A 40,500-nucleotide genomic window follows, 5' to 3' on the forward strand; every position below is an offset into this window, starting at 1 on the left:
ACGGCGCGAACGCGGCGACGACAGCACCCACCTACTCGCCTGGACAAGCGAGGGCACCACCGTCGCCCTGCGCCTGCGTATCCAGAGCGCGACCGCCATCGATGCGAACGGCCAGGGCAAGCGCGGTCTGCGCGGGGTGCAGCTGCCGGCGGCGATTGCGGGCGCCTCGGCGGTAACGGCGGCACCATGAGTACTCGCCACATCGTACCGAGCTATTTCGGAAAGATCCCTTCACGCGATGACTTCGTCAGTTCGGCCAACGCGGACCATGCCCTCGTTCGTCACGTCGACCGATGGCTGGGGTCGTGCATGTCGGCGTTGGCCCGGCGCCCCGGCTGGCAGGCTGCTTACGACACCGGGCATCCCTTCGATTTCCTCGCCGCAAGCACAGGCAACGGCAGCGTGGTTTGTGGACGGACAGTTGCGGGACGCGATCATAGCGGTCGACGGTCGCCGCTCATGGGCACGTTGCGCCTCGATCTACGCGCTCCGCTGGCGTTCGCCGCGACGGCGCCGTTCGCCTTCGAGCATGCCTGGCAAGGCCTTGCCATCGCGCTTGACACGATCATGCAGTTGCCGCGGGACAACACCGGCGCACTCCCTGCGGGTGCGCCATGCGCCGTGAAGACATCCCGGCGGGCGCTCCGGGCGCTGCTCGACGATTACGTCACGACGGAACACACGTCATCGCTCAACGTATTGCTCGCCTCCGCCGGTCATACGAACGACGTCGTTCCAGTGACCCGCGCCCTTTTTAGGGTGCTGGCCGCGGCACGGGCTCGCCCGAAGGTGCGCATCGATCGTGGCCTGGTGCTGCCATTGCCGGTCGATCCGCTGCGTCGTCCGCGCGTAGCGGCATTCTGGCTGGACCTTATCATCACGGCACTCGATGGACGCGATATCGAAATGGTCGCGCTGCTGACACAGGAACCGACTGCGCGCCTGATCGTCAGCTTCGACGGCACGCGAAGTAGCGAACTCATCGCCGCCTGGATGCCGGAAGTCGCCTCGGAGCACTACCTTGACCTGATCGAGCCCGATCTCGACGTCGTCCTTGATCGCTATCCCCTGCCCGACGCCACGACGCTCTCGGGCCTTCGTCATGCATTCCTTCAGTCGCTAAAGGACATTGGCCGATGAGCCGCCTGATCCCCGCCATGCTTTTCTGTTCCCTTTTCGGCACGATGGCCCAAGCCACGACCGACCGCCCCGTCATCGCCGAAGGCCTGGTTCCCGACGAAGCCACGCGTGCCGATATCCTTCGCCGCCTGCGTCAGGTGTATCCCGATACCCCGGTAGTCGACCGCATCGAAGTGGGGCCTACCGAGGCGCCGGCAAACTGGTCACGCTACGTCGGCCAGGCGATCGGTCCGAACTTGAGGCATGTCGAGAAAGGCGACCTGAACGTCGAAGGCAACGCTGTGAGCCTCACGGGTAGCGTACGAGACGATGCGATACGCACTGCAACGGACAACGAACTCAAATCCGCGTTCAATGCCACCTACCGCGTCACGACGGCACTTTCGGTCGACGATATGAAGAACCGGCAGGAGGTGCTCGACCGTACGCTCGGGAATCGCACTGTCCAGTTCGAAAGCGGCAGCGCCGTGCTGACGCCGGCTGGTGTCGCCATATTGAACCAGATGGCGGCCGCAATCGCGCAGGTCGGCACGCCTTCGCTCGACATTATCGGCCATACCGACGCGGCGGGTGATCGCCAGACGAACATCCTGCTTAGCATGGCGCGAGCCGACGCGGTGAAGGCTTATCTGGTAAGCAAAGGTATCGGTCAGGAGCGATTGCTCGTCAGCGGACGTGGACCTGACCAGGCCATCGACGACAACGGTACGCAGGCCGGGCGAGCCCGTAACCGGCGCATCGAGTTCACCATCCGCAACTGATTAGTCTGAGTCCATCGGTGGTACCCACGTGCAGAGTACGTCGTCTGCAAGGCAGCCCAGAGTCAACTCGGCATGCTTCAGCGAGGGCCGGTCAAGAACGGTATCGGTGATCGCGCTGAGTACGGTTCCATCGACCACACGCAGTGGGGCACGTGCTCCCGCATCTGCCTCGTTGCAGCGTCCGACAATCCATTGGACGACGGACTGAGAGAAGGTAAGCATCACGCCATGCTGCTCATCCAGCCTGGCGACCACGGCTTGGAGACGTTTGCGTACGACCTCTTCGAGCGCTTCATCGGACAACGGGTAGTACGGCACGATATGCGTCCGTCCGAGGAACGCCGGTGCAAACGCCTGGTAGAGCGATGGCCGCATCTCTTCCAGCAAGGCATCGGGCTTGGGCCGGTTGATCAAGTGATTGTTGAGGCAAGCCTGCATGACGGTCGTGGAACCGACATTGCTGGTAAGCAGGATGGTCAGGTTCCGGAAATCGATGTCGCGACCCTCGGCATCCGTCATGTAGCCACGGTCGAACACCTGGTAGAACAATTCGCGAATGTCCACGTGCGCTTTCTCGACCTCATCGAGCAGAAGGACACCATAGGGATGCCGACGCACGCTTTCGGTCAGCGTGCCTCCCTCGCCGTAACCGATGTAACCCGCTGGCGCGCCTTTCAGGCCGGACACCGAATGCGACTCCTGGTACTCGCTCATGTTGATGGTGATGAGGTGCCGTTCGTCGCCGGTAAGGGCTTCCGCGAGTGCCAGTGCGGTTTCGGTCTTACCGACACCCGAGGGGCCGACCAGGAGGAACACGCCATTCGGACGCCGCGGATCACCGAGCCCCGCACGCGCCGAGCGCACCCGCTCGGCGATTGCCTTCAAGGCGTGATCCTGGCCAGTCACGCGGCGTGCAAGGCGGCACTGAAGTGCAGAGAGCGCTGCAAGTTCGTCTTCCTGCAGTCGTCCGACCGGAACGCCGGTCCAGTCGGCCACCACGTCCGCCACCACGCGCGCATCCACATACCTTGGTACCAGCGCAGCCTCACCCGAGGCAGGGACATACGGCGACGCCAACGCTGCAAGTTCCTGCGCTATCGCCTCGCGCTGCGACTCAAGCCGCGCTTCCAGCGCGGCGACGTCGTCCTCGTGCCTTGCGGCCGGATCGACGGTACCTCCCAGATCCGCCGCATCGCGAGCCATGGCGAGGCGCTTCTTTCGTGCCTGCTCCAGTTCGCCCTCCAGGATGGCGAGGCGCGGATGGGGTGCCAGACGGCTGAGCGCAACACGCGATGCCGCAGTGTCCAATAGCGCCATCGCCTTGTCAGGCAACTGCCTGTCCCGCACGTAGCGCGCCGACAACCTCACCGCCGCGGTGACGGCCTCATCGAGGATGCGCACGCCAGCGTGGGTTTCGAGCGAAGCCACCATGGCCCGGAGCATCGCTTCGGCGACAACCGGTTCCGGCTCCTTCACCTCCACCGGTTGGAAGCGCCGCGCCAGGGCCGCGTCCTTCTCGAAGTATTTCTTGTATTCGGCCCAGGTGGTGGCACCGATGGTGCGCAGTTCTCCCCGGGCCAGCGCCGGCTTCAGCAGATTGGCCGCATCGCCCTGTCCGGGTGTGCCGCCGGCGCCTATCATCGTGTGAACCTCGTCGATGAAAAGCACCGCGGGCTGCCGGCTCGCGGCAACCTCGGCGAGCAGGTCATGTAAGCGGCTTTCGAACTCGCCCTTGACGCTCGCTCCTGCCTGGAGCAAGCCAAGGTCGAGGACGAGGAGGCGAGCCTCGGCGAGGGAACCCGGCACCTTACCGCTTGCGATGGCAAGGGCCAGACCTTCGACCACTGCTGTCTTGCCCACGCCCGGATCGCCGACAAGGATCGGATTGTTCTGGCGACGGCGACCGAGAACGTCGATCAGTTGCATGATTTCTTGCTCGCGTCCGATGACGGGATCGAGGCGCCCTGCCCGAGCCTTCTCGGTCAGGTCGATCGTAAAGCGCGACAAGGCAGGTTCGGCGGCGGATCGATCGCGATACGCCGATTCATCTGCTAATTCTTCGGAGGGCAGCCTCCCCAATGCCTTCGTGAACTCGTCCGGCGGCACCACCGACAGCGTGGGCGACAAAGCATGGACGTCGTCGAGCCAGTCGTTGCCATCAGCCATGTGCATGAGCAGATGCCCGCTGCCAATACGGGCACCTGAAGGGACCATAGCGGTCGCGCGGCGCAACAGCGATGAAAGCTCGGTGGAGAAGACGGGCGTACCGTCCGCGCGATTTCTTTCGCGCGACAACGCCTGATCAAGCTCACGCTTTACGTTCGCGACATCGACGCCTACTGCTGCCATGGCTCGCGCCGCATCGCTCGACGATCTGTCGAGCACGCTGGCCCAGAAGTGTTCGAGACCGATGGCCTCGTGTTGCCTGATGACGCAGAGGTTGGCCGCATGCATGGCAGCGTCGCGGCAGGTCGGCGAAAGCCGTCCGACCAGATTGGCGAGATGGTCCGTCATGGGGATCCTTCAGGGAGAGGAGGCAGGAGGAAGGCCGCATCGTCGCGGTCACGCGATGCCTGGCCGGGATCGAGGAATGCGTCGCGTCCTAACCGGCCGTTACGGCCGAGACAGGCAGCCACGACATCAGCGGCACGAAGGATCGGAACCACCTCGACTTCGTAAACGTCACCGAGGCAAAGCAAGACCCATTGCGCAAGGACGCGTGTGTCCGGTCCGTCCGGAAGGAAGCGCTGGTAGGCCGCCAGCGGGAGCGGGCCGAGCTTGATGCGAATGCGCAGGTGGCGTTGCCAGTGTCGCTCGCCGAGGATTGCATCGCGACCGAGCGTGCTGCCGCTCTGTCCGAGTCGAGAGCGTGTCTCTGGCGGAATCGGATGCCAGGAAGCCACGAAATCCTGCACCTGCACGACATATCCGAAGTACGTCGATAGGATCCTGGCAAAGTAAGGTGCCGACATGGGGCCGTGCCGGAGTGCGGCAGCGAAACCGGCGATGCTGTGGTCGGGAATGCCGCCATCGGAACCAAGCATCTCACGCTGGCTTTCCAGGCCCATGCCGGCTACCGCACGAAGAACATCCACGACGCCACCGCGACGTTCGGTTTCACGCTGCAAAGCGGGATGACGGTACTTCCACGCGCGATACCACAAGGTCACCGCCCGATGGCTCACCAGGTCGAGGAAGGCACGTGCCTCGGGCCGGCGACGCTGGCCCTCGCCACCCAGCAAGGCCTCCGTGTATCGGGCCGGCAAAGCGCCTGACACACCAAGCAAACCTATGATCGGCTGGACGACTTCCACACGCGCATCGGACTGCCCCAATGCAGCGACGGACTCGTGTCCGGGCGGGAGCGGCAGGCCGCCAAGAGTTACCTGCACGGCTTCCACGTCACTTGGCGCGAAGCGCAGCGAGATGGTGTTGCGGAATCGCACCGGCCAGTGTGACGAATGCGATGCCGGGCCGCCGGCATGCACGATGGCGCGCTCGAGGATGCGCAACGCCTGGAATGCTTCGAACCGCCAGGGTTCGCGCAGCAGGCGGTGGATCAGATCAGTGGACCTGTTCCGGTGTTCGGAGGACAACGGTGGATTTCCTTTCCTGTTTGCGATGAGCGCAGGACCAACTGGGTAAAGCTATTGATCTGTGCGTAGGCGGCAAAGAAGCGATCGAGAACCTGGACCCATGCGTGCAGGCCCAGGCCGACAAAGTGGGTCTCGTCGACGGTCAGCGTGATCTCGGTACCTCGAACGAGCGTCGGCGGAAACTCACCTGGCATCCACTGGGTGACGCCACGGCGGGCCACACCGATCACCCCATCGATCGAGTGCCGCGCATCCGAGTGCTGCGGTGCATGCAGGGCAAGGAACTCACGCAGGACCGCGGCATCCGGACCCAGCAGCGACGAATGGCTGAGCCTGAGGTGGGAGAGAAGGTGCCACCCCGCCTCCTTCCTCGGAGGCGCCGATTCATAGCGCGTTGGCGAGGTCAGCAGCCTGGCCACGGGTTCATCGCGACTTCCTCCGTGAAGAACCGCTGATGACGTCCCGCTGGCGAGCAGAGCTGGCACATCGCTGTCGCAGCAAAGCGCCTCGACGCTCAAGGTCGTGCTCTCCGTGAGAGGACGTCGCTCATCGTCTACCAGCATGAGGCGAATAGAGCCATCAGGTGCGGGATCGGCAGCTGTTGGACCGCCTGGATGGGACACCCAGAAACACCCGCTCCGAGCCGCGCCGGGGCGCCGCCCATGGAAGTAATGCGGAACGGCCTCGCCCCTGGTGCCCTCTCCACTTCGCAAATGGACCGACCGGACGGCAACGACCGCCGTCTTGGCATGGGTACCGGTAATCGTGTACTGCGAACGGCCCGCGTCTCGTGGTCCGAAGGTGACGCTAGAACTGTAGAGATTCACGACCGGCGCACATCGGGTCAGCAAGTGTCCGGGCTTGAGCCGCGACAGCATCGTGTCGCGTGCAGAGCCATCAGTGGGCGACAACAGGAGACGTATAGCCTGGACCGGGAATCCGAGCTCGGGCAGACGGATGTCAAAAAAGCCGAACTTGTCCGGGAAACAGAAGAGATCGCGAAGAAGATCGTATCCTGGGTGATCGCTGAACATGGAAGGCACCAGCGCCTCTACGTCATCAGGCGATACCCAGGAAAGACTCCCCGCCGACAGGAGCGACCCGGAGGGCTGTTGTACCGCGAGACCCTGGACATCGAAGAAGAGCGCATCGCGAATCACGGGTGCGAAACTTGGGTTGCCCGCGACAAACAGGCGAATATCCGGGGGAACCGGCGAATCGAAGGACAAGCACAGACTCGCTCCTGTCCATACATCATCGCCGAATATAAGTGGCTGCGCCCCGTGAAACTCGACCCCGCTGACGTCCGGGTCGGAGACGCTTGGTGAGAACAATGCCTTGAAGCGAACCGATGGAAGCGCCCCATGGCGCGTCGAGACATCTGGCGACATGATCTCAGAGCTCCCCATCGAGGCTCTGGAGAAGCGCGCGATAGCACACGACGGGCGTGCTTGCGAGTGCTGTGGATACAGTGCATCCAGGAGGTTCTCGGCGAAGCCCGCGTAGTCGTCGCCGAGGCGCATGTTCACACGGGCCGTCAGCAGGGCAACCGACTGCATCAACCGACGGATATTCGGGTCCTCGCTGCCCTGTTCGGAGAGCATCAAGTCTCCTGCTACACGCGGATAGCGCCGAGCAAACTCGCCCGCCTCCTCCCGCAAAAAGGCGATCTCCCGTTCGTAATAAGGAAGCAATGCATCGGAGTCCATCATTCAGGCAGCCCGCCTTGCTTCTTCGCACACCGAAAAGTGCATGGTCGTCGATCGCAATTCGGCACTGAGCCTCATGGCCAACGTATACGGTTGAACAATCAGCTTGCCGGCGATGACGAAACGAAGCGATGCCGTACAGTGGGTTTCTCCGAGTGCCACGCTGGGCTCGAGCAAACGAGGCTCGTGGTCTTTGATCGCTGTTTTGATGGCCTCGACGATTCGTGCCTGGTCCACGCAACTGGCCAGCGTGAACGCGGAGAAGTCGGGAATGCCATACCCGAGAATGCCGGGTAGGCTGGCCTCTCCCATTTTTGTGTTGCGTGCATTAAGGAGTGCCTCGATATCGCGCGCCACCGAGGCCGTATACGCCGACGCCGAACAGCGCCCTGGGAGAGCGGAAGCGCACTCATCGGATTCGGGCATGAGCCGGTCCAGGAAGCTGGCTAGAACATAGGTCATGGGAAAGTGGCGCGGACCAAGGGATCCGCGCCATGGCCTCAGGCCGCAAACGTCTTGTCGTTCTTGGTCAGGCTCCAGGCGCCCTGGGTAACGCCACCTTGTCCGCCGTCGATGTTCTGCTTCAGATACTTCCATTGCACCGCCGCATATTTCAGCGAGAGCTCGTCAGCAGGAAGCGCCTTGCCTTCGGTAGACGTTTTGACCTTGGAAATGAGCACGTTCTTCAGCTGGACCTCGAGGTACTTGACCCGCTTGCCATCGCCAGCATCGCGGTAGAAATCGATCTGCGCAGACTGGAAGGTGGTGCCTCCGGACACCGCCTGGTAAAGGAGCGGGCTCGACAGATCGAGATCCTTCGTGACCACCATGTCGCCATGCTCGGTGCGCTCGGCGGCATGGCCTCCGGATGTCGACGGCGACGCTGACACGGGCTGGGCCATTGAGTGGCTCCAACCACTGAGCTCGAACCACTGACTGTGCTCCTTGTCCGCAGATTCGCCCTTGATGTCGGGACCGCTGAGCTTCAGATAGATGCTTTTCATCGTATTCCTTGATGGATGGGTGGGTGGGACGTCATGCACCCTGCGACGCGGGAAGATCCGTCACGAGGCGTAGGGACACGGATAGCTCGTCGAGCTGGAAATGCGGGCGAAGGAAGGCCACGGCCCGATAGACTCCCGGGCGCCCAGGGATCTCGGACACTTCAATGGATGCTTCGCGAAGTGGGTACTGCGCCTTGGTCTCGTGGGACGCATTGTCATCGAGCAGGACATACTGCGAGATCCAGACATTAAGGAATGTCTGCACGCTGGACACCGACGCAAAGCTGCCGACCTTGTCGCGCATCATCGCCTTCAGGTAGTGCGCGATGCGAGATACAGCAAGGATGTATTGCAGCTGCGTCGACAGGATGGCGTTGGCATTGGCCGAATCGCTGTTGTACCGCGTTGGCTTCTGCACGGACTGCGCCCCGAAGAAGGCCGCAAAATCCGAATTCTTGCAGTGAACCAGCGAAATGAAGCCCAGGTCGCTCAGCTCTTTCTCGCGACGGTCGGTGATTGCCACTTCGGTGGGGCATTTGAGCGAGAGCTCGCCCTCCCCCGTCTTGAATGTGTGGGCGGGAAGGTCTTCGACCAACCCGCCACCTTCAACGCCGCGAATGGCAGCACACCAACCATGCTCGGCGAAGGCCGAGACCAGCCGGGATCCAAAGGCATAGGCGGCATTGCACCAGAGGTACCGTTCGTGGTCGGTACCATCCACGTCTTCGTGGAAGGCGAACCCGTCGACAGGCAGCCCGTCCACGGGGTGATAAGGCAGGCGACCAAGGAAGCGAGGCAGGGTGAGAGCAACGTAACGACTGTCCTCGGAGGCGCGGAATGAGCGCCACTTCACGTAATCGACCGTCTCGAACGCCTTCGCCAGATCGCGTGGCCGACCGAGGTCCCCATAGGACGAAAGACCAAACATGGCAGGGGCCGCTGCGGAGACGAAAGGCGCGTGTGCCGCGGCCGCCACGTGCGACATCTGGTCGAGGAGATAGGTATCCTCGGGTTGTCGACCGAACTCGTAGTCGCCTACCAGCGCTCCGAATGGTGCACCGCCAAACGTTCCGAACTCTTCCTCGTACACCTTCTTGAACATCGCGCTCTGGTCGAAATCGACGGCGGCCCTGAAGTCCTTCGCCAACTCAGGCCGGGTAGCGCTGAGCATCTTCACCTTCACGGTCGAACTCGCTGTGGCATGGTCGCAGAGATAGCGAAGGCCGCGCCAGCTCGATTCGAGATTCTTGAACTCGGGCGCGTGCATCACGGCACTCAGCTGGTCCGAGATCAGTGAGTCCATCTCCGCAATGCGGGCGTCGATCGACCTTGCAAGGCTGTCGGAGACGACTATCGTGCCATCCATCACTTCGCGAACGAGCTGGCCGATGACATCGATGGCACGCCCTTTTTCGGCGGCATTCTGCGCGATATGAGTCCGCTCGATGATGCTGGCGAAGAGAGTCTCGTCGATCTGGCCGGGCGCCGGGACAGCGGCAGACAAGAGCCTGCTCATGCATCTTCTCCAGGAGTCGCCAACTGGCCGGCGCAAGTCTTCGCGATGGCGTCGGCAAGAAGATCCTCAAGTGCGTCGCTACCATTCATCTTGTTGCGAAGATCAGCCAGGCGGCCGCGCGCCTCGATAAGGCGACGCAACGGGTCTACCTTCTTCACCACGGACTCCGGACGAAAGTCGTCCATCGAGGCAAAGTCCATGGCTACATGGAAGCGGCCATCGCCATCAATGACATTTGCTACTTCGAATGAGGCGCTGGGAGCGATCCCGGCCATGACGTCGTTGAAATTGTCCACGTCCACGTTCACGAACGACCGGTCGCGCAGGTGCTTCGCGGGGGGCGACTGGCCAGCGAAATCCCCGAGCACACCCACCACGAACGGTAGCTCGCGCGCCTCGATCGCATCGCCCCGCTCCACTTCATAGGTCAACTGCACGCGTGGCGCGCGCACCTTCTCAAGCTTCTTCTGGGTACCGCGGTCCTTTGCCATGATCGCTCCTTAGCCGACGCGCAACGTAGAAAATGGGTCACCAGACGTGGCCGGCGCAACGCCGGGTGCTGCCGTGGGCGGAAGTTCCTCCAGCGGTACGCTGGCCGGACGCTTTGCCTTGCGTTTTTTCTTAGGTGGCGCCAATAAGTCCTGGCCAAGTGTCTCTCGTAATCTCTGAGCAACCTTCGCGGCCTCAAGATGTGCCGGTCCCTTGGGATCGGTTTCGCGATGAATCATACCGAGCGCATCCAGCGCCACGCGAAGACCCGACACCGTGAGAATGCTCTGCGCCGTCGTGTCCATCGGGTCGCGTTTGAGAACTTCCTGAGCTTCCATGATCGCGGGACCGTACTCCTGGGCGTTGAAGTCCAACTCCGCGAGGCGACGCCATGGTTCCTTCGCAGCTGAGTCGGCATCTCCGGCCTTACGGAAGTTTTCCCTCGCGCCAGCGACGTCCTGGGCGCGGATGCTGGCCTCAGCCTTGGCCATCCAAAGAGCGTACGGGGGGAGCGGCGGCGTTTTCGGCGCGTGCGCGCAGGCGGCGAGGAAAAGCGAGAGTACCGGAATGAGGGCCGGTCGGAGCGTAGCGTTCAATGTATATCCCTATTCAACTTGTAAGTGGCGCATCGGTGTTTTTTTGGTGCGCGGACGCGGGTTATATCGACTTTCCCGCACACATGTTTGAGAAAACCGGAAGCCGACCACCGCTGTTGGCGTTCATTCACAAAAGATCTTCGTTGGATTCGCCGCTGCGAGGAATGCGACGGCGCCCGTGAAATATCTACTTCTTAGCCCAAGATGAAAAGTAGGAATTGTCTGACTTTCGAAGTTGGATTCTTCCGGCTACCATCCGCATCCCCTAACGAAGACCTGCGCATCCCACAGTGCGCAGTCAGGAGCGTCATACGATGGAAACGTCGAAGATCTTGTGGAGCGAAGGGTTGTTCCTGGGTCCACAGCTCTTCCAATGCCAGGATTCTTTCCACGAACAGCGACTCATTGCCGCCATGCGATCGACGCACGCATTTCCCTGGGGCGTGCGTTACCAGGCGTTCGCCAATGCCGACGGCGAAACCGATTGCGTCGAGTTCACCAATCTCGACGTCGTCCTTCCCAGCGGTGAAGTTTTGCGCGCGCCCTCCGCGGATGCGCTGCCTCCACCGCTGCCTTTGGGATCGGTGGACCCCGACGTGGATACGCTGGTGCTCGGCGTCACCCTCCCGGCCTGGCGTCACGAGGGTGAGAATTGCTCCAACAAGGACCGCCGCGACAGACGATATGCTCCTCGCGAGGCACGCGTTCCGGATTTCTACGCGAGTGCAGAGGAGGCCCCCGTACCATTCGCGAGTCTTCAGCCACGCCTTGTCGTCATGTCGGATGAGCACCAAGAGGGCGTGCTGCCCGTCGCAAGGCTTCGTCGGGGTCCGACAGGCCGGTTTCGCCTGGATGGGACTTACATCGCGCCATCAATGTCCCTAAGGGATTCCCCGGCATTGCACGGACGGCTTGGACAACTGCTGAATATCCTTCATGGGAAGATCGCCACGCTTACCGCGTCGGAAGCGGAGCCGGTACGCGATTCCGTGGCATTCCGCGCTGGCGATCACGCCAGTTTCTGGCTATTGCACACCCTGGGTGCCGGCGCAGCGTCGCTGGGACACCTGAAAGAGCTTCCCGTCGTTCCGCCAGAACGGCTCTTCGAGGAACTGCTACGACTCGCGGGAGGGCTGCTGGCGTTCCGACGCAGCTCGGAACATCGACATCTGCCCACCTACAATCACAGACGATCCGATGCAAGCTTCTGTGCGATCTTCGAACTGGTTGGCAAGCTCGTCGACACGGTCATACCAACACGGTTCGTGGTTATCCCGCTCCGACAGGAACGCGAGTCGTATTTCGTGGGCGCTCTCGATGAGGAGAAACTGGGTTCGGACTGCACGTTCTACCTAGCGGTACACGCAACGGCAACCGATCATGAGCTCATTGCCACCGTGCCGCGGCGGTTCAAGGTGGGTGCGGCAGAAGATGTCGAAAAGGCTGTAACCTCCGCCCTGCCCTGCGTACCGCTGAAGCACATACCCCATCCACCACCGGCAGTTCCCGTGAAGCCGGATTGCATCTACTTCGTCCTCGACCGGAAGCCCGCGGCGTATAAGCGCATGCGCGAGGCGCATGCCGTTACCGTTTTCGTTCCGGGTGGTGTCGACAAAGTCGAACTGGAACTCCTGGCTATCCACGAATGACCCGCGCAACCGCGACACCTACACGCCCGCGACTCGTCGATCTGATAGGCGACGGTACGAGACTCTTGCAGGCCTTGCGCGGCTCCCGGCTACCCGAGAATTCCACCGAACTGCTTGGCCAGGTCGCCGATGTTTCCGCGGCGTTCCGCTCCGCGGCGCTCGCGGCCGGCTATGCCAAGGACACCGTGGAAGACGCGGTCTATGCGCTCTACGCGGCCATTGACGAGGCCGTCCTGGCCTCGCCGGCCCGCTTCCGACGGGCCTGGGAGGCTCAGCCGCTACAGTTGAAAGAGTTTGGTGATCAGTTGGCCGGAGAGCATTTCTTCGATCGACTCGAGGAAATTCGCAAGCGAAGCACCTCTCATGCAGAGGTTGCCGAGGTCTACCACCTCTGCCTGATGCTGGGCTTTAAGGGCCGGCATGCGCTCGAAGATGCCGACAAGCTCCGCTACCTCACCACCACGCTCGGCAGCGACGTCGCCCATTCGCGCGAATCCGCTGGCGGCATATCGCGTCGGGGGGTGAAGCCTGATGTTCCGGGCTTCGGCCTTCGCCGTCTCGCTTCCGGTTGGATGGTAGCCGGAATCCTTACATGTGGCGTTGCCCTCGCCGTTTCGTCGTTCCGACTTGCGGGGAATCGACAAACGCAACCGCTGACAAGCGATCACGCGCTGGTTCAGGTACCCGCGAAAGTAGCCAGGCTGAAAATCACTCTTCCATGAGCCAGCTCAGCAACGGATTAGCCGTATCGGCAGCGTGGTGAAAAGCACCCGATCGCCGCTGAAACGGCTTCCACAAGGCAGGCCTTTTCGATCAGCCTTCCCTTCGGGCACGCAAGTCTGCACGGACACGATGCAAGCCGCGAAAGAGCCAGCGTACCGGCGCATACATATGGAACCCCGCCGTCGCGCGCGTGGACCGTACCACGTACAACGATGCACAAGGTTCGGAACGCGTGGACAGCAGCCGTTTGTACTGATTGTCGCCGTAGCCGAAGCTGATGCGCTCACCGGGGAATCGGTCGATCAACGCGCGTATCGCCTGGAACACGGCGACGGAGCCGATGCCTACCTTCGCCACTTCCTCGTCATAGCCGAGATCGTCCACGAGATAGGTGCCGCCAATACGGTACCCGTGTACGTAGGCGAGGGGCCGCCCGTCGAGCACGACCACGTGGCCAATGAGATGGCCGGCATCGGCCAGGCGCCGGAACAGTGCGACACGCTCGGGTGCTTCCCAATCGGTCGGCAAATCCTCGTGGTGCCATGTGCGAGCGTATACCTCGTTCATGAGACGGCAGTACTCCGCCATCTCATCGGCCGTGTCGAACACGTGCATCGCGGCATCGCCGCCGAGTTTGCGATAAGCCCGCCCGACGCGCTGCAGTTGGTCCGTCCGCTGCTTCTTTCCCATGCCGGCAAGCCAGGACTCCGACGATGCCTGCGGTTCGATCGACCAGTGCACCTGGTCCAGCAGGTTTGCCGCCACGGTACGGAAGCCGCCATGGCCGGAAAGTGCCTTGGCGAAGCGATTTGGCAGATCCGTTTCCTGGATGCGGACGACGCAGATGCCCGTGTCGCCAGCCAATTGCAGCGACGCCATGAGTTCGACCGCGTGGCGTTCCGATTCGCTCGCCACGACCCCGCTTCCGAGAAGACGCAAGGCTGCGCCGCGATACAGGTTTACACGACGCCCGGCCAGATCCAGACCCGCCGTATGATCGATGGCGAGCATCGGTACGTAGCCTGCCACCTGTCCTGCCCCGTTCCGGATCACGACCACGTGTGGCACGGTACCATCGTGCCGGCTGACTACCTCGTACTCGACCCAGTCCGGATGCTGCACGACGCCGCTCGCCGCTCCCGGCAGTTCGGCCACGCGCACCAGCTCATCGCGCAATGTCCGCAACTCGTCGAGGGTATGCACGGTGGAGCACACGTAATTCATGGGCTGACCTTCGCCACCGGCGGATGGACGAATTCAAGGAGACGGACGAGGACGCGACCGGGCGGCCCCAGCCGCCGGCTGATGCCGGTCATCAACTGGAAATCGTCGCCGGTCCAGTAGCGCGCCAGCATGCTTCCCGGTACGTAGAGCGTCGTGAACACCGCGGCGCCGACGAGGAAACCCAGGCGCGAGGGCGTGGCCTCTGTGGCTGCCCATGCAGCCAGCGTGGCCACGAGGCCGACGGTGAACAGTCGCGACATCGCTCCGACTGGCAGGCCGCCGCTGGTCGCCTTGCGCAGGTAGTGGATGGCGAGCGCCATCTCGACCACACGCGTTCCCGCATAGGTCACCACCGCGCCGGCGAGTCCGAAGGACGGTACCAGGGAGATACCGAGGACGGCATTGGCGACCAGCGCGACGACCGCTATCCGGATGCGATCGTCCTGGCGGTCGACCACGGTCTGGAAAGCGGCGATGCCGTTGCCGATGAGCAACAGCCCCCCAAGTACCAGCGTGGCTTCGATGGCGGGAATCGCGTCGACGTAGCGTGTGCCGTACATGAGCCGCACGATCTCAGGCGTGGTCACGAGGCCGAGGCCCGCGATAGCGATACCCACCGCCCAGTAGAAGCGCGTAGCCTCGGAGAGGAAACGCGCGGCACGCGCCGTGCCGTTCTCGCCATACGTCTTCGCCATATAGGGAAGCAAGGTGGACGTGAGCCCCACCGAGAACAACTGTACCGCCCCGCGGGTGAGCGTGCCCGCAATGGCGAAGTATCCCACCGCCACGGATCCCGTGAAGGTGGTGAGCAGGAAGACTTCGATCGTGCCCACGCGGAACGATCCCATCAGCACCAAGGTCGCCGTGAGGCGCAGGTGGCGGTTCACGCGTGTCGCCACCGATGGCGGGATGGGGCCGCTTGAATACGGACGGCAACAGCGTCGATAAGCCAGCCGGTTGATGAGGTTCAGCAGAAGACAGGCGACGGCGAAGAGGGCTACGAAGGAGACCAGGCCCGCATGCAGGAACATCGCCGTGAGAACAAGCAGCATGCCGACGATGCCGCCGATCACGGTGGCAACGGCTTCCGGTTCGAAGCGCTCCTGACCCTTTTCGATGGCCACGAGCATGGCGTAGTTCGCCTTCGCGACGACGGCGACGACGACCAGACCCATGATCGGCAGCAGCGAGCCACCCCACTCCGACGGGCGGAACAGCCAGCCCACCAGGACGAACAGGCCGATGACGACGAGCGAGCTGACGGTCTGGATACGCGAGAACCGTGCAGCGAGGTGCGAAGCAAGGCCAGGATCGCCCATGCCGTCGGCCTCGGCGATGAACTTCGTCGATGAGGTGGTCAGCGCGTGGTTGGAGCAGACGATCAGCCAGCCGCACAACCAGATCGTGAAGGCATAGCGGCCAAACTCGGATGGGCCGAGGGAGCGAGCGATCCACACGCTCATCAGCAGCCCGAGGGCATACTCGATATACGTGGACACCGTGACGATGCCGACGCTGCGGAGGACGGCGAGGCGGCGGTTCACGGCGAGGCGCCCTGGAGTCGCTGGGTTGCTGCTTTCGCAGGAACGGCGGTGAGGCCTGCGCCGGACGGCTGCGCCATCATCCACTGCGCCACGCCGGCACCGCGGTTATTCCAGTTGAAGCGGCGCACGGTGTCGGAGATGGCCGCGCACGCGGGGCTGTAGGACGCCGTGAGCGCGGCGAAGCGCTTCTTCAGCGCCGCGGCCTGCGCCGGGTCCTTTTCGAAGTACCATGCGGCAGCGACGGGAAGTCCCAGTTCCACGTTGTGTCCGTCGCTGTACCAGCCTTCGCTTTCCTGGATCTTCATCAAGGCCGGCGCCTTCGCCCGCGACGACGACCAATACCACGCGATGAGGCCGCCCGGGCCCGAGCAGCTGTTGCGCCAGTCATGCGGAGACACCAGCAGGTCTGGTCCGATCCAGCCGTAGCGCTCAAGGTAGCGGCCGAAGTCCACGATCATGCCGGGAATGCGCGGGTCCGTCGTGACCAGCCATGCATGCCAGAGTCCGTCGACGATGTTCTCGCTCATCCATGGCGACGCGCCGCGCACATCGTCGGCGCCGTCCGGATCGTTCTCGTGCACGTTCCAGCTGTTGCGCCACGAGCCGTCGTCGCCCAAGCCGTCGGGATTCGCACGCTGGTGCTCATATAACCAGCCCACACGCGCGTCGATGCGCTTACGGTAAGCCGAGTCGCCCGTCAGTTCATACGCCGCCACGGTTTCGATAAGACCAAGTCCAGCGAGACGTTCGGTGAAATAGTCCTTCGGATGATGGTAAGGACCGGGCGTGGTGTTCCAGCCGCCGCTGTCCCACAAGTCGGCCATCTTCGCGACCGTGGCCGCGTCATGCATGGAATCGTCGCCGGTCAGCGCCACGGCAAGCAGGATGGGTTCGATGTAAACGTACTTCACATCGCACGGTTTGCCGTCCGGCAGCCAGCCGCCGCCGCAGAACGGGCTTACCGGAAGGCCATCCCGCTTGATCCCGGCCATGTACCAGCGATAGCTTTCTTCCGCCGCCTCCAGGTAATCGGCGCGGCCGGTGCGCACATAGGCTTTGAACAAGGTCGACGGCCGGTCGAACAGCCAGGCCGTCGTGTCCTTCGTGGGCATCGTCCCGGCCCAACGGAACTGGGCATCGACATAACGGGCATAAGCTTCGTCGCGCGATGCTACCGATTGCGGCCCGGCGATGAGTGATGCCGTGAGCCATGCCGGAGTGAGTGTCGCAAGCGCGAGGGGCTTACCGCCGACGAGGCCTTCACCATACGGCCAGCCCGCCGCGCTTTTTGTTCGTGGCGCATCAAAGGAGAACGCATAAGTGCCGGGCGGTCCATGGAACTGCACGCGCACGGCGCGGATGCTGCCGTCGCGGAAGTGCCAGGTGAGCATCGGCTTGACGGCAGCGGGGACTTCATCACCGTGCGCGTCCAGTATCCGCACCTGCGCAGCGTCGCGCAGAAGACCGGGTGGCAGCGGAATACCGACCGTGACCGGGAGATCGTCGCCCTTCCCCGCCAGGCGCCGAACGTCGATCTTCTCCGTAGGAGCGGCTATAGCGGATCCTACGGACGGAAATGATGCAAACGCGAAGGCGAGCAGGCAGCCGAGGACGACCAGGATGTGACGAAGGAGCATGGGAGAACCAGAAGAAGACGATTTAGCCTCGCGCAGGAACAGTCTGCGTCGGCGGGCACTCGGATAGACATGGGCGTTCATGCCACCGACGCGGTACGGAAGCTGCTTCCTGCCAGATGGTGTTCCCAAGACAAGGCCGTGCTCACGATGACGTCCAGGTCGTCGTAGCAAGGATCCCAGCCAAGCACTTGGCGCAGGCGGTCGCTGCGCGCGATCAGCTTGGGGATGTCGCCCGGCCTTCGCGGCAGCTCCATCACGTTCAGGCGATGTCCCGCCGCGCGGGCTACGGCTTCGACCACCTCGCGCACGCTGTACCCATGGCCATAGCCGCAGTTGAGCGTGAGCGAGTCGCCGCCACCACGGAGATGGTCCAGGGCGCGCAAGTGGGCGGCCGCAAGGTCTTCCACATGGATGAAGTCACGCACGCCCGTGCCGTCCGGCGTGTCGTAGTCCGTGCCATAGATCGAGATGGAGGCCCGCTTGCCCACCGCGTGCTCGCAGGCCACCTTGATCAGCAGCGTGGCCTGCGGCGTGGAGTGGCCGATACGGCCGAGCGGATCGCAACCCGCCACGTTGAAATAACGGAGGATGACGTGACGCATGGCCCCGGTGGCGCACCAGTCGCGAAGCATCGTCTCCGACATCAGTTTCGACGTGCCGTAGGGATTGAAAGGCCGCGTCGGCGTGTCTTCGTCCGCCACGCCGGTGTCGGTGGAGCCGTAGACCGCCGCCGTAGAGGAAAAAATGAACTTGTCGATGCCCGCCTGTGCGCAGCAGTAAAGCAGGTTGCGCGTGTTGCCGGTGTTGTTCCCGTAATACTTCAGCGGGTCGCTTACCGATTCCGGTACGACGGTGTGGGCGGCGAAGTGCAGCACCGCGTCGACACCATGGGCTTCGAGCACCCGCGACACCAGTTCGATGTCGCCGACGTTACCTTCGACGAACGATGCGCCGCGCACCGCTTCGCGGAAGCCGGTGGAGAGATTGTCGATCACCACCACGCGATCGCCGCGTTCCACCAGCTGCTGCACCGTATGGCTGCCGATGTAGCCGGCACCGCCCGTGACGAGGACCGAGTTCATGCATGCCTCCCGGCGACTGCCGGCGGGAAATTGCGGGTCAGCCAGCCACCGATGCCGTCGAGGAGCCGGGCGCGGTCACCGGTGAGGATATAGGTATGGTCGGTTTCGGCCAGGTAGCGCGTGGTCACCGCCGGATGGTCCATCACCTTGCCAAAGCATTCGCGGAACTGCCGAGCGTGGTTGAAGTAGTTGCTGATACCGCCGGAATAGACGAGGTAAAGCTTCATGCCGCGCGCCACCATGCCGGTGAAGTCGGCGATGACTTCTTCGCGCGGTGCCGGTGCCACGGCGAACACGGGTTCCGGGGACTGCTTCGTGACGGCTGCGCCGCCACCCGGGCGACGGCGCAGCAGGCGCGCCCAGCGGCCGGCATCGACCAGGCGCGGAAGGTAGTGGCGCAGCTTGTAGCCGAGGGTGCGATAGGCATAGCCGTCGAGGAACACCGCACCGGACACGCGAGGATCAGTGGCGGCGACGATGTGCGCGTTCTGCGCGCCCGAACACAGGCCCACCAGCACGAAGCGTTCGCAGCCGGCCCTTTGGTTCAGCAGGTTCATGGCGTCGTCGAGATCGGCGCACACCTGCTGCGTCCGGGTATGCCCGCCGCCGGTAGCGCTGCTGTCGCCGAGCGTGGAAAGGTCGAAGCGAAGCGTGGGATAGCCCGCAGCGTTGAGCTGCCGGGTCAATTCCACATGCAGGCGGAACGGTCCGATGCGATGGACCAGCCCCGCGTTGAGCACGATCACGCCGGTTTCGCCGGCCGCGCCTTCGGGTACGCCGGCGATGCCGACCAGGTGGTGGCCGCGGCCGAAGCGATGGGCTTCCTCGCGCATCACGCGCTCTCCTTCAGGCGGCCGCTGACGGCCTGGATCAACGGCTGCGAAAGGATCGCGGTTTCCAGGCGGCGCAAATCGTTCCACGGCGTCGGCGGCGAGATGCCGGCAACCTTTCCGCGCGACGAGGCAATCCGGTCCCAGCGCGATGCTTCCCACTCCGGCAGTGAATCGAGCACCAGCATCGGCACGTTCGGCGCACCGACGGTCAAGGCGGACAGTTGCGCGCGCAGACGGTCGCCGATGTCGAAGCCGAGCCATTGTTCGGCAACGTCCGCCTGGCTGCGCGGGCGTGTGAAACGCTCCGCATCCTCTCGCAGGGCTGCCTGCATGGCATCGAGGGCGGCAACGTAGTCGTCGCCGTCCAGTACCGGGTCCCATGCGATCACTTCGCTGAGACGGGCGCGCTCGGCAGCGCATATCGCCACGCTACCGCCCAACCGCGCGCCGAACGCAACCACGCGATCGACGCGGGCGCGCAGGCGCAGTTCCGCAGCGGCGACGACGGTATCGGCGACGCAACGCTCCCAGTCCACGTCCCCGCTGCCGCCGGACGAATCGCCGGTACCGCGATAATCGAAACGCAGGACGGCAAGTCCTTCCCTCGCCAGGGCCTGGGCCAACTGGCGATAGAGGCGATGACAACGGATCAGGTCCTGTCCGAGAGGGGCGCACATGAGCACGGCGCGGCGTGCCGGCCTGTCCGGGGCGTGATACATCCCGAAGAGGCCTTCATCGGCGCCGAAGAAAAAAGGGAGTTCCGCATCAGGTCGCATGCTCATCTCCTGTAGACGACGCCGACGAAGAAGGTGGTCGCGTGATAGTCCTGGCCTACGGCGTTGCTGCTGCGCCTGTCGCGGGAGACCATGACCTGCCCGCTCCAGTGGCGGTTCCACTGCTGGGTGAGGTTCAGTCCCAGGCGCACCGTCGTGTCCTCGCGGTCCAAGGTCCGGTAGGTGAGCTTGTCGCCGGAGACGAAGCCGCTTAGGGTCAGGGTCGGCCGCAACCGATAGCCGACACCGAGAGTGAGTCCACGGTCGTTCTGGTCGAAGGTGCGATCGTGCAGGTAGCGCAGTTTGCTGAAGGCAGGCGATACCGTCAGCGTCAGGCGGTCTCCGCGCCAGTTCCAGGTGGCGTCGAAGCGACGCTCCTTGTAGACGTCGTCACCGATGACCGAGTTGCCTGTACCGATGCCCGCGCCGTTGCCGCTTCCGAGCCCGCCCGTGCCGGCGAATGGATCGACCGGCTCGGCGCGGTCGGTGGAGAGACCGGTACCGAATGCGCCTGGCGTGGTGATGATGTCCTGGGCCGCATCGGCGTATTGATAAGCACCCGTCAGCGTTATCGCGTTGCGAGGGCTCGGGTCCCATCCAATGCGCATGCGCACGAGGGGTGCCGAGGTCGTTTCGCCGCTGTCGAATTCAAGGCGGCTTCCGCCGACCAGCACATCCGCGTCGAAATGAGCCAGCGTGCTCGTATACCGCAGGAACGCTTCCTTGCGATCGTAGTTCGCGTCTTCAGGCTGGTTGTCGAAATCCACGCGCTGGAACTCGACGTTGGCGGAGACTGTGTCGGTCGGGCTCAGGTCGCGAAAGACACGGAAGGCCGCCATGCCTCGCGACGAATTGAATTCGTCCACCTTCGAGGCATAGCTGTTGATGTAGCGCAGTTCGAACTGGCCACGCGCCGCCTCGCCGAAGCGCATGCGCAAGGTCGGACCCGCCACCAGCACGTTGGTCTGCTGCTGGTTGTCCGGCGAATCGCTTGCAAGCTGGTCCACCGGCTGCACGCCGGCGTAATCCTCGACCGAGAAATCGAGGCGGTCCTGCGCGATCGTCCAGTTGCCCTGGCCCGCCAGCTGCGTCTGCAGCTGCGAGTCGAAATGGTTCTGCAGGTATTTCCGGTATTCGACGGTGCCGACCACGTTGGCTTGGAAGGTCGACCCCATCTGGGTGAACTGGAACGTTCCACCCGGCGTCAACACGTTTTCGCTGACCGGATTGTCCGAAGACAGCGCGATGTTGTTGCTGTGCTCGATCCCACCGTAAAGGGTGTAATTGAGCGTGCCCGCCAGCACCATGGAAGGTACCATTGCGAGTCCGACTACGATGGCGCAAGCAAGCCTGGACGACGCCGGCATGATCCCTCCCCTTCCCCGATGTCCCCGGGGTCGCGCTTACGGCGATTGGTTGAACACCACCCCGGCAAGTTTCGCGGGGTCGAAGTTGGCCACGGCCTGGTTGATCGCCGCGGGCGTGTCGCGCCCGTAGCCCGCCACCAGCACGACGAAGTCCGCCAGGTCCGAGAGGATCCGCGCATCGGGCGATCCCTTCACCGGCGGACCATCCAGGAACAGGTAGCGATCCGAGTACCGGCAACGCAGCGAGTCCAGCACCGCGCGCATGCGGAACGACGAGAAGTACTCGCCGGTGTTCTCGCGTGACCGGCCGGAAGGAATCAGGCGCAGGCGCGGCACGCCGGTGGGATACATGATGGACGCGATGCCCCGCGACGGATGCTCGAGGAAATCGATCAATCCCCCGGTGCGCGGTTCGACGCCGAACGCCTTGTGCTGGTTCGGATAACGCAGGTTGCAGTCGATCAGCAGGCTCGTCTTCGACTCGTCGAAAGCGAAGGCGGCCGCGAGGTTGCGCGCGACGAAGCTGCCGCCCGAGCGCGGGCTCACCGCCACGACCATGGTGACGAAGTTGTTCTCGCCAGCCATCTCGAGAAGACGCGTGCGGATCCCTCGGAAGGCATCGGACTGCTGCCGTACCGAGTCTTCGCGGTGGATCAGGCGCTTGCGCTCACAGTCGATGGGAGCCAGCGCACCGCCCTCCTCGCGCATCCGCGCGATGGAATGGCCGGGCGTCGCGTGCGCCTCGCCGTGACGCGTGGCGACGATGTCGCCGAGTTCGATGTTGTCAGCCGCCATCTTGTTCATCGTCAACCCTTCATCCTCAGCCAGAACACCAGGAGATACACGGCGCCGACACCCCCGATGATCACGGCAAGCATCATGTTGTGCAGCTGTTCGCGGCGGCGGTCACGCGGCGTGGGATAGAACGGAATGGTCGCCAGCACAGGGAAGCCGGTGGCGCGCTCCAGCTGCGCCACGGAGCGGATACGCGGATCGAAGCGCGCCAAGGCGAACAGCAGACCGAAGGGAATGGCCAGGGACAACGCCAGGCCGGCCAGGCTGAAGTGCATGAAGCGCAGGCCCGACGGAACCAGCGGCATCACCGCGGGGTTCTGCACGAGGAAAGTGAGGCCGCGCTGCTCCGCGTCGAGGTTCATCGACACGCGCGCATTCTCGCGGCGCTTCAGCAGGTCCTGGTACACATCGCGGTTCACCGTGTAATCGCGGGTGAGCTCCGCCGTGACGTTCTCGGAATTGGCGATGCGCTTGCTGCGTTCCAGCTCGGACTGCAGCATGGATTCGCTGGCGGACACGCGCGCGGCGCTCGCCGCGGCGTCGCCGCGTACGGCGGCCAGCTGGAGACGCATCTGCTGGTACACCGGGTTCATCGTCACTGCATGATCCAGCGGCATCGCACCACCGATGGCACGCTGCGCATCGGCCGCCAGGGCCTGCTTGCGCACGTCTTCGATCTGGTGCCGAAGGCGCACGACATCCGGATATTCGTCGGTATAGTTGAGCCGCAGTTTGTCCAGCTGCCCTTGCAGGTCGGCGAGTTGGGTCTGGTAGATGCCGCCTACCGTCTGCACCGCGTTCACCTCGGACTCGCCGCTCAGCTGCGCCGACAGTGCCCCGGCCTGCGACTGCTTCTGCATGTAGTCCATGCGGTTGTTTTCAATCTGCGTACGCAGCTGGCTGATGCGCGCATTGGTGTCGGTCTCGCTGCCTGGACGCGCATCGGCGTTGGCATCGCGATACGCCTTCAGCTTGTCCTCCGCATCGGTGAGCTTCGTGCGATACGTCTCTACCTGGCTGTTGATGAACTCATAAGCTTCGCGGCTCTCGCGCTGCTTCGAGGCAAGGCTCTCACTGATGAACATCTGGCCGAACGCGCGGGTGACCGCGAAGGCGCGCCTGGGATCAGAGTCGAAATAGCTGATGGTGATGAGGTTGTCGCGGTTGTTGACGATCTTCGTCCTCGACTTGATGCCGTCGACGATCTTGTCGCGCTCCAGCGGCGACGGATTGGCTGCCAGCCAGCCACCGATCTTCAGGATTTCGTCGAGCACCTTGCGGCTGAAGACCACGTCGCGGGCGATGCCGGCGCGATTCTTGTTGGCCGTGGCCGAGGCCGCGCCTTCCATCAGCGGCGTGATGATGCTGGCTTCCTGGGCGAGGATGGTGGTGGAAGCCTCATATTTCTTCGGCCAGACAGCGCCGACGCCCAGGGCTGCGAGGGCGATCAGCGCGAACATCACGCCCATCGCGATGCGCCGCCTGCGTGCTTCGCCGATCAATGCGGGCAACATGCCCGTGAGAGGAACGAGATCCGAGCTCATCGAATTACCCCTTGCGTCCGCCTGCGGCGGAGTCGTTCAGAATGCACGCTGCGGAACGGTGATCACGTCACCGGGCTGCACCGGATAGTTGTTCGCCAGATCGCCCTGCTGGAGGATCTTTTCGAGCCGCACCGCATAGGACTGCGTTTCGCCGCCCTGGTTACGGCGATAAAGCTCGGTGCGGTCGGGCGCTGCGAATTCCGTCGTGCCGCCGGCGGCAAGCACCGCGTCGAGCACGGTCATGCCTTGCCGGTAGGGAATAGAAATAGGACTGCGTACGGCGCCGGTGACACGAACGCGCGACAGGTATTCGTGGCTGCGCAGCGCGGTGAGGATCACCGCTACCTGCGGATCGCGGATGTATTGCCCCAGCTTCTGCTGGATCTCCGCGCCCACCTGTTCGGTGGTACGGCCGCCCGCGGCGACATCGCCGACCAGCGGAACGGTGACCTTTCCGTCCGGACGTACCGGGACGCTCACGCTGAGGTCCGGGTTATGCCACACCGTGACCTGGAGCTGGTCGTCGACGCCGATGAGATAGGCGTTGACGGCCTGGGCTTCGGCAGCGGCCCGAGGCGGTGGCGACGTGCTTCCGCCGCTGGCGCAAGCGCCCAACACCAAGGCGACAGCCAGTATGGCGACGCGATTCAAGACCTTCATGATGAGCACCCGCCCCTGTGACTTCGTCGAGCGGTATCGTCATTTCAATGCGCTCCGGCGTCCATTCGACAGCCTGCCTATGCCATTCGACCGACGGCGTCGCGACGGGCTTTGCGCGATCCTTGAGAGCAGAATGGTCGGGCGTCGCTCCCATCCAGAGGCTATGCGTTGATCGAGTTCCTCGACTTGGCGGTGAAGCTCGTTCACCCTGCGGTGCAGGCCCTGCTGCTCGGGGTGCTTTCGCTCTTCTTCGTGTTCAAACGGCGTCCCGTGCCCGCGGCATGGCTAGGCGCCATCGCTTTGACCTGGCTCTGGCTGGCGTCCACGCCGGCTCTCGCCCTGGCCTTGAAGGGCACCCTGGCAACGCCCCAACAGGATCGTCCCACCCAGGCCGACGCCATCGTCGTCCTCGGGGGCGGCCTACTTCCCCGGGCCGACTGGTCGCAACCGACGACGCGCGCCGGCAAGGGGCTGACCCTGTGGCGCGACGGCTACGCCCCACTCCTGCTGGTTTCTGGCAGCGACCAGGCGCTCATGCTGGCCGAAGGCTATGCGGCGGCCGGCGTGCCCACGCGGGACCTTCGCGTGGAACGAACCAGCAGGAATACGCACGAGAACGCGCGCAATTCAGCCGCCCTCCTCGCCTCCAGCGGAGCGTCCGACATCTTGCTGGTGACCTCGGCGATCCACATGCGCCGCGCGGCGGCATCCTTCCGAAAGGAGGGCGTGAACGTATCGCCCATACCCACGCCGGACCCGTATTCGGTATTGCTCCTGGCGCCCCGCTGGCTGCCCCGGCGAGACGCCCTGAGCCTCACCGCGCGCTGCCTTCGGGAGCAGCTAGCCCTTTGGGTCTATCACTTGCGCGGTTGGGCCTGAATCGACGCCACTCAGGGGTCGTCGGTCTCGATCTGCAGGGTTGTCTTGCTGTCGCGGCGGATCAGGCCGGGGCCGAATTGCACCACCTTGTCGTCTTTGAGCACGACGGTGTAGTCCTTGTGCAAGAAGGAGAAGCGGCCCGGCCTGCGGTCGAGCCAACTCAGCACCTCGTAACCGACGATGCTGCGATCCGAATCGGGGCGGCCGAGGCGGTCGATGACTTCATTTCGTGGCGTACCGACATCAAGCCTGGCGATCTTCGCCGCCATGCCCTGACATCCAGCGAGTCCGACCGCGAGGGCGGCCACGGCGATCGCTCGTTTCATCCTCACTCACCTCGCACTGGATTTAATCGCCGCGGGCGGCGAAGCGGGTTTCCACATAGTTATCGAGAATCGCCACGAATTCTTCCGCGATGTTCTCGCCACGCAGCGTCATCGCCTTCTCACCGTCGATGAACACCGGTGCCGAGGGCGCTTCGCCGTTGCCGGGCAACGAAATGCCGATATTCGCGTGGCGCGATTCGCCCGGCCCATTCACCACGCAACCCATGACGGCCAGCGTGAGGTTCTCCACACCGTCGTACTTCACGCGCCACAACGGCATTTTCTCGCGCACGTGACCCTGCACCCGCTTCGCCAGTTCCTGGAAGAACTCGCTGGTGGTGCGGCCGCATCCGGGACAGGCCGTGACCAGCGGCGTGAACGCGCGCAGGCCCATGGTCTGCAGCAGTTCCTGCGCGACGATCACTTCGGTGGTGCGCGACTGACCCGGTTCCGGCGTGAGCGAAATGCGGATGGTGTCGCCGATGCCTTCCTGCAGCAGTACGCCCAACGCGGCACTGGACGCGGTAATGCCCTTGGAGCCCATGCCCGCCTCGGTGAGACCGAGGTGCAGCGCGTAATCGCCGCGCCGCGCCAGGTCGCGGTAGACGGCGATGAGCTCCTGCACGCCCGAGACCTTGCACGACAGGATGATGCGGTCGCGCGAGAGGCCGAGATCCTCGGCGCGTGCCGCCGAGTCCAGCGCTGAACGGATCAGCGCCTCGCGCGCCACGTGGCTGGCATCCCAGGGATCGGCGCGGTGGGCGTTCTCGTCCATCAGGGTGGCGACCATGGACTGGTCCAGCGAGCCCCAGTTGGCGCCGATGCGCACGGGTTTGTCGTAGCGGATCGCCATTTCGATGATCGAGGCGAACTGGGCGTCCTTCTTTTTTCCGAAGCCGACATTGCCCGGGTTGATGCGGTATTTCGCCAGCGCCTCCGCGCAGGCGGGCTCGCCTTCGAGGAGCTGGTGTCCGTTGTAGTGGAAATCGCCGATCAGCGGGACCGATACACCCATCATGTCCAGGCGCTCGCGAATGCGCGGCACAGCGGCCGCCGCCGCCGGCGTATTCACGGTGATACGCACCATTTCCGAACCCGCACGGGCCAGCTCGGCCACCTGCTTCGCGGTGGAGGCCGGGTCCTCGGTGTCGGTATTCGTCATCGACTGGACGACGATGGGCGCGCCACCGCCGACCTGAACGCGGTCGACAAGGACGCCCGTGCTGGGGCGGCGTGCGCCGGCTTCTGCGGGCCGCGGGCGGCTGGAGAGGTCTTCGATCATAGACGCTTATTTTACCGCATCGGCATGACAGCCGCTTTGTGGAGTATCTGTCGGGGCTACAAGAAGCGGCCCCGTAGTGCGGATACACTGCCGGACATGAACGTCCGCCACCGCACCACTGGGTTTTCCAACCGCCTGTTCGCCGAGCAGGCCCTGAGTCGCAGCGCCGGAGCGCCGCTAATCGGCGGCAATGCCGTGGAACTGCTGATCGACGCCCGCGCGCACTTTGACGCCTGGCTGGCCGCCATCGCCTCCGCGCGGCGCCACGTGTTCCTCGAGAACTACATCGTTCGCGACGACGCCATCGGCCACGCCTTCCTCGACGCCCTCGTGGAGCGCGCGAAGGCCGGTGTATTCGTGGCCGTTATCGCGGACTGGGCGGGCTGTCTCGGCCAGTCCCGTTCCTCGTTCTGGAACCCGCTGCGCCATGCCGGCGGACAGGTGCGCATTTACAACCCGCCAAAGTTCGGCAGCTCGTTCGGCTGGGTGAGCCGCGACCACCGCAAGGTGCTCGTGGTGGACGGTGACGTCGGATTCCTGTCCGGCGTCTGCGTCAGCGAAAAGTGGTTGGGCGATCCCAGGCGCGACGTTCCACCCTGGCGCGACACGGGCGTGATGCTGCGCGGTCCTGCCGTCGCGGAGATCGAGCATGCGTTCACCGACAGCTGGCGCGAAACCGGCGATCCGATACCGGAGGACGAACGCCTGTCACCGCTCGTATCGCTGGCGGACGCCGGCGACGTGTCCCTGCGCGTGATCGCGACCCATCCCAGCACGGCGGGCATGTACCGGCTGGACCAGATGGTCGCCGCGATGGCCACGCAGACACTCTGGCTGACCGACGCCTATTTCGTCGGCGTGGCGCCGTACGTGCAGGCCCTGTCCGCCGCGGCGCGCGATGGCGTGGACGTGCGCCTGCTGGTTCCGGGCAGCAGCGACATCCCCGTGGTGGCAAGCATGTCGCGCTCCGGTTACCGCCCGTTGCTGAAAGCGGGTATCCGGGTCTTCGAATGGAATGGCTCGATGCTGCACGCGAAGACGGCCGTGGCCGATGGGCGCTGGGCACGGGTGGGCTCCTCCAACCTCAATATCGCCAGTTGGCTCAGCAACCGTGAAATCGACGTGGCGATCGAAGACGCCGGCTTCGCCAGCCAGCTCGCTGCGCAGTACGAAAAGGATCTGGAGAACGCCACCGAGATCCTGCTTCGCGGACGGCACCCGCGCTCCGGCAAGGAGCACCTGCGCAGCCGTTCGCCCCGACCACCACGGCCGCGAAACGCCGGCGGCAGTTCCGGCCGCGCGGCGGCAGGCGCACTGCGCATCGCCAATACCGTGGGGGCCGCCATCACCCAGCACCGCGTGCTGGGCGAGACGGAAACCGGTTCGATCCTGGCCGGTGCGGCGACGGCGTTGGGACTGACCCTGGTGGCCATCCTGTGGCCGGCGGTGATCGCCTGGCCACTGGCATTTTTTGGCGCATGGTTCACCGTGAACCTGGCGGTGAACTGGTGGACCTTGAGGAAGCAGCGCAGGCACCGCGCGGTGGACTCGGGCGAGGCGTCGCCTTCGGAATAGGAAACGCCAATCAGTTGCGTGGCTTGAAATGCAGCGGCTGCGCCTCGGTACGCGGCGCGGCCGGACCGCAGCTGTTGCACGAACCGCAACCGTCGCCGCAGCTGCCCGTGGCGGCAGCGGGCTGGAGGCGGCGACCGAGGAAACGCAGCGCGCCCGACCGGCCTTCGCGGTTAAGACTGGCCGAAAGACGCGCCATCAGCCGCGTCGACGTCTTCGGCAACAGCTTGCGAAACGCGACGCAGGCACTCGCCGCGACGACGATGGCGATGATCGCACCCTGCACCAGTGCAAACGTGGTCATGAGAGCGCCCTCGCGATCTGGTAGGTCGCCAGCGAGGCCAGGTACGCAAGGCCGAACAGGTATCCGGCTGCCACGGCGACGTTCTTCCACGAATTGGTTTCGCGGCGAATCACGGCCAGCGTAGACATGCACTGAGGCGCGAACACGTACCAGGCCAGCAACGACAGCGCTGTGGCGAGCGTCCATTGGTGCGCGATCACCGGTCCCAGCTGTGAAGCAAGCGCGTCGTCGCTGCCGGACATGGCATAGACCGTACCCAGCGCCGCCACGGCGACTTCGCGTGCGGCCAGGCCAGGCACCAGCGCCACGCAGATCTGCCAGTTGAAGCCGATGGGCGAGAACACGACTTCGAGCATGTGGCCGAGACGGCCCGCGATGCTGTAATCGATCGGCGGCTGGGTGGCTCCCGGCGGCGGTCCCGGGAAGCTGGAAAGGAACCACAACAGCACGGTGAGCGCGAGGATGATGCCACCCACGCGCTTCAGGAAGATCATCGCCCTCTCCCACAGCCCGAGCGCGATGTCGCGCACGTTCGGCAGGCGGTACGACGGCAGTTCCATGATGAGCGCGTGTTCGCTCTTGTCCTTGCGCAGGCGCTTCATCACGAAGGCGACGCCCAGTGCGCTGAAAATGCCGGCGAAGTAGAGCGTGAACAGCACGATGCCCTGCAGGTTGAACACACCCCACACGCTGCGACTCGGGATAAACGCGGCGATGAGCAGCGTATAGACCGGCAGCCGCGCCGAACAGGTCATCAGCGGCGCCACGAGGATCGTGGTGAGGCGATCGCGCGGGTCCTGGATGCTGCGCGTGGCCATGATGCCGGGAATGGCGCACGCGAAGCTCGACAGCAGCGGAATGAACGCGCGACCGGTAAGGCCCACGCGGAACATCATGCGGTCGAGCAGGAAGGCGGCGCGCGGCAGGTAACCCGATTCCTCGAGCACGAGGATGAACAGGAACAGGATCAGGATCTGCGGCAGAAACACCAGCACAGCGCCAAGGCCGGCGAACACGCCATCGTTGAGCAGGCTGTGCAACGCGCTGCCTTCGGGCAGGAACCCTGTAATGAAAGCGCCGAGCGCGGCGATACCTGCCTCGATGCCATCCATGACCGGCTGCGCCCAGGAGAACACGGCCTGGAAGATCAGGAACATGAGTGTAGCGAGGATGGCCAGGCCGAATACCGGATGCAGCGCCCAGCGGTCGATGGCATCGTCGACGGCCGCGTTGTCGCGCGGGAGCGTGACCGCATCGGCAAGGATCGCGCGTACTTCGGCGTGGAGCGCTTCGATCCCCGCCTCGTCGATCGGTGCCGGCACGATGTCCGGCACGCTGGCGTCGATGCGCTCGATCAGCGCCTTGGCACCGCCGCGCTGTACCGCGATCGTTTCGACCACGGGTACGCCCAGACGCTGCGACAACCGGGCGACGTCGATGACGATGCCGCGACGACGCGCCGCATCCATCATGTTCAGCGCCAGCACCACCGGACGGCCCAGGCGACGCACTTCGAGCACGAACCGCAGGTGCAGGCGCAGGTTGGTGGCATCGGCGACGCAGACGATGAGATCGGGTGCGGCCTCGCCCGGGTAGCGCCCGTGGCAGACGTCGCGGGTGATCGCTTCGTCCGGACTGGTGGCGTCGAAGCTGTAAGCCCCGGGAAGATCGAGGATGTGCAACGTGCGCCCCGAGGGCGCGACGAAGCGGCCCTCCTTGCGCTCCACCGTTACTCCCGCGTAATTGGCCACCTTCTGCCGGCCACCGGTGAGTTGGTTGAACAGCGCCGTTTTGCCGCAATTGGGATTACCGACGAGGGCGATCCTTATCGTGGCGGCGCTCATGCGGCACCGCCCACGAAAACTTCCACGCGCGCCGCCTCGGTCTTGCGCAGGGCGAACCGCGTCGTGCCTATCTGGATCAGCAGCGGGTCGCCGCCGAGGGGGCCACGGGCCACCAGCCGCACCGGCTCGCCGGCCACGAAACCCAGGTCGCGCAGGCGTTGCGCGATGGGGTCGGCGGGATGGGCATCGGAAACGGACTGGACCACGGCATGGGCACCTTTCGGCGCGTCTGAGAGGCGCACTGGGATTTCTCAAATAAGAACTGTTCGCATTGTATGCCTTTACCGGGAGGGCTGCATCCCATGCCCTAGCCCTTATGATCGGCGGCTTCCATCAGGAGTTCCGCCATGTCAGCCGTCGAACTGGTCCGCAAGGGTGTCGTCGCCCACCTGGTCATGAACCGCCCGGAGGTGCACAACGCCTTCGATGACGGCCTGATCGCCGATCTGGCCGCCGCCATCGCGGAGCTCGAGGCCGACGACGGCGTGCGCGCGGTCGTCCTGTCCGGCGCGGGGGCCAGCTTCTCGGCCGGTGCCGACCTGCGCTGGATGCGCGGCATGGCGCAGGCATCGGAAGACGAGAACCGCGAGGACTCGCTGCGTCTCGCTACCCTGATGCGCCGCCTGCAATTTCTTGCGAAACCCACCATCGCGCGGGTGAATGGCGCCGCATTTGGCGGCGGCGTCGGTCTGGTGGCCTGCTGCGACATCGCGATCGCTGCCGATGGGTCGAAATTTGCCTTGTCAGAAGTGAAGTTGGGACTCGTTCCTGCGGTGATTTCTCCCTATGTGGTCGCCGCCATCGGCCTGCGCCAGGCGCGCCGGTTGTTCCTTACCGGCGAGGTGTTCGATGCAAGGGCCGCGTTGGCCATGGGCCTGATCCACGAGGCGGTGCCCGCCGATGGGCTCGATGCGGCCGTTGAGCGCGTGCTCGGCCTGTTGGGCAAGGGCGGCCCCGTGGCCCAGGGAGAAGCGAAGCGTCTGGCTCTCGGCATGGGGGGCATGGCATTGACGGCCATGGAGAAGGTCGACAGGGAAAACGCCGCGCTGATCGCGCGCCTGCGCGTATCGCCGGAAGGCCAGGATGGCCTCTCCGCTTTCCTCGAAAAGGGACAGCCCTCATGGCTGCCCTGACACGAAACGTAGCGTGGGCATGCTGCCTTTTCCTCGCGGCCACGGTCGCTCATGCAACGACACTTGACCAGCGCATCGACGGCCATCTCGCCGAATCGCGCTTCGCCGCGGCCTCATGGGGTGTTTCGGTGGTGTCGCTGGACGATGGCCATACCGTCTACGCCCATGACGCCGGCCGCCTGCTGCTGCCGGCATCGACCGCAAAACTCTATACGGCGGCCTTCGCGCTCGACCGGCTTGGTGCGGAGTACCGCACGCACACCGACGTATCCGTGACGGGCGAATTGTACAAGGGGCGCCTGCGTGGCGACATGGTCCTGCGCGGTGGCGGCGATCCCACGCTCGCAGGTCATGCGTGGGCCGACCAGCTGGCGACGGCAGTACGCGAACACGGTATCCGGCGCATCGACGGTGCCGTCGTCGGCGACGACACCGTCTTCGCGGGACCACCGATCGGCAACGGCTGGGAAGCCGCCGACCTGCAGACTTATTACGGCGCGCAGGCCGGCGGCCTGGACATCGACGAGAACACGATGACGGCGATCCTGTCGGCCGGTGACATCGTCGTGCAACCGGCGGATGCAGCGGTCGCCATCGCACTCGATCCGGCGAAGCGATTCGCGGTTTATCGCGCTCCCGGCACCGCCACCGTTCACGTGCTTGGCGCGAAAGGCGCGAGCCTCCCGGCGCGAACCTTGCGCCTCTCGATACCCGATCCGGCCCTTACCGCCGCGCGCCGGCTGCAGTCGGCACTCGAACGACAGGACATCCGCGTGGACGGCGAAGCGCGCAGCCTCCTGTGGCCAGTGTCGGCGCAACGAGGTGAAACCATCGCGTCCTGGCCGTCGCCGCCAGTGGCAACGATCCTTCGCGATGGGTTGAAGCGCTCGCAAAATCTCTACTTGCAGAGCGTCTTCCTGCTGGCCGGGCAAGCGTCCGCAGTGGACACGGATGAGACCGGTTCGGCCGAGGACCGTGCCGCCGCTGCGCTCGCGACCTGGCTGGGTGCGCGCGGCATCGGACCCACCTCCACCACAATGGTCGAGGGCACCGGCTTGTCGCGCCACGACCTGACGACCGCCGCCTCGCTCACGCACCTGCTGGCGATGATGGATGCCTCGCCGGTGGCTACCCTATGGCGTGATCTGCTTCCCGTCGCCGGCGTCGACGGTACGCTGGCGAATCGCATGCGTGATACCGCCGCGCAGGGCAATGTCGTCGCGAAGACGGGCAGCATGAGTTACGTGAATGCTCTGGCGGGATACGTGACGACGAAGCGTGGCCAGCGATTGGCGTTCGCGATCGTGCTCAACAACTATCGCCCGCCGTCGCGCAGCGCCGAAGCGGTGAAGCCGGTCTCGGCGGAAGTCGATGCCATCGCGCTGATGCTCGCGGAAGCCACGGAGAGATTGTAGGGCGTGCCGGGTCAGCCCAACACCGCCGGCAAATCCTTGCCGATTTTCTCCGGTGTGTCGGTCGGCGCGTAGCGGTCGACCACCTGCCCCTCGCGATCGATCAGGAACTTCGTAAAGTTCCACTTGATGCCTTCGGTACCGAGCAGCCCTTTCTTCTCGGCCTTCAGCCAGCGATACAGCGGGTGCGCGCCGTCGCCGTTGACCTCGATCTTCGAGAACATCGGAAAGCTCACGCCATAATTGAGCGAACAGAAACTGCGGATTTCTTCCTCGCTACCCGGTTCCTGGTGGCCGAACTGATCGCACGGAAAACCGAGGACCTCGAAGCCCTGCTGCTGCCAGGCTTTGTGCAGTGCTTCCAGGCCCTCGTACTGCGGCGTGAACCCGCACTTCGATGCCACGTTCACCACGAGCAGGGCCTTGCCCCGGAATTCGGCCAGCGAGCGCTCGTTACCGTCGATGTCGCGGGCGGAGAAATCGTAGATGCTGGCCATGCGTCGCGTCCTTGGTGAGGGGGTAGCCGCCAGTCTACGCCGCTTCGGCTAAGATGGCCGTCTTTCCGGCCAAGAGCCCACGCCTGTGATCCGTTTCGCCGCCGCGTCCAAGTCGTATTCCGTGGACGGCGCACTCGTTCCCGCCCTGCACCCGGTCGATCTCACCATCGACCCGGGTGAGGTGTTCGGCATCATTGGCCATTCCGGTGCCGGCAAATCGACCATGCTGCGCCTGGTCAACCTGCTGGAACGCCCGACCGCTGGAAAGGTGTTCATCGACGGGCGCGACGTCACCGAGGCGCAAGGCGTCGAGCTGCGCCGGCTGCGTTCCGGCATCGGCATGATCTTCCAGCACTTCAACCTGCTTGCCTCGCGAACGGTGGCCGACAACGTCGCCTTCCCGCTGCGCCTGCAGGGGGGCATGGATGAAGCAAGCCTCGCGACAAGGGTGAACGAACTGCTCGACCTTGTCGGTCTTGCCGACCACGCGCGCAAGTACCCGGCGCAACTCTCGGGCGGCCAGAAACAGCGCGTAGGCATCGCGCGCGCACTCGCCAGCCACCCGCGCATCCTTCTCTGCGACGAGGCGACCAGCGCGCTCGATCCGCAAACCACCGCGTCAGTGCTGGAACTGCTTGCCGATATCAATCGCCGCCTCGGCCTTACCATCGTCCTCATCACCCACGAGATGGACGTGATCCGCCGTGTCTGCGACCGCGTGGCCGTGCTGGATGCAGGCCGCGTGGTGGAGCTTGGCACCGTGGCCGACGTGTTCCTGCATCCGCAGCACCCGACCACGCGGCGATTCGTCGCCGAGGCCGACCATCGGGACGGACGCGGGCCGGAGTTCCCCGGCGTGGCCGGCACGCTTTATCGCCTTTCTTTCCGCGGCGACGCCACCTACTCGCCGCTGTTGTCGCGGGTGGTGCGCGACACCGGTGTGGAATACAACCTCCTCTCCGGCCGCGTCGACCGGATCAAGGATACTCCTTACGGACAGTTGACCCTGGCCATGCACGGCGAGCGCGTTGACGACGCGCTCGCCCAGATCCGCGCCGCCGGCGTCGACATCGAAGAGGTGACCCGATGAGTCCCCTGACTACGCTATTTCCCAACATCGATTGGCCGGAAATCGCACAGGCGTGCGTGGACACCTTGCTGATGCTGGGTGGATCGCTGCTCTTCACGATCGTCATCGGCCTGCCGCTGGGCGTCTGGCTGTTCCTGACCGCACGCGGCCAGCCGCATGCGAAGCCCAAGCTGTACAGCGCGCTCTCCTTCGCCGTGAACGTGCTGCGCTCCGTCCCGTTCATCATCCTGATGATCCTCCTGATTCCCGTGACCCAGGCCATCACCGGTGTGAGCATCGGCATCCGTGGCGCCATCGTGCCCCTGGTGATCGGCGCGGCACCCTTCTTCGCGCGGCTGGTGGAAACCGCGTTACGTGAAGTCGATCGCGGCGTCATCGAGGCCAGCCAGGCCATGGGCGCCACGACGGCGCAGATCGTGTCTCGCGTGCTGCTGCCGGAGGCCCGCGCGGGCCTGATCGCAAGCACCACCGTCACCGCCGTCGCATTGGTCGGCTATACGGCCATGGGCGGCATCGTGGGTGCGGGCGGACTGGGCGCGCTCGCCTATCAATACGGTTATAACGGCTACAAGCCCGACTACATGCTGGTGACGGTGGCGCTGCTCGTGGTGCTGGTGCAGATCCTGCAATCCGTGGGCGACCACCTGGTAAGCCGCTATAGCAGACGCTGAACGGCCTTCCGGCCGTCTTTGCATCCGGCGGTATGGACGTCTATGCTGTCGCGTCGCAACATAGCAACGGACGCCTCATGAAGAAGTACCTGCTGCCCCTCCTCTCCACGCTTGCCATCGCCGCGGCGGGTTGTTCCAGCAGCCGGGACAACGGCAAGGAAGCAAACGCCGAGGCACCACTCACGGTCGCCGCCACGCCGGTGCCGCATACGGAAATCCTCAAAGAGATCAAACCCCTGTTGGCCAGGCAAGGCGTCAAACTCGAGATCCGCGTGTTCACCGACTATGTGCAGCCGAACATGCAGGTGGCGCAGAAACAACTGGACGTGAACTTCTTCCAGACCGGGCCCTACCTCGACACCTTCAACAGGGAACACGGTACCAATCTGGTCAAGGTGATTGGCGTGCACATCGAACCCTTCGGTGCCTACTCGCGCAAGTACACCTCCATCGGCCAGCTTCCCGACGGCGCCAATGTCGTCATCCCGAACGATCCGAGCAATGGCAGCCGTGCCCTGCTGCTTCTGGCAAGGCATGACCTGATCACGCTTGCAAGCCCGGAAGACAGGCTGGCCACGCTGAAGGACATCACCGGCAATCCGAAACATCTCAAGTTCCGCGAGCTGGAGGCGGCCATGCTGCCGCGTGTGCTGGGCGAAGTGGATCTTGCCCTCATCAACACCAACTACGCGCTGGCCGCGAAACTCGACCCCTTGAAGGACGCACTGCTGATCGAGGACAAGGAATCGCCGTACGTGAACTTCCTCGTCTCTCGCGCGGACAACAAGGACGACCCGCGCGTGCAGAAGCTCGCCGCGGCACTGACCTCGCCGGAAGTGAAGGCGTTCATAGAGAAGACCTACGGCGGCGCGGTCCAGCCCGCGTTTTAAGACCGGATACGCGCAGCTACCGCGTCGTAAAACGATTCGGGTAACACGGCACGTACCGGCACGCGCCACCAGTTAGGCCGCGCGAACGCGCGGCACTTCACGGCGTCCTTGTCCGTCATCAGCACAGGGCAACCATCCGCGAAAACGAAGTCGTCGCGGGTGAAGGCGTGGTGGTCGGCGAAAGGGTGCCCGTGCACGGCGATGCCGTGCGCCGCGAGGCTCGTGAAGAAACGCGACGGGTTGCCGATGCCGGCGACCGCATGCGCCGGGCGCCCGGCAAAATCGGACAACGGCGCCGTCATTGACGGGTCATGCATGTTCACGGCGACGCCGCCTTCCAGCGTCATCGCCACCTCCTCGCCGGCCGGAAGGCCACCGTTGACCACGACGTAGTCGACATCCGCAAGACGGCTTGCCGGCTCGCGCAGCGGACCCGCGGGAAGCAGGTGTCCGTTGCCCAGGCGCCGTTCGCCGTCGATGACGCAGATCTCCACGTCACGTCCCAAACGATAGTGCTGCAAGCCGTCATCGGCGAGGACGAGATCGCAGCCGGTGTCGATGAGCCGTCTTGCCGCCTCGGGCCGCTCTCGACCAATGGCGACGGGCACGCCGCTTCGACGAATGAGGCTGGGTTCGTCGCCGACCCTGACCGGATCGTCGTCGCCCGTAAGCAGGTACGGGCCGTGTTCGCTACCGCCGTAGCCACGGCTGACGACGCCGGGGATGAATCCACGCTCGACCATCGCCCCGGCCAGCGCGACGATCAGCGGCGTCTTGCCGGTGCCCCCGATGGTGATGTTACCGACGACCACGACGGGCACGGGCAGGCGCACCACGGCCGACGGATCATCGCTGAAGCGCCGCGCACGCCGCGCCACGACGTGGCGGTAAAGCGACTCCAGCGGGCGTGTCCACAACGGCGGTGAGCCGCCACCATACCAACGCCGTTGCAACGAGGCGCCCAGGGCCATGCGTTTAGCCCACCGTGTCCTGTTCGTGGAACTGCATGCGGTGCAGCGCCGCGTACTGACCACCCGTGTTGAGCAACTCGCGGTGCGTGCCAAGTTCGATGATCCTGCCCTGCTCCATCACCGCGATCTGGTCGGCGTGCTCGATGGTGGACAGGCGGTGCGCTATCACCAATGTGGTGCGGTCGCGCATCAGGCGAGTGAGGGCGTCCTGGATCAGACGCTCGGATTCGGTGTCGAGGGCGCTGGTGGCCTCGTCCAGCACGAGCACCGGCGCGTTCTTCAGGATGGCCCGCGCGATGGCCAGGCGCTGGCGCTGGCCGCCGGACAGCGAATTGCCGCCCTGGCCGATCGGCGTGTGCAGGCCTTGCGGCAGGCGCTCGATGAATTCCATCGCGTTCGCCGCCTGTGCCGCGGCGACGATATCGGCCTCGGAGGCGCCGGCCATCTCGCCATAAGCGATGTTCGCGGCGACGGTGTCGTCGAACAGGACCACATTCTGGCCCACCCAGGCGATCTGCCTGCGCAGCGATGCCAGCGTGTACTGCGCATAGTCTCGGCCGTCGAGGAGGATGTGGCCTTCGGTCGGCTCGTAGAAGCGCGGCAGCAGGCTCACCAGGCTCGACTTGCCACTACCGGACCGGCCGACCAGCGCGGTGACCGTGCCGGGCGCGCAGACCAGGTCGACGCCACGCAGGGCGGCATGGTTGTTGCGCTCGTAGACCAGCCGGACGTTTGCGAAACGGATATCGCCCTTCGTGCGGCCCAGGTCTTCCGTGCCGTGGTCCACTTCCGGCGGCTCGTCGATGATCGCGAACAGGTCTTCCGCCGCGCTCACGCCCTTCTGCAGGTTGGACTGGATGCCGGCAAGGCGCTTCAACGACGGCAACATCCCGCCCATGGCGGTCAGGACGGCGGTGAACACGCCGGGGGTGATCGTCTCGATGACACCGGGGCGCGTACCGAGGAAGACCAGCACGGCGAGCGCCATCGCGCCCACCGTCTGGATCGTGGCGCTGGACGCGGCACTGGTCGCCGACACCTTGAGGTTGAGACGACGCTGGCGGTCGGCGACCTGCTGGAAGCGGTCGCCCTCGCGCGCCTGTCCGCCATAGATGCGCACCTCGCGATTGGCCGCGACGGCTTCCTCGACGGCACTGGTGACGGTGCCCATGTTGCCCTGGATGCGTTTGCTGATCTTACGGTAGCGGCGGCTGATCACCGTGACGATCACGACGACGCAAGGCACCAGCACGAGCAACGCCATCGCCAGGTAGGCGCTCTGGTAGAGCATGACGGAGAGCAGGCCGACCACGGTCAGGCTTTCGGTCACGGCGACCTTCAGCGAATCCGAAGATGCTGCCGCCACCTGCTCGCTGGTGTAGGTGATGCGCGAGATCTGCTGGCCCGAGGGTTCCTTGGCGAAGAACGTGGACGGCAGGCGCAGGTAGGCGGCGAACACGTCGATGCGGATGGCCTGGACGACGTTGCGGCCGACATAGGCGATGCCGTAATCGGTGCAGTACGACGCTATGCCGCGCACGGAAAAGATGCAGATGATCCAGATCGGCATCCAGAAGATCGTGTGTGGGTCGCGCGCGATGAACAGGTTGTCGATCAGCGGCTGCAGCAGGTTGGTGAACAGCGTCAGGCAGGCCGGATCGACAATCATGCCGATGATGGCGACGATACCCGCCGTGCGGAACCGCTTCGTGTAGCCGAGCAGGCGCTTATAGGTGCGCCAGGTGTGGATGTCCCACACCGCGACTTTCTGGGTACTCACTTGCCTGCCGCCGTCGCGGCCGGGGTAGTGGCGATCGAGAGCCGGGTGAAGCCGAGCTGGCCCAGCGCGTCCATGGCGCGCACCACGTTCTGGTGCGGCGTCATCGCATCGGCGCGGATCACGACGATACGGCCCCGGTCGGGACCGGCGACGCGCTCGATGGTGGATTTCAACGGGTCGATGCCCTCACCCAGCACGTCGTCGCTGCCGACGGCGTAATGGCCGTCGCGATCGACGACGATGGTGAGCGCGTTATCCGTGGCCTCGCGCGCTTCGCTATCCGCCTTGGGCAGGTTGACCTTCAGGCGCGAGTGCTCGATGAAGGTCGTGCTGAGCACGAAGAACATCAGCAGGGTAAGCAGGACGTCGATCAGCGAAATCACGTTGATCTCGAAGTCGTCCTCGCGACGGGAGCCGATGCGCATGGGATCATCCGGCCTGCGTGGCGACGGCTTCCGAAGCGGCAGTGCGGCGACGCGCCACCGGGCGCGGCGCCGACAGGTCGTCCAGCAGCGCCGTCGCTTCCTTCTCCATCTGCACCACGTAACCGCCGACCTTGGAGCGGAAGTAGCGATGCAGCACATACGCGGGAATCGAAACGACCAGACCGAAGGCCGTGCAGATCAGGGCCTCGCCGATACCGCCGGCCATCTTGGTCGGATCGCCGATACCGCCAGCCATCACGTTGAGGAACATGCGGATCAGGCCGATCACGGTGCCGAGCAGACCAAGCAGGGGGCCGATGAGGGCGATGGTGCCGAGGGTATTCAGGTAGCGCTCCATGCGGTGGACCACATGGCGACCAGTGTCCTCGATGCGCTCCTTGATGATCTCGCGCGGACGGTCGCGCACGGCGAGCGCACCGGCGAACAGCTCGCCCAGCGGGGAACCCTTTTCCAGGGCGGCGAGATGGGCGGCGTCGAGTTTCGCCGAGCGCGCCCATTCGCGGACTTCCGTCCCCAGCCCCGGCGGCAGCACGGCCGCGCGACGCAGGGACCAGAAACGCTCCAGCACGATGGCCAGTGCCGCGAGCGAACAGATGAGGATCGGCAGCAACGCCCAGCCGCCAGCCAGAAGAATTTCAAGCACGTGAACCCCGGAGCTACGTAGAGTCAGGCGGGCATGATAGCAGGGCCGGCCACGGGGACTGAGGCCCCCTTGGCAGTCCTCAACGACGGCCCGTAGGAGCGCGCCTGCGCGCGACAGC

The 40,500-nt window shown here is 64.6% G+C and carries 40 protein-coding genes; 12 read left to right on the top strand and 28 right to left on the bottom strand.

Annotated features, from left to right (window positions below; genetic code table 11):
* From VGM71_RS00115 to VGM71_RS00125, 3 genes are all read left to right on the top strand, one after another.
* The coding region (locus tag VGM71_RS00115; protein WP_331541707.1) for a hypothetical protein at positions 1-190 on the top strand (190 nt) is incomplete at its 5' end.
* Positions 187-1,140 carry a type VI secretion system-associated protein TagF gene (tagF, locus tag VGM71_RS00120; RefSeq protein ID WP_331541709.1) on the top strand — a complete coding sequence of 318 codons (954 nt, stop codon included), beginning with the start codon at positions 187-189 and terminating at the stop codon, positions 1,138-1,140. The genes VGM71_RS00115 and tagF, both read left to right, overlap by 4 nt.
* Positions 1,137-1,901 carry an OmpA family protein gene (locus tag VGM71_RS00125; protein WP_331541710.1) on the top strand — a complete coding sequence of 255 codons (765 nt, stop codon included), beginning with the start codon at positions 1,137-1,139 and terminating at the stop codon, positions 1,899-1,901. The genes tagF and VGM71_RS00125 overlap by 4 nt, the downstream gene beginning before the upstream one ends.
* Here VGM71_RS00125 and VGM71_RS00130 read toward each other — a convergent pair whose 3' ends face one another.
* Genes VGM71_RS00130 through VGM71_RS00165 form a run of 8 tightly spaced genes read right to left on the bottom strand, consistent with a single transcriptional unit; the run spans position 1,902 to position 10,706 of the window.
* Complete coding sequence (locus tag VGM71_RS00130; protein ID WP_331541712.1) at positions 1,902-4,415, bottom strand: AAA family ATPase; 2,514 nt, start codon at positions 4,413-4,415, stop codon at positions 1,902-1,904.
* Entirely contained in the window at positions 4,412-5,497 is a 1,086-nt protein-coding gene (gene tssG / locus VGM71_RS00135) for a type VI secretion system baseplate subunit TssG (protein WP_331541713.1), read from the bottom strand. Before tssG ends, VGM71_RS00130 begins: the two co-directional genes overlap by 4 nt.
* On the bottom strand, positions 5,461-7,209 hold the full coding sequence (locus tag VGM71_RS00140; RefSeq protein WP_331541714.1) for a type VI secretion system baseplate subunit TssF: 1,749 nt from the start codon (positions 7,207-7,209) through the stop codon (positions 5,461-5,463). Before VGM71_RS00140 ends, tssG begins: the two co-directional genes overlap by 37 nt.
* On the bottom strand, positions 7,210-7,803 hold the full coding sequence (tssE, locus tag VGM71_RS00145; RefSeq protein ID WP_331541715.1) for a type VI secretion system baseplate subunit TssE: 594 nt from the start codon (positions 7,801-7,803) through the stop codon (positions 7,210-7,212).
* The gene (locus VGM71_RS00150; protein ID WP_331541716.1) at positions 7,707-8,210 is read right to left on the bottom strand and encodes an Hcp family type VI secretion system effector; all 504 of its coding nucleotides are present in this window, start codon (positions 8,208-8,210) and stop codon (positions 7,707-7,709) included. Before VGM71_RS00150 ends, tssE begins: the two co-directional genes overlap by 97 nt.
* 31 nt (positions 8,211-8,241) lie before the next feature.
* The gene (gene tssC / locus VGM71_RS00155) at positions 8,242-9,726 is read right to left on the bottom strand and encodes a type VI secretion system contractile sheath large subunit (RefSeq protein ID WP_331541717.1); all 1,485 of its coding nucleotides are present in this window, start codon (positions 9,724-9,726) and stop codon (positions 8,242-8,244) included.
* A complete protein-coding gene (tssB, locus tag VGM71_RS00160; protein WP_331541718.1) occupies positions 9,723-10,217 on the bottom strand; it encodes a type VI secretion system contractile sheath small subunit in 495 nt (164 codons plus the stop codon). Before tssB ends, tssC begins: the two co-directional genes overlap by 4 nt.
* A 9-nt stretch (positions 10,218-10,226) precedes the next feature.
* Positions 10,227-10,706 carry a hypothetical protein gene (locus VGM71_RS00165; RefSeq protein WP_331541719.1) on the bottom strand — a complete coding sequence of 160 codons (480 nt, stop codon included), beginning with the start codon at positions 10,704-10,706 and terminating at the stop codon, positions 10,227-10,229.
* A 419-nt stretch (positions 10,707-11,125) separates the two neighbouring features.
* Between VGM71_RS00165 and tssK the strand changes: the two genes are divergently transcribed.
* Together tssK and icmH are read left to right on the top strand one after the other, a co-directional pair.
* Complete coding sequence (gene tssK, locus VGM71_RS00170; RefSeq protein WP_331541721.1) at positions 11,126-12,460, top strand: type VI secretion system baseplate subunit TssK; 1,335 nt, start codon at positions 11,126-11,128, stop codon at positions 12,458-12,460.
* Positions 12,457-13,182, top strand: a complete 726-nt coding sequence (gene icmH / locus VGM71_RS00175; RefSeq protein ID WP_331541723.1) for a type IVB secretion system protein IcmH/DotU — start codon at positions 12,457-12,459, stop codon at positions 13,180-13,182. The genes tssK and icmH overlap by 4 nt, the downstream gene beginning before the upstream one ends.
* A gap of 91 nt (positions 13,183-13,273) precedes the next feature.
* On the opposite strand, the gene VGM71_RS00180 is transcribed toward icmH, so the two are convergent.
* The 10 genes from VGM71_RS00180 to VGM71_RS00225 form a co-directional block, all read right to left on the bottom strand.
* Positions 13,274-14,407, bottom strand: coding sequence for a GNAT family N-acetyltransferase (locus tag VGM71_RS00180; protein WP_331541724.1), 1,134 nt, complete (start codon positions 14,405-14,407; stop codon positions 13,274-13,276).
* Positions 14,404-15,951, bottom strand: a complete 1,548-nt coding sequence (locus VGM71_RS00185) for an oligosaccharide flippase family protein (protein ID WP_331541725.1) — start codon at positions 15,949-15,951, stop codon at positions 14,404-14,406. Before VGM71_RS00185 ends, VGM71_RS00180 begins: the two co-directional genes overlap by 4 nt.
* Positions 15,948-17,588: a hypothetical protein gene (locus tag VGM71_RS00190; RefSeq protein WP_331541726.1), complete on the bottom strand. Its 1,641-nt coding sequence runs from the start codon at positions 17,586-17,588 to the stop codon at positions 15,948-15,950. The genes VGM71_RS00185 and VGM71_RS00190 overlap by 4 nt, the downstream gene beginning before the upstream one ends.
* A gap of 77 nt (positions 17,589-17,665) precedes the next feature.
* Complete coding sequence (gene galE, locus VGM71_RS00195; protein ID WP_331541727.1) at positions 17,666-18,670, bottom strand: UDP-glucose 4-epimerase GalE; 1,005 nt, start codon at positions 18,668-18,670, stop codon at positions 17,666-17,668.
* Complete coding sequence (locus VGM71_RS00200; RefSeq protein WP_331541728.1) at positions 18,667-19,503, bottom strand: alpha/beta fold hydrolase; 837 nt, start codon at positions 19,501-19,503, stop codon at positions 18,667-18,669. The genes galE and VGM71_RS00200 overlap by 4 nt, the downstream gene beginning before the upstream one ends.
* Positions 19,503-20,279 carry an alpha/beta hydrolase gene (locus VGM71_RS00205; protein WP_331541729.1) on the bottom strand — a complete coding sequence of 259 codons (777 nt, stop codon included), beginning with the start codon at positions 20,277-20,279 and terminating at the stop codon, positions 19,503-19,505. Before VGM71_RS00205 ends, VGM71_RS00200 begins: the two co-directional genes overlap by 1 nt.
* A gap of 2 nt (positions 20,280-20,281) precedes the next feature.
* On the bottom strand, positions 20,282-21,595 hold the full coding sequence (locus tag VGM71_RS00210; protein WP_331541730.1) for an outer membrane beta-barrel protein: 1,314 nt from the start codon (positions 21,593-21,595) through the stop codon (positions 20,282-20,284).
* A gap of 84 nt (positions 21,596-21,679) precedes the next feature.
* Positions 21,680-22,447, bottom strand: a complete 768-nt coding sequence (locus VGM71_RS00215) for a CpsD/CapB family tyrosine-protein kinase (protein WP_331541731.1) — start codon at positions 22,445-22,447, stop codon at positions 21,680-21,682.
* 2 nt (positions 22,448-22,449) lie between these two features.
* Complete coding sequence (locus VGM71_RS00220; RefSeq protein WP_331541732.1) at positions 22,450-23,982, bottom strand: XrtA system polysaccharide chain length determinant; 1,533 nt, start codon at positions 23,980-23,982, stop codon at positions 22,450-22,452.
* A 36-nt stretch (positions 23,983-24,018) separates the two neighbouring features.
* A complete protein-coding gene (locus tag VGM71_RS00225; protein WP_331541733.1) occupies positions 24,019-24,642 on the bottom strand; it encodes an XrtA/PEP-CTERM system exopolysaccharide export protein in 624 nt (207 codons plus the stop codon).
* A 168-nt stretch (positions 24,643-24,810) separates the two neighbouring features.
* Here VGM71_RS00225 and VGM71_RS00230 point away from each other — a divergent pair, with 168 nt between their 5' ends.
* A complete protein-coding gene (locus tag VGM71_RS00230; RefSeq protein WP_331541735.1) occupies positions 24,811-25,521 on the top strand; it encodes a YdcF family protein in 711 nt (236 codons plus the stop codon).
* Positions 25,522-25,532: 11 nt separating this feature from the next.
* Here VGM71_RS00230 and VGM71_RS00235 read toward each other — a convergent pair whose 3' ends face one another.
* Entirely contained in the window at positions 25,533-25,847 is a 315-nt protein-coding gene (locus VGM71_RS00235) for a hypothetical protein (RefSeq protein ID WP_331541736.1), read from the bottom strand.
* 22 nt (positions 25,848-25,869) lie between these two features.
* A complete protein-coding gene (ispG, locus tag VGM71_RS00240; RefSeq protein ID WP_331541737.1) occupies positions 25,870-27,129 on the bottom strand; it encodes a flavodoxin-dependent (E)-4-hydroxy-3-methylbut-2-enyl-diphosphate synthase in 1,260 nt (419 codons plus the stop codon).
* A gap of 96 nt (positions 27,130-27,225) precedes the next feature.
* Between ispG and VGM71_RS00245 the strand changes: the two genes are divergently transcribed.
* Positions 27,226-28,704 carry a phospholipase D-like domain-containing protein gene (locus VGM71_RS00245; protein ID WP_331541738.1) on the top strand — a complete coding sequence of 493 codons (1,479 nt, stop codon included), beginning with the start codon at positions 27,226-27,228 and terminating at the stop codon, positions 28,702-28,704.
* 10 nt (positions 28,705-28,714) lie between these two features.
* Here the strand turns inward: VGM71_RS00245 and VGM71_RS00250 are convergent, their stop codons facing one another.
* Genes VGM71_RS00250 through VGM71_RS00260 form a run of 3 tightly spaced genes read right to left on the bottom strand, consistent with a single transcriptional unit; the run spans position 28,715 to position 31,091 of the window.
* Positions 28,715-29,005, bottom strand: a complete 291-nt coding sequence (locus VGM71_RS00250; protein WP_331541739.1) for a DUF6587 family protein — start codon at positions 29,003-29,005, stop codon at positions 28,715-28,717.
* A complete protein-coding gene (feoB, locus tag VGM71_RS00255; RefSeq protein WP_331541740.1) occupies positions 29,002-30,849 on the bottom strand; it encodes a ferrous iron transporter B in 1,848 nt (615 codons plus the stop codon). The genes VGM71_RS00250 and feoB overlap by 4 nt, the downstream gene beginning before the upstream one ends.
* A complete protein-coding gene (locus VGM71_RS00260) occupies positions 30,846-31,091 on the bottom strand; it encodes a FeoA family protein (RefSeq protein WP_331541741.1) in 246 nt (81 codons plus the stop codon). The genes feoB and VGM71_RS00260 overlap by 4 nt, the downstream gene beginning before the upstream one ends.
* A gap of 105 nt (positions 31,092-31,196) precedes the next feature.
* Here VGM71_RS00260 and VGM71_RS00265 point away from each other — a divergent pair, with 105 nt between their 5' ends.
* Together VGM71_RS00265 and dacB are read left to right on the top strand one after the other, a co-directional pair.
* Entirely contained in the window at positions 31,197-31,982 is a 786-nt protein-coding gene (locus tag VGM71_RS00265) for an enoyl-CoA hydratase-related protein (protein ID WP_331541742.1), read from the top strand.
* The gene (gene dacB / locus VGM71_RS00270) at positions 31,970-33,397 is read left to right on the top strand and encodes a D-alanyl-D-alanine carboxypeptidase/D-alanyl-D-alanine endopeptidase (RefSeq protein WP_331541743.1); all 1,428 of its coding nucleotides are present in this window, start codon (positions 31,970-31,972) and stop codon (positions 33,395-33,397) included. Before VGM71_RS00265 ends, dacB begins: the two co-directional genes overlap by 13 nt.
* A gap of 11 nt (positions 33,398-33,408) precedes the next feature.
* On the opposite strand, the gene VGM71_RS00275 is transcribed toward dacB, so the two are convergent.
* Positions 33,409-33,891 carry a glutathione peroxidase gene (locus VGM71_RS00275; RefSeq protein WP_331541744.1) on the bottom strand — a complete coding sequence of 161 codons (483 nt, stop codon included), beginning with the start codon at positions 33,889-33,891 and terminating at the stop codon, positions 33,409-33,411.
* A gap of 85 nt (positions 33,892-33,976) precedes the next feature.
* On the opposite strand from VGM71_RS00275, the gene VGM71_RS00280 reads away from it, so the two are divergent.
* From VGM71_RS00280 to VGM71_RS00290, 3 genes are all read left to right on the top strand, one after another.
* Complete coding sequence (locus VGM71_RS00280) at positions 33,977-34,981, top strand: methionine ABC transporter ATP-binding protein (protein WP_331541746.1); 1,005 nt, start codon at positions 33,977-33,979, stop codon at positions 34,979-34,981.
* A complete protein-coding gene (locus VGM71_RS00285; RefSeq protein ID WP_331541747.1) occupies positions 34,978-35,652 on the top strand; it encodes a methionine ABC transporter permease in 675 nt (224 codons plus the stop codon). Before VGM71_RS00280 ends, VGM71_RS00285 begins: the two co-directional genes overlap by 4 nt.
* 77 nt (positions 35,653-35,729) lie before the next feature.
* Positions 35,730-36,542 carry a MetQ/NlpA family ABC transporter substrate-binding protein gene (locus VGM71_RS00290; protein ID WP_331541749.1) on the top strand — a complete coding sequence of 271 codons (813 nt, stop codon included), beginning with the start codon at positions 35,730-35,732 and terminating at the stop codon, positions 36,540-36,542.
* Here VGM71_RS00290 and lpxK read toward each other — a convergent pair.
* From lpxK to VGM71_RS00310, 4 genes are read right to left on the bottom strand one after another with little or no spacing between them, the layout of a single operon-like run.
* The gene (gene lpxK / locus VGM71_RS00295) at positions 36,539-37,513 is read right to left on the bottom strand and encodes a tetraacyldisaccharide 4'-kinase (RefSeq protein WP_331541750.1); all 975 of its coding nucleotides are present in this window, start codon (positions 37,511-37,513) and stop codon (positions 36,539-36,541) included. The two genes, VGM71_RS00290 and lpxK, sit on opposite strands and share 4 nt — an antisense overlap.
* 4 nt (positions 37,514-37,517) lie before the next feature.
* Positions 37,518-39,293 carry a lipid A export permease/ATP-binding protein MsbA gene (msbA, locus tag VGM71_RS00300; RefSeq protein WP_331541751.1) on the bottom strand — a complete coding sequence of 592 codons (1,776 nt, stop codon included), beginning with the start codon at positions 39,291-39,293 and terminating at the stop codon, positions 37,518-37,520.
* On the bottom strand, positions 39,290-39,718 hold the full coding sequence (locus VGM71_RS00305) for a biopolymer transporter ExbD (RefSeq protein WP_331541752.1): 429 nt from the start codon (positions 39,716-39,718) through the stop codon (positions 39,290-39,292). Before VGM71_RS00305 ends, msbA begins: the two co-directional genes overlap by 4 nt.
* A 4-nt stretch (positions 39,719-39,722) precedes the next feature.
* Positions 39,723-40,382 carry a MotA/TolQ/ExbB proton channel family protein gene (locus VGM71_RS00310; protein WP_331541753.1) on the bottom strand — a complete coding sequence of 220 codons (660 nt, stop codon included), beginning with the start codon at positions 40,380-40,382 and terminating at the stop codon, positions 39,723-39,725.
* Between the last annotated feature and the right edge of the window lie 118 nt (positions 40,383-40,500).

Origin of the sequence: Luteibacter sp. (assembly GCF_036499525.1) — a bacterium.
Classification (GTDB): domain Bacteria; phylum Pseudomonadota; class Gammaproteobacteria; order Xanthomonadales; family Rhodanobacteraceae; genus Luteibacter.

Bases quoted from the DNA above. Each gene is read 5' to 3' on its own strand.
- VGM71_RS00245 (WP_331541738.1), top strand. From the start codon at position 27,226: ATGAACGTCCGCCACCGCACCACTGGGTTTTCCAACCGCCTGTTCGCC.
- ispG (WP_331541737.1), bottom strand. From the start codon at position 27,129: ATGATCGAAGACCTCTCCAGCCGCCCGCGGCCCGCAGAAGCCGGCGCA.
- VGM71_RS00125 (WP_331541710.1), top strand. From the start codon at position 1,137: ATGAGCCGCCTGATCCCCGCCATGCTTTTCTGTTCCCTTTTCGGCACG.
- VGM71_RS00140 (WP_331541714.1), bottom strand. From the start codon at position 7,209: ATGATGGACTCCGATGCATTGCTTCCTTATTACGAACGGGAGATCGCC.
- VGM71_RS00180 (WP_331541724.1), bottom strand. From the start codon at position 14,407: ATGAATTACGTGTGCTCCACCGTGCATACCCTCGACGAGTTGCGGACA.
- tssC (WP_331541717.1), bottom strand. From the start codon at position 9,726: ATGAGCAGGCTCTTGTCTGCCGCTGTCCCGGCGCCCGGCCAGATCGAC.
- VGM71_RS00285 (WP_331541747.1), top strand. From the start codon at position 34,978: ATGAGTCCCCTGACTACGCTATTTCCCAACATCGATTGGCCGGAAATC.
- VGM71_RS00165 (WP_331541719.1), bottom strand. From the start codon at position 10,706: ATGGCCAAGGCTGAGGCCAGCATCCGCGCCCAGGACGTCGCTGGCGCG.
- VGM71_RS00200 (WP_331541728.1), bottom strand. From the start codon at position 19,503: ATGCGCGAGGAAGCCCATCGCTTCGGCCGCGGCCACCACCTGGTCGGC.
- tssK (WP_331541721.1), top strand. From the start codon at position 11,126: ATGGAAACGTCGAAGATCTTGTGGAGCGAAGGGTTGTTCCTGGGTCCA.
- VGM71_RS00150 (WP_331541716.1), bottom strand. From the start codon at position 8,210: ATGAAAAGCATCTATCTGAAGCTCAGCGGTCCCGACATCAAGGGCGAA.
- VGM71_RS00220 (WP_331541732.1), bottom strand. From the start codon at position 23,982: ATGAGCTCGGATCTCGTTCCTCTCACGGGCATGTTGCCCGCATTGATC.
- VGM71_RS00215 (WP_331541731.1), bottom strand. From the start codon at position 22,447: ATGAACAAGATGGCGGCTGACAACATCGAACTCGGCGACATCGTCGCC.
- VGM71_RS00225 (WP_331541733.1), bottom strand. From the start codon at position 24,642: ATGAAGGTCTTGAATCGCGTCGCCATACTGGCTGTCGCCTTGGTGTTG.
- feoB (WP_331541740.1), bottom strand. From the start codon at position 30,849: ATGAGCGCCGCCACGATAAGGATCGCCCTCGTCGGTAATCCCAATTGC.
- VGM71_RS00210 (WP_331541730.1), bottom strand. From the start codon at position 21,595: ATGGTACCTTCCATGGTGCTGGCGGGCACGCTCAATTACACCCTTTAC.
- lpxK (WP_331541750.1), bottom strand. From the start codon at position 37,513: ATGGCCCTGGGCGCCTCGTTGCAACGGCGTTGGTATGGTGGCGGCTCA.
- VGM71_RS00205 (WP_331541729.1), bottom strand. From the start codon at position 20,279: ATGCGACCTGATGCGGAACTCCCTTTTTTCTTCGGCGCCGATGAAGGC.
- VGM71_RS00190 (WP_331541726.1), bottom strand. From the start codon at position 17,588: ATGCTCCTTCGTCACATCCTGGTCGTCCTCGGCTGCCTGCTCGCCTTC.
- VGM71_RS00250 (WP_331541739.1), bottom strand. From the start codon at position 29,005: ATGACCACGTTTGCACTGGTGCAGGGTGCGATCATCGCCATCGTCGTC.
- dacB (WP_331541743.1), top strand. From the start codon at position 31,970: ATGGCTGCCCTGACACGAAACGTAGCGTGGGCATGCTGCCTTTTCCTC.
- galE (WP_331541727.1), bottom strand. From the start codon at position 18,670: ATGAACTCGGTCCTCGTCACGGGCGGTGCCGGCTACATCGGCAGCCAT.
- VGM71_RS00290 (WP_331541749.1), top strand. From the start codon at position 35,730: ATGAAGAAGTACCTGCTGCCCCTCCTCTCCACGCTTGCCATCGCCGCG.
- VGM71_RS00235 (WP_331541736.1), bottom strand. From the start codon at position 25,847: ATGAAACGAGCGATCGCCGTGGCCGCCCTCGCGGTCGGACTCGCTGGA.
- tssE (WP_331541715.1), bottom strand. From the start codon at position 7,803: ATGGAAGTATCTGAAGCAGAACATCGACGGCGGACAAGGTGGCGTTAC.
- VGM71_RS00275 (WP_331541744.1), bottom strand. From the start codon at position 33,891: ATGGCCAGCATCTACGATTTCTCCGCCCGCGACATCGACGGTAACGAG.
- icmH (WP_331541723.1), top strand. From the start codon at position 12,457: ATGACCCGCGCAACCGCGACACCTACACGCCCGCGACTCGTCGATCTG.
- VGM71_RS00130 (WP_331541712.1), bottom strand. From the start codon at position 4,415: ATGACGGACCATCTCGCCAATCTGGTCGGACGGCTTTCGCCGACCTGC.
- tagF (WP_331541709.1), top strand. From the start codon at position 187: ATGAGTACTCGCCACATCGTACCGAGCTATTTCGGAAAGATCCCTTCA.
- tssB (WP_331541718.1), bottom strand. From the start codon at position 10,217: ATGGCAAAGGACCGCGGTACCCAGAAGAAGCTTGAGAAGGTGCGCGCG.
- VGM71_RS00265 (WP_331541742.1), top strand. From the start codon at position 31,197: ATGTCAGCCGTCGAACTGGTCCGCAAGGGTGTCGTCGCCCACCTGGTC.
- VGM71_RS00305 (WP_331541752.1), bottom strand. From the start codon at position 39,718: ATGCGCATCGGCTCCCGTCGCGAGGACGACTTCGAGATCAACGTGATT.